The following is a 56992-nucleotide window of genomic DNA, read 5'->3' on the forward strand; positions in this document are numbered from 1 at the left end:
CCGTCGATCTCGGGCATCTGCAGGTCCATGAGGGTGACGTCGGGGCGCAGGTCGCGCGCCAGCCGTACCGCGTCGGTGCCCGACACGGCCTCGCCGACGACCTCCAGGTCGGCCTGGGTGCCGAGCATGGCACGAATGCCGTCGCGCACCACCGGGTGGTCGTCGGCGATCAGGACGCGGACGGTCATCGCGCCCCGCTCAGTACCGCGACCGGGACGCCGGCCACGACCGTGGCGCCCGCGCCGGGAGCGCTTTCCACGAGCAGGGTGCCGCCGAGCTGCTCCATCCGCTCCCGCATGATCGACAGGCCGTGTCCCGAGGCGGCCCGCTCGGGATCGAACCCGCCGCCGTCGTCGTGGACGTCCAGCACCACCAGGTCCTCCATGTACGACAGGGTCAGCGTGACCTGTTCCGCGCCGGCGTGGCGGCGGGCGTTGGCGACCGCCTCCTGGGCCACGCGCAGCAGTTCCGCCTGGACGTGGGCCTCCAGCGGCCGGAGCATGCCGGTGATCACGGTGTGCGCCTGGACGCCGGTCTCCTCGCGCAGCCGGGCCGACAGCCGCCGCAGAGCCTCAGGCAGGCCGCACTCGTCGAGGTCGCCGGGCCGCAGCGCCCCCACCACGCGGCGGCTTTCGGCGAGGTTCTCCCTGGTCACCCGTAGCGCCTGGCTGAGGTGCTTGTTGTCCGGGAGGGTCGCCTGCGCCGCCTCCAGCAACATCACCACGCTGGCGAACCCCTGGGTGAGGCTGTCGTGGATGTCTCTGGCCAGCCGCTGGCGTTCGGCCGCCACGCCGGCCTGCCGTTCCGCCGCCGCCCGCGCCTCCTGCGCCGCCTGCAGCTCGTCGATGAGCCGCTTGCGTTCGGCGCTCTGCTGGGCGACGGAATGGAAGTATCCGACCGCGGCGCCCGTGCTGATCGCGACCAGCGCGCTGATGACGATCTCGGTCCAGGTGATCGACCCGGTCGCGTGATAGCGGTGCCACAGCCAGCCCCCGGCGCACGACACCACCGCGACCAGCCCGACCCGCACGGCGTCCATGCAGTACGGCGCGAGCACGCTCAGCCCGACCACCAGGAAGGAGGAGTCGACGGCGAACAGCCCCAGCCAGATCAGCCCGCCGCCCAGCACGTACGGCAGCGGCACGTCACCCGCGTGCGGCGTGCGCAGCACGAACCACACCGCGTACCAGGCGGCCAGCGCGGCCACCAGCACCACCGGGAGGACCTGTCCTCCCTCGATCACGGGTCCCGCGGAGGTCAGCACCAGCCACGAGGCGAAAAAGGCGTGCTGCCACCGGCGCCGCGACCGCTCCCAGGACTCCACACCGCCGACGATATTCAGTCGTCGGCCGGATGCGCATCAACCAGTTGACTGATCGCACAATCGGCGTACCGCTCGATGCGGGCGCGGCCGTGGCGGAACCAGACTCTACGGCGTGACAGCCATCCCCAGCCCGTCCCAGGCCGTCTGGCATCTGGGCCCGATCCCGATCCGCGCCTACGCCCTCCTGATGGTCCTCGCCATCCTCGCCGGCGCGTGGGTGACCCGGCGCCGCTGGGCCGCCCGCGGCGGCGATCCCGGCGCGGTGGGCGACATCGCCACGTGGGCGGTGCCGTTCGGCCTGGTCGGCGCCCGGATCTACCACGTGGCCACCGACTGGCAGCCGTATTTCGGTCCCGGCCGGGATCCGCTGCGGGTCTTCGCGATCTGGGAGGGCGGCATCAGCATCTTCGGCGCGCTCGCCGGTGGCGCGCTGGGTGTGTGGCTGGCCTGCCGCCGGCGCGGCATCCCGCTGCGTGACTTCGCCGACGCCGTCGCTCCCGGGATCGCGATCGGGCAGGCGATCGCCCGCTGGGGCAACTGGTTCAACCAGGAGCTGTACGGCGGGCCGACCACCCTGCCCTGGGCGCTGGAGATCGACCCCGCCCACCGGCCGCCCGGCCTGGAGTCCACGGCCACCTACCATCCGGCGTTCCTCTACGAGTCGCTGTGGAACCTGGGCGTGGCCGGCTTCGTCATCTGGGCCGAGCGGCGTTTCCGCCTGGACCGCGGCCGGACGTTCGCCCTCTACGCCGCGGCCTACGCCGCCGGCCGCGCCTGGATCGAGTGGTTGCGCATCGATCCCAGCTACCACCTCGCCGGGCTGCGGCTCAACGACTGGACGGCCCTGCTGATCTTCGCGGCCGCGGTCGTCTACCTGGCGGTCACCAGGAAGCCCACACCTCGGCATCACTGATGACCGCCGCGGGCGTGTCAGTCGCCCTCGTGGGCGTGGTGGCGGGTCCAGGCGGCCCAGTGGCCGGCGTAGCGGCCGCCCGCCTGCCTGAGGTCGTCGTGGGAGCCGTCCTCCACGACCCGCCCGCCGTCCATGACGACGACGCGGTCGGCGCCGGCGGCCTGGGTGAGGCGGTGCGCCACGATGAGCGCGGTCCTGCCGTCGATGGCCTGCTCGACGGCCCGCTCCAGGGTACGCGCGCCGGTGCTGCCGGCCTCCGCGGTGGCCTCGTCGAGCACGGCCAGGGCGGGGTCGGTCAGGACCAGGCGGGCCAGGGCGAGCTGCTGGCGCTGGGCCCCGGTGAGCCGGTGCCCGCCCTGGCCGACGACGGTGGCCAGGCCGTCGGGCAGCGCCTCGGCCCACTCCAGCGCCTCGACCGTGGCCAGCGCGGCGCGCAGGTCGTCGTCGGTGGCCTGCGGGCTGGCCAGGCGCAGGTCGTCGGCGAGGGGGCCGGCGAAGACGTGGACCTCCTGGGTGACCATCGCGATCCCGGCCGGGGCGCGCACCGTGCCGGTGGTCGGCTCGTGCACCCCGGCGACGATCTTGGCCAGGGTGGTCTTGCCCGCGCCGCTCGGCCCGACCAGCGCGACCCGCTTGCCCGGCTCGATGTCCAGGTCGACGCCGTGCAGCACCGGGCGGCCCGGCTCGTAGGCGTGGCCCAGGCCGCGCACGCTGACGCCCTCGCCGTGGGTCTGCCGCGGGGCCTCGGCGGCGACGTCGGCGACGCCGATCAGCCGGGCGAGGCTCGCGGTCGCCGCCTGCGCGTCGTCCAGCAGGGCCAGCGCGGTGTTGATCGGCCCGAACAGGTTGAGGAAGTACAGGGCGGCGGCGGTGGCCGTACCGACGGTGACCGCGCCCTCGCCCACCAGCAGCACGCCCGCGGCCAGCACCGCGGCCAGCCCGATGTACTCGCCGATGTGCAGGCGGCTGTAGAAGCGCAGCATCAGGTGCACGCCGCGCATCGTCAGCTCCACCGCGGCGCGCGAGCGGCCGTCGACGCGCGCCAGGTGGTCGGCCTCGGCGCGCAGGGAGCGCACCGTGGAGGCGCCGGCGAGCGTGTCGAGGAGCTGCTGCTGCTGCTCGCCGGTCGCGACGCGCTGCGCGGCGTACAGGGGTACGGCGTTGCGCACGTACCAGCGCCCGGTGTGCAGCTGGACCGGGATGGCCAGCAGGGCGGCGACCATGAACCGCCAGTCCAGCAGCGCCATCGCCACCAGGGTGAGGACGATCGACAGCAGCGAGCGGGCCAATGCGGGCAGCGCGGAGCGCACGGCCTCGGCGACGCGGGCGACGTCGCCGGTCACGCGGGAGGTGAGGTCGCCGGAGCCGGCCCGTTCGACCCGTTCCAGCGGCAGGGCCAGGGCGCGTTCGACGAAGCGTTCGCGCAGTTCGGCCAGCGCGGTCTCGCCGAACCTGGCCACCAGGACGAGTCCCCAGGAGGTCAGCAGGCCCTGGACCACGCCGACCAGCACCAGCAGGGCCACCGGGGTGGTGAGCAGGGTGGCGGGCTGGCGCCCGGCCACGAGGTCCACGACGTACCCGAGAAGGGGCTGGACGAGCAGGCCGACGGAGGTGGCGACGATGAGCAGGCCGAAGCCCGCCGCGGCGACGGCGCGGTGCGGACGGATGATCTCCCGGACGGCGGCGCGGGCGCGGGCCGGGGTGGCGGTGGGCAGCAGGTCTTTCACGCCAGCACCGCCTTGCGGTAGTCGGCGTTGCGCTGGAGCAGGTCGGCGTGGGAGGCGTCGTCGGCGACGCGGCCGCCGTCCAGCAGCAGGACGCGGTCGGCGGCCGACAGCAGGGCGGGGCTGGTGGTCACCACGACGGTGGTCTGCCCGTGGCGCAGCCGCCTGACGGATTCGGCGATGTGCGCCTCGGTGACGGCGTCGACGGCGCTGGTGGGGTCGTGCAGGACGAGGACGGGGCGGCGGGCGTCCAGCGCCCTGGCCAGGGCGACGCGCTGGCGCTGGCCGCCGGACAGGGAGCCGCCGCGTTCGCCGACCGGGGTGTCGGGCGGCACGTCGGCCGCGCCGGCGGCGGCCAGGGCCTCCGGGGTGCCGCCGTTGTCGGCGACGGTTCCCTCGAACAGGACGGCGTCGTGCTCGGCGACCAGCACCGCCTGGCGCAGCAGGGCGGGGTCGACCTCGCGCAGGGGTACGCCGTCGAGCTCGATCGTGCCCGATTCGGGGTCGCCGTGGCGGCCGAGGCAGTGCAGCAGGGCGGTGGCGGCGGCCGGGTCGGTGGCGGCCACGCCGACCAGTTCGCCGGCGACGATGTCCAGGTCCAGCTCGCGCAGGCCGCCGTGGGTGACGCCGCGCAGCCGTAGCGCGCCCTTGATCTGCGCGGGCAGCTCGGCGCCCGCGCCCGCGACCGCGGGCGGGGCCGACAGCAGCGCCGCCACGCGGGTGGCGGAGGCTCGGCCCTGGGCGAGCTCGGCGTTGACCCACGCGAGCATGTACAACGGGCCCTGCAGGAACAGCGCGAGCCCGACCGCGGAGACGAGCTGGCCCAGGGTGATCGTGCCGTTGGCGGCGAGCGTGCCGCCGGCCAGGGCGAGCAGCGCGATGAACGCGCCGGTGAGCGCGATCACGACGCCGTTCTGCAGCGCTTCGGCGCGGGCGGCGCGCAGGGTGGCGGCCAGCGAGGTCCGGCTGGTGTGCCGGTAGCGCTCGACCGCGGCCCGCTCGGCGCCCAGGCCCTTCAGCACCCTCAGCCCGCTCACCAGGTCGGCGGCCACGCCCGAGGCGTGGGCGGCGCTCTCCTGCTCGACCGCGCTGCGGCGCTCCAGCGGCTTGCTGAGCAGGTGGCCCAGCCACAGCAGCGCCGGCGTGCCCACCAAGACGATCAGCCCGAGTTGCACGGACGTGGTGAGCAGCACCACGCTGGCCACGGCCAGGCCGGTGAATCCGGCGACGCCGGTGAGGACCGCCAGCAGCACCATGCCGACCCGGCGCGCGTCCTCGGTGGCGATCCCGGTCAGCTCGCCCGGCAGCCGGTCGCGGTCGGCGCCTCCGCCGGGGTGCAGCACGCGGGCGACGATGGCCGAGCGCAGGTCGTGTGCCGCCTCGGTGGCGGCCCGCTCGCCGGCGCGGGCGCCGAAGCGGTAGCTGAACGACAACCCGACGTAGACCACGGCCAGGACGGCCAGCCACACCAGCAGGCGGCTCCAGCTCGCCCCCGCCACGGCCTGGTCGATGGCCAGTCCGACGAGCACCGGCACCAGGGCTTCGCCCGCCTGATGCCCCGCTCCGAGCAACGAACCCGCGATCAGCCTGCTCCGCTGACCTCTGATCGCCCCCGAGAGGACGTCCCGACCTGACCGCACCTGGCACTCCTGCAAGACTCGACAAAGATTAGGCAAGGCTAACCTGAACACGGGACCTTGATCGAGGGCGGGGTGCCCGGTATAGGTTAGGTAAGCCTATGCTAAGTTCCCGGGGCGATATCGTCTCACCACCGGAGACCCCATGCCGTACAAGCGTCTCGTCCCCCTGGCCGTCCTCGCCCTCCTCGCCACCGGATGCGGCTCGGGCTCCGGCGAAACCGCCGCCGCCGCGGTCACCACGATCAAGGACCCCAAGGGCCACGCCGTCGCCATGCCCGCGCGGCCGAAGGCCGCACTCGGCTTCTACACCACCGACGTCGACATCCTGATCACGCTCGGTATCCCGCTCGCCAAGAGCCAGCCCATCCGCGGCGACAGCGGCTTCACCACCTTCCCCGACTACTTCCCGCAGGAGCCGCTCAAGGGCGTCAAGCCGTTCCCCAACTACCCCGAGTACAACTACGAGCAGACCCTCAAAGCCGAGCCGGACTTCATCCTCAACGGCCTCGGCTACGACGACAAGGTGCACCCCCGGCTCGGCCAGATCGCGCCGACCTACACCGTCGACGCCTTCGACGGCAAGAACTGGGAGGTCCACTTCAAGCGCACCGCCCAGGACCTCGGGCGCGCCGACCGGTACGACGCCTGGAAGGGCACCTACGACAAGCAGGTCGCCCAGGCCAAGGCCGACATCGCCAAGGCCGGCAACGCCGACCTCACCGTGGCGACCTTCGGCTACTGGGAGGGCAACGGCAACATCGCCTGCTACGCCGGCGTGGCCTGCAAGGCCTTCGACGACCTCGGCCTGAAGCGCACCCCGCTCAGCGACGACGACAAGCTCACCATCAGCCCCGAGCAGATGGGCAAGCTCGCCGACGTCGACGTCGTCTGGGTCTCGGTCGGCGTGGGCGAGGAGGGCAAGAAGGAGCTCGCCACCATGCTCGGCACCCTGGGCCAGAGCCCGGCCTGGCGGGCGCTGCCGTTCGTGAAGAACAAGCGCATCTACACCTACAACATGGAGATCGCGTACGGCTCGCCGAGCGGCCAGCAGGCCTTCGTGGAGCAGGTGCGCAAGGACCTCACCGCCAACCCGAACCTGGCCGGGTGAGGCGGCGATGCGCATCTTCCGCACCGAGGTGAGCGCCGTCACCCGCCTGAGCGCCACGATGATCCGGGTCACGCTGGCCCTGGCCGAGGACTTCCCGACCACGGGCGTCGGCGACGAGTACGTGCGCCTGTTCTTCCCGCACGGCGACGACCGGCGCGAGGTCTCCCTGCCCGAGCCGCACGGCGACTACTGGCGCACCCCGGAGGGCGCCCCCGAGGCGCCGATGCGGACCTACACCGTCCGCGCGGCCCGCCCCCGGGAACTGGACGTCGACTTCGTCGTGCACGACGGCGGGATCGCCGCCCGCTGGGCCCTCGGCGCGCGGCCGGGCGACGTCCTCGGCCTGAACTCCCCCACCGGCCTGTACGAACCGCCCGCCGACCTGCGCTGGCAGGTGCTCGTGTGCGACCTCACCGGCCTGCCCGCGATGGCCCGCCTGATCAGCGGCGTGCCCGAGCACGTCACCACCAAGGTGATCGCCGAGATCCCCGGCGACGACTCCAGGCTCGACCTGCCGCACCGGCCCAACGTCGAGGTCACCTGGCTGCACGGCGGCAACGCCACCGGCCCGAGCCGGCTCGAGGAGGCCGTGCGCGCCGCGGTACCGCCCTCCCGTCCGATGGAGGGCGGCTACGTCTGGGTCGCGGGCGCGACGGACACGCTGCGCGCGGTGCGCCGCTACCTGCGCAAGGAACGCGGCCTGCCCGCCGACCGGTACAAGGTCATCGGCTACTGGACGCCGAACGGCGAGGCCTGGGCCGAGCGGTTCCGCACGCTGCCCGCCGACGACCAGCGCCGGCTGGACGCGATCTGGCAGGACACCGCCCGCGACGAGGAGGACCTGCGCGACGACTACGAGGCCGAGCTTGAGCGTCTCGGCCTCTGAGCCGGGCGGCGGGCGCCTCGCGCGCTCGCCCGTCCCGCTCTTCGCCTGGCTGCTCGGCTGCGTCGTGCTGCTGCTCGCCGCCGTGCTGCTCAGCCTGATGGTCGGCTCCGCCGCCATCTCGCCGCAGACCGTCCTGGCCGCGCTGCTCGGCAAGGCCCACTCCGTGGAGGCGCGCACCGTCATCGAGCTGCGGGTGCCGCGCACGGTCCTCGCCATCGTCGCGGGCGGCGCGCTCGCGGTGGCCGGCGCGCTCATCCAGGCGCTCACCCGCAACCCGCTGGCCGACCCGGGCATCCTCGGCGTGAACGCCGGCGCCGGCTTCGCGGTCGTGATCGCCGTCGCCTTCTTCGGCGTGACCGGGGTGCCCGGCCGCATCGGCGCCGCGCTCACCGGAGCCGCCGTCGCCGCCGCCGTGGTCTACCTGATCGGCTCCATGAACCGCGCCCGCACCGCGGGCCCGGTCACGCTCGTGCTGGTCGGCCTCGCCTTCGGCGCCGTCCTGCAGGGCCTGGCCGGGGCGATCACGCTCGTGCGCCCGAAGGCGTTCACGCTGATGCGCCACTGGGACACCGGCGCGCTCAACGACCGCACGCTCGCCATGGTGGCGCAGGTCCTGCCGCTGATCCTGCTCGGTCTCGCCATCGCCTTCGTCGTCGCGCCCTCGCTCAACGCCGTCGCCCTGGGCGACGGGCCCGCCAAGGCGCTCGGGGTACGGCTCGGCCCCGTGCGCACCGGCGTGGTCGCCGCCGTCAGCCTGCTCTGTGGCGCGACGACGGCGCTGGCCGGGCCCATCGGGTTCGCCGGGCTCATGATCCCGCACATCGTACGCTGGCTGTTCGGGGTGGACCAGCGGTGGATCGCCGCCTACAGCGCCGTGCTGGGCGCGGTGCTCCTGCTCGTGGCCGACGTCGCCGGACGCCTCGTGCTGTGGCCGGGCGAGCTGCCCGCCGGGATCGTCACCGCGTTCGTGGGCGCGCCGTTCCTCATCGTGCTGGCCCGGCGCAAGGAGGCGAGCGGCCTGTGAGCACCCGCGTCAAGCTCGACACCGGCCGGCTCGAGTGGGCCGTCCGCACCCGCCTGCTCTCGGCCCGCCTGGACCGCCGCACCCTCGTGGTGAACCTCGCGCTGGCCGCCGTCATCGTCGTGACCGCGCTGGTCTCGCTGGGCGTCGGCGACATCTTCGTGTCCCTGCCCGACGTCCTGGCCACCTTCTACGGCGGCGCCTCCCGCGCCGACACCGTCGTCGTGCAGCAGTGGCGCCTGACCCGGGTGCTGCTGGCGCTGCTGCTCGGCTTCGGCCTGGCCGTCAGCGGCGCCCTCTTCCAGTCGCTCACCCGCAACCCGCTGGGCAGTCCCGACGTCATCGGCTTCAGCACCGGCTCCTACACCGGCGCCATCGTGCTCATCGCCCTCTTCCACGCGCCCACCGCCGTCATCTCCTTCGGCGCGCTCGCCTCGGGCCTGGCGGTGGCCGCGATCGTGCTGGCCCTGTCCTACCGGGGCGGCTTCCGCGGATTCCGGCTGATCGTGGTCGGCATCGGCGTCAGCGCCGTCCTGAGCGCCCTCAACACCTGGATCATGGCCAAGGCGCAGCTCCAGGTGGCGATGTCGGCCGCGATCTGGGGCGCGGGCAGCCTCAACTCCGTCGCCCCCGACGCCCTGCCGGTCGCCGCCGCCGGCATCGCGCTCTTCTCCGCCCTCGCTCTCCTGTACGGCTCCCGCATCCGCGCGCTCGAACTCGGCCAGGACGCCGCCGACGCCCTCGGGGTCCGCTCCCGGCATACCCAGGTGGCCGTGACCGGCGCCGGCGTCGGCCTGGTCGCGATCGCCACGGCGGTGGCCGGGCCGATCAGCTTCATCGCGCTGGTCGCGCCGCAGATCGCCGCCAGGCTGACCGGCCGCGGCGGCTGGTCCCCCATCGGCGCCGGGCTGACCGGCGCCCTCCTGCTGCTGCTCGGCGACACGGTCGCGCGGGTGGCGTTCCTGCCCGTCCAGCTTCCGGTGGGCGTCGTCACCACCAGCCTGGGCGGCCTCTACCTGATCTGGCTCCTGGTACGCGAAGCGAGACGCCTGTGACCATCGCCCACCCGAAATCCACCCCGATGCCCACGGACCCCGCCGTGACCCCCGCGCTGACGTCCGCGCGGACCTCTGCGCCGGCCTCCGCCGCGACCGCGGGCGGCGACGTGAGCGGGGGCGCCGCGCCGCTCGTCGCCGAGGGCCTGTCGCTCGGCTACGGCTCCGGCCTGATCATCGACGGCCTTCACCTGGAGATCAGGCCCGGCTCGTTCACGGTCGTCATCGGGCCCAACGGCTGCGGCAAGTCCACGCTCCTGCGCGGCCTCGGCCGGCTGCTGCCGCCGCGCGCCGGCCGGGTACTGCTCGGCGGGCGCGACCTGCACAAGCTGGCGCCCAAGGAGGCGGCGCGCGAGATCAGCGTGCTGGCGCAGAGCTCGATCGCCCCCGACGGCATCACCGTCGCCAACCTGGTCGCCCGCGGCCGCTTCCCGCACCAGGGGCTCTTCCAGCAGTGGACGGAGGCCGACGAACGGGCCATCCACGACGCCCTCACCGCCACCGGCACCTTCGACCTGAGCGCCCAGCGGGTCAACGCCCTGTCCGGCGGGCAGCAGCAGCGCGTGTGGGTGGCGGTGGCGCTGGCCCAGCAGACCCCGATCATGCTGCTCGACGAGCCCACGACGTACCTCGACGTGGCCCACCAGGTCGAGCTGATGGAACTGTTCACCGACCTGCAGCACGCCGGCCGCACGATGGTCGCCGTGCTGCACGACATCAACCAGGCCATCCGCTACGCCACCGACCTCGTGGTCATGCACGAGGGCCGCGTCGTGGCCTGCGGAAACCCGTCGGAGATCGTCACCGCCCAGCTGATCTCCGACGTCTTCGCCCTGGACTGCTCGGTGTTCCCCGACCCGCTGACGGGCCTGCCCATGATGCTCCCCGCCAAGCGCGAGCGCTGACCCGAAAAGCCACCGAACTCCCCGGAAGCCGGACCTACCGAGGCCCGGACACCGGGCAGGGCGGCCACCGGGCTTCCCAGGCGTCGGGTATGCGGGTTCCGGGCATGGCGGAAGCCGGACTCCCCGGGAGCCCAGCTTCGCGGGAGCCGGACTTCCCGGAGCCGGACATTGCGGGAGCGGGACATTGCGGGAGCCGGGCCTTTCGGATGCCGCTGCTGGTCATCGAGGGTCGAGGTCGCCGAGTTTCCCGGCGGCCTCCGCCAGCGCCGCCCGTACGGCCTGCGCCTTGCCCAGCCGCCCGATCAGGACGTGCACGGCCAGCCCGTCGAGCAGCGCGTTGAACGCGGGCAGGAACTCCTCCGCGCGCACCGGCCGGAAGGTGCCGTCGGCCACGCCGTCGGCGATGATCGCGGTCAGGTCGCGGGTCCACCCGCTGTCGATCGCGTCGGCCGTCCTGCTCATCTCGCTGGCCGAGGTCGAGCGCAGCCACGCCTCCAGCCACAACTTCCACGAGGCGTCGTGGCGGCCCTCGGGCAGGTAGAGCCGGATGTAGGCGGCCAGCCGCGCGCCCGGGGCGGTGACGGCGGCCAGGTCGCGGGCCCGGCGTTCGGCCAGGTCGCGCTCGCTCCACCGGAACGTCTCGGCCAGGATCTGGTCGCGTGACTGGAAGTAGTACAGGACCCGCGCCGGGCTCATCCCGGCGCGCTCGGCGATCTGCTGAACCTGGATCTCGCTGACCGGCTGCTCGGCGATGACCTCCAGCGCCGCTTCGAGGACGCGCCTGCGGGCCAGCCTGCCGCGCTCCTGGGTTCTGCCCCGCGGTTCGGTCGGTTCTGCCATGAGTTCGATCCTCCCCCTTGACGCACAGCCGTACCAACTTAAATTTGATTCAAGTTTAGGATCGGAGGAGTCCATGAGGCGGTTACTGGCAGCGCTGCTTCCGCTGGCCGCCGGCGCGGTGGTTCCCGCGCAGGCGGGCGCGGACACGGTGCTGAGGCACGGGTTCGTCTACACGGTCGACGCTCGCGACAGCGTGGCCGAGGCGGTGGCGATCGACAACGGGAAGATCATCTATGTCGGCGGCGACGCGGGCGCGCGACGTCACATCGGCACCAAGACCAAGGTCATCGACCTCAAGGGCCGCATGGTGATGCCCGGCCTGCACGAGGGACACATCCACGACATCACCCGCGAGGACCGCAAGACCTGCGACCTCAAGGCGGAGCCGCTCACGGTCGCGCAGTTCCGGAGCCGCGTCAAGGCCTGCCTGGCCGATCCGGAGCTGGGCGCGGAGCCGGACGACTTCCTGAACGTGACGAACCTCTACATGCAGTTCCTGCGGCCCGCCGGAACCACCCCGCACAAGCGGATGCTCGACGGGCTCGGCACCACCCGCCCGATCATCGTCTCCGCGGCGGTCACCGGCCACACCACGCTGGTCAACCAGAAGGCCCTTGACCTGGCCGGAATCACCAAGAACACCCCCGACCCCGACGCCGGCCGGATCAACCACGACAAGAACGGCGAGCCGAACGGCCTGCTCGAAGACGCCGCCGCCCGCCTGGTCACCAAGCTCATCCCGCCACCGCCTCCCCTGTCCCCCGAACGCGCCGCCGAACTGGCCGGCCTGCGGATGCGCGACTTCAGCCAGGAGGGCATCACCAGCTTCTTCGTACCCGGCAGCGACGCCGCCACGGTCACGACCTTCCAGAACCTGCGTGGGGCGGGCGGCCTGACCGCCCGCGCCCACTTCGCCATCTCCACCCGCATCGGCGACCTGCGCGAACCTAGGAAGCTGTACGCCGCCCTGGCTAAGATCCGCAAGGAACTGGAACGCCCCAGCCAGATCCCCCTGCCGGTCCGCGCCTGGCGTCCGGGCAAGCAGGAGGGCCCGCGCCTGGTCGCCGAGCCCGCGGTCTCCGTCGACGGCGTCAAGATCCTGCTCGACGGCATCGTGCAGTACCCGGGGCAGACCGCGGCCCTGCTCAAGCCGTACCTGGACGCCAAGGGCAAGCCGCGCAAGGACAAGTCGGCCCGCGGCGAGCTCTACATCGGCGCCCAACTCCTCAACCCCGTCGTCGCCGAACTGGAGCGGCTCGGCTACCAGTCCCACATCCACGCCATCGGCGACCGCGCGGTCAGGACCGCCCTCGACGCCTTCGAGGCGGCGCGCAGGGCCAACCCCGGCATCCGGGCCCACCAGACCATCGCGCACGCCGAGGTGGTCGACCCCGCCGACTACCGGCGCTTCGCCACCCTGGACGTGACCGCGTCGATGGGGCTGCAGTGGGCCAAACCGGCGCCCGACTCGACCGACGCGGTCAAGCCGTACCTGGGCGCGCGGTTCGACCTGTACGAGCCCACCAAGCCGATCACCCGGGCCGGCGGCAAGGTCTCGCTGGGCAGCGACTGCTGCCTGGACCCGTTCGACCAGTGGTTCGGGCTTGAGGCGTCGATCCTGCGTGAGGCCGACTGGGGCAAGGACTTCCCGCAGTACGCCGGGAAGGTCAACGCCCTGCCCGGCCTGTCCCGGCGCGAGGCGATCAGAGCCGTCACGATCAACGGCGCCTACCAGATGCACCAGGAGAAGGTCACCGGCTCGCTGGAGACCGGCAAGCTGGCCGACCTCATCGTCCTGAACCAGAACATCACCAAGGTCGCGCCGGACGACATCTCCCGGACCGACGTCCTGCTGACCATGGTGGGCGGAAAGGTGGTCTGGGCCGCGAAGCCGTTCAGCTGACGGTCTTCAGCCGGGCGGCGAGACGGCCGGCGAGGGGGTGGTCGCCGAGGCCCTCGCGCACCCACTGCTCGGTCAGGGCGGTGTACAGCTCCTTCGGCGCCCGCTCCCAGTCCGGCCTGCCGTGCGGCGGGCGCGGGTCGTACTCCAGGGCGTACTGCACGGCCCGCGCCACGTCGAGGCCGGCCAGTTCCGCGGTCAGGTGCAGGGCCATGTCGATGCCGGCCGAGACACCGGCGGCGGTCAGCACCGGGCCGTCGGCCACCCAGCGCTCGCGGACCGCGATCGCCCCGAACTCGGGCAGGACGTCGAGCATCGACCAGTGCGAGGTGGCGCGGCGGCCGTCGAGCAGGCCCGCCGCGCCCAGGATCAGCGAGCCGGTGCACACCGACGTCGTCAGCCCGGCGGCGCCGCGCACGTAGGCGAGCAGGCGCTCGTCGGCCATCGCGCGCAGGGTCGGCGCGCCGCCGCCGGGGACCACGATCACGTCGGGGGCGGGCACCTCATCGAAGGTGTTGCCGGCCCGCACCCGCAACGGCGTGTCGGTATCCCAGGTCTCCAGCCGTTCCCCGACCACGACGACCCGGAACTCCGGGCGCATCGCCGCGAGAGTGGACAGCACCTGCAGCGGGCCGACCAGGTCCAGGATGGTACAGCCGGGGTAGAGCACGAACGCGATGGTCTTCTCGGTTGCCATGCCCCCATCCTGACCGCCCGGGACCGGTCGCGGCCGGCGCGTGTCCGCAATCTTGGGAAACCTGGCAGCGATCATGGGCAGGGCCGGCGGAAGGGGAGACCGGGAAACGCCTGGCTCCAGTCGGCGGGGGTGAGCGCGGGCCTGGCCCGCGCACAGACGCGGGCCGCCGCCGTCGCGGGGTCGACCGGCCACAGCCGGACGGTGTGGTCCTCGCTCGCGCTGGCCACGTACTGGCCGTCGGGGCTGAAGGCCACCGCGTAGACGCGGTCGGCGTGCCCGGTGAGGGTGCCCGCGGGGCGCGGGCGCCGGGGGTCGCGCACGTCCCACAGGCCGACGGTGCGATCGAGCGAGGCGGTGGCCAGCCCGCGGCCATCAGGCGAGAAGGCGACGCCCTGCAGGGCGTCGGTATGGCCGATGAGCTGCGACAACGGCCGGATCCCCGCGCGATCGGCCACGTCCCACAGGCGGGCGGTGCGATCCAGGGAGGCGGTGGCCAGCATCCGGCCGTCGGGCGAGAAGGCGACCGCCTGCAAAGTCTCCGGCTGCTGGGGGCTGGTGGCCAGCCGTACCGGCCGCTGGGGGTCGCTCACGTCCCACAGGACGATCACGACGCCGTTCAGCGTCGCCAGCAGATGGCCGTCGGGGCTGAAGGCCAGGCCCGTCGCGCCGTTGCCGCCCTCGCGCACCGAGCCCGCCGCGCGCGGGCGCGCCGGCTCGGACAGGTCCCACAGCCGTACGACGGGGTCGCCCGCGCCCGCGCTGGCCAGCAGATCGCCCCGAGGGGCGAAGGCCACCGCGCGGATGCCCCCCTCATTGGCGGCGCCGATCACCGCTGACGGAGACGGCCGGCTCCGGTCGGCGACCCGCCACAGCCGCACGGCGCCGTCGACGCCGCCGGTCGCGGCCAGCACCCCGGACGGGTGGAAGGCGACCGACTCGACCTGCCCGGTGTGGCCGCGCAGCCGCGGCAGCGGGGCGGGCCGGTAGGGGTCGGCGACGTCCCACAGCCCCGCGGTGAAGTCCTCGCTGCCGGTCAGCAGGGTGCGGCCGTCGGGGCTGAAGGCCACGGCCGACAGCGCCGCCGGGTTGCCGCCGAGGACGGGGCCGGGCAGGCGGGTGAGCAGCGTGGTGCCGTCGAAGGCGGCCGAGGCGAGCATGCCGCCGCCGGGCCGGTAGGCCAGCGCCCAGACGACGTCGGTGTGCCCGGTCAGCACCGTGGCGGGGGCGCGCGGCTCGGCGACGTTCCACAGGCGGATGGTGTGGTCCCAGCCGCCGCTGGCGAGCTGACGCCCGTCCGGGCTGAAGGCGAGCGCCTGCAACGGACCGCTGTGCCCGGTCAGCACGGCGGGACTGCGCGGCTCGGCCACCTCCCACAGCCGGACCCGGTGGTCCCAGCCGGCCGTCGCCAGCAGGCGGCCGTCCGGGCTGAACGCGACGGCGGTGACCTTCTCCCCGTTGCCGCTCAGGCGGCGCAGCAGGCGCGGGCGGCGTGGGTCGGCGGTGTCCCAGAGGGCGGCGGTGCCGTCGTCCCCGGCGGTGACGAGCGTGGCGGTCGTGGGGTGGAAGGCGAGGGCGGTCATGGTGGAGCGGTGCGCGGCGCGCGTGGACAGCAGGCGGGGGTCGCCCGCGTTGGCGATGTCCCACAACCGCAGCCTGCCGTCGCCGCCGGCCGTGGCCAGGATCGTGCCGCCGCCGCCGATCGCGACGGCGTAGACGGGCCCGGTGTGGGCGGCGAAGGCGGCCAGCGGCTTGGACGGGCCCGCCGCCGCGGCCCACCACAACTGGACGGTGCCGTCGTACAGGCTCGCGACCAGCAGGCGGCCGTCGGGCGTGAAGCGCAGCGACTCGATGTCGTCGCTCGCCCCGGTCAGGTCGGCGAGCTTGTCCGGCGGGCCGTCGTCGTGGACGCGCCAGAGCCGGATCGTGCGGTCGTCGCCGCCGCCTGCCAGGACCCGGCCGTCGGGGCTGAAGGCCAGCGTGTTCATCTCGTGAGGAAGGCGGTCGCCGAGCGGGGTGGTGAACGCGCTCAGCAGGCTGCCGCGCGCCTCCAGCGTCGGCGTGAGCCGGAAGGCGGCGAGGCTGAGCTGGGCGGCCAGCGGCGCGTTGGCCGTGCGCAGCTGGATGGCGCGCTCGGCCACGCGCTGGGACAGGGCCGTGTTGCGCTGGCCGGTGGCGGCCTCCTGCTGGCTGCGCGCGTACCCGGTGGCGGCCCCGGCGATCACCACCATGGCGGTTAAAACGGCGATGAGCGCGCGGGCGGCGAGCACGCGGCGGCGGGCCTGGCGCTCCTCGCGCTCGCGCGCGGCCAGGCTGGCCGCCAGGAACTCCTCCTCCGGCGGGCTCAGCGCGGGCCCCTGGCGCTCGGCCCATTCGCGCGCGGCCGCCAGCCGCACGCCCCGGTAGAGGGCGCCGGGGTCGCGGCCCAGCGACTGCCAGGTCTCGGCGGCCTCGGTCAGCCGCTGGTGGGTGCGCAGCCCTTCGCGGTCGGCGGCCAGCCAGTCGCGCAGGCGCGGCCAGGAGCGCAGCAGCGCCTCGTGGCCGATCTCGACGCTGTCGTGGTCGAGCACCAGCAGGCGGGCGGCGACCAGCTGCTCCAGGACTTCGGCCGTGGCCTCGTCGTCACCGAGGCGCCGCCGGTGCACCCGGCGTTTGGTGTCCTGCGCGCCCTCGCCGAGTACCGTCAGGCGCAGGAACAACCGGCGGGCCAGCCGCCGCCGGTCGGGCGGGAGGTGGGTGTAGACCCGCTCGGCGCTCTGGGCGATCGCGCCGTCGATGCCGCCGGCGGCCTCGTAGGCGGCCAGGGTGAGCGTGAGCCCTCTGCGCCGGCGCCAGGTCTCCAGCAGCACGTGGGAGACGAGGGGCAGCACGCCGTTCTGGCCGGCCGCGTCGGCGACGATCCGGGCGGCCAGCGCCCCCTCGACCAGGCAACCGGCGTCGGCGGCCGGACGGACGACGGCCTGGCGCAGTTCTTCCACGCGCATCGGCCCGATCGGGACGTGCGCCCGGCGCAGCACCTCCAGCAGCCGGGGCTCGGCCAGGCAGTGACCGTAGAAGTCGGCGCGCACGCCGATCACCACGCGGTGCCCGTCGGCGGCGCCGACCAGCAGGTCGATGAAGCGCGCCCGCTCACCGGGATCGCGGCAGAGCGTGAAGACCTCCTCGAACTGGTCCACGATGATCAACGTCTCGCCGTCGCCAGGCGGCGCCCAGTCGCGCGCCGGGTGCGCGCCCGGCGTGAGCACGACCACGGGCCACGGCCGCGCCCCGGCCTGCACGCGCGCCTGCAGCCCGGCGCGCAGCACCGACGACTTGCCCGACCCCGACGCGCCGAGCAGCGCGACGAACCGCTGCTCGCCGATGCGCTCCAGCAACTCCTCCACGAGCGCCTCACGGCCGTAGAAACGCTGCGCGTCCGCGGCCCTGAAGGGCGCCAGTCCCAGGTACGGCGCCGCCTCGTCGGCGACCGGCTCCGGCTCGTCGTTCTCCCGGCCGCGCAGCTCCCGCCAGCGGCGCTCCCACTCCTGCGGCTCGCCGCCGCACGCGCGTACGTAGGCCAGCGTGACCGCGAGCGTCGGCAGCCGCCGGCCCGAGGCCGCCTCCGACAGCGTGGCCGCGGCGTAGTGCGCGCGGCGGGCCATCTGCCGGTAGGTCAGGTCACCCGCCTTGGCGCGCAACAGCCGCAGGTCCGCGGCGAAGCGCAGGACCTCCGGATCGTCTCCCTCCAACGGACGCTCAGGCCGCGGCACCGCGCCTCCCCCAGGATCGCCTTGCCTTTACTCAAACCGAAGTCCGGACGTTGATCAACCCTGGAAGATTGTTCGCCGCATTCGTCGCTCATAACGCCCTATGAGCCTTACGAGCTGCGGACTTACTTGCGGGAAACCACGGAAGCCGGCTCGGAGGAATTGTTATCAGCGGTTTCTTGCCTTTGTCCGACGGCACATGTCAAGGACGCTCCGCTACGCGACGCGATGATTCACCGGCCCGCCACCGGGCAGCCGTACACCATGCGAAAGGTCGCGGTCATCGCCCACCGCAAGAAGACCCTCGGCGGAGGCCTGGACGAGCTCCGCCGCCGGATCACCGACCGGGACATCGGCGGACTGCTCTGGTACGAGGTGCCCAAAAGCAAGAAGGCGCCCAAACAGGCGCGCAAGGCCCTCGAAGAGGGGGCCGAGCTGATCTTCGTCTGGGGCGGCGACGGCACCGTGCAACGCTGCGTCGACGCCCTCGCCGGAACCGGGGCCGTCCTGGCCGTCGTGCCCGCCGGCACCGCCAACCTCCTCGCCCGCAACCTCGACATCCCCGAAGACCTCGAAGAAGCCGTCCGGATCGGCTTCGAAGGCCGCCGCAAACCCCTCGACCTGGGACGGATCAACGGCGAGCACTTCGCCATCATGGCCGGCGTCGGCTTCGACGCCGACATGGCCGCCGACGTCGACGGCGGGCTGAAACGACGGCTGGGCCGCCTCGCCTACGTCTGGACCGGCCTACGGCACGCCGGCGACACGACCACCCCCACCCGCATCACGATCGACGGCGTGAAATGGTTCTCCGGCGAGGCCGGATGCGTGCTCCTGGGCAACGTGGGCACGATCACCGGCGGCATCGAGGCGTTCGACGACGCCCGGCCCGACGACGGCTGGCTGGAAGTGGGCGTCGCCACGGCCAAGAGCAGGCTGGAGTGGGGACGGCTGCTCGCGCGGATGGCCACCGGGCGCTCCGACGAGTCGCCGTTCGTCCGCATCACCCGGGCCAGGAAGGTCACGATACGGCTGGCCGTACCGCGGACCTATGAGCTGGACGGCGGCGCCCGCGACCGCGCGACCAAGCTCAAGGCGGACATCCTGCCCGGCGGCATCACCGTCTGCGTCCCCTGACCCGCGCGGCCGGCCGCGAAGACGCGGGCGCTCCGCAAAGGCGCAGGCCGCCCGCAAGGCGCGAGCGCACGCGCGTCGTCAGGCGTCGCGGCGCTTCATCAGGACGGCGCCCGCGACCACCGCCACCGCCACCCAGACCAGATAGACCGCGAACCCGCTCCACGGTCCCAGCGACCCGTTGCTCTGGCCGGAGACGACCAGCAGCCCGGCGTTCGTGGTGAAGTGCTCGGACACGGTCCTGCCCCACTCCCCCGGCAACTGGACCGTCAGCGTCGGCAGCACCATGATCAGCGCGATCGCCGACACGATCGCGCCGGGCGTGTGCCGGATCAGCGAGCCGAGACCCAGCCCGAACAGCCCGCAGGCGGTCAGGTAGAGACCCGCCCCGAGCGCCGCCCGCACGATCTCGCCCGCCGTCAGTGACGGCGGCTGGGAGATCACCACACCGACGCCGATTGCCCCGGCCGCCGCGACCGTGGAGACGGCCAGCGCGACCGCCGAGAACGCCACGAGCTTGCCGGTCAGCAGCATGAGGCGCTGGGGCACGGCCATGAGCGAGGTGCGGATGCTCCCGGTGCGGTACTCGCCGGAGATCACCAGGACACCCAGCGTGGCCATGGCCAGCGAGGCGAACATCACGCCGGTCAGGCTCGCCGAGAGCACCTGCTCCCCCGGGACCGGCCGCCCCTTCGCCATGCTCTCGGCCGTGAGGTTGATGAGCGCGGAAAAGCCCAGCATCAGCGCACCCGTGACGCCCAGCGTCCACATCGTCGAACGCACCGAGCGAATCTTGGTCCATTCGGACCGGAGTATGTCGATCACCATCCAAGGATCCCGGCGCGGGCCGCGACTTTCCTCCTGCCTGGGCAGGGTTACGCGGTCCGCGACCTGGGAGCCTGCTCCTAACCCCCTGGTCTGACCGGCTACAGCATCTCCCCGGGGATGGCCGCGACCAGCCCGCCGTCGATGATCAGATCCTGGCCGTTGATGTAGGACGCCTCGCCGGAGGCCAGGAACGCCACCGCGCCCGCCACGTCGTCGGCGGTGCCGAACCGGCCCGCCACCACCTCGGCCACCACCGTGCCCTGGGCCTCGGCCGAGACGTTGTCGTGGAACATCGGCGTCTCGATGTAGCCGGGGCTCACCGAGTTGACCCGGATCCGCCTGGGCCCGAGCTCGGCCGCCAGCGTGTGCGCCAGGTTGTGCACCGCCGCCTTCGTCGAGGAGTACAGGGAGCCGCCGGGCAGGCCGCGGTGCAGCGTCCACGACGCGTTGATCACGATCGCCCCGTGGTCGGCCAGCAACGGCAGCGCCTTCTGCAGGGTGAAGAACACGCCCTTGTAGTTGATGTCCACGACCCGGTCGAACTCGGCCTCGGTGACCTCCGCGGCCGGATCGAACGAGGCCACGCCCGCGTTGGCGAAGACCACGTCCAACCTGCCGAACCGGTCCCGGATCCGGGCCATCAGCGCGTCCAGGTCGGCCAGGCTCGCCGCGTCGCCGCGTACCGCGAGCACGCGCTCCCCGCCGGCCAGCTCCTCCACGGCGGCGTCCAGCCGTACCTTGTCGCGGCCGGTGATGACCACCCGCGCGCCCTCGGCGAGCAACCTCCGCGCGGCGGCCAGTCCCATGCCGCTCGTGCCGCCGGTGATGAGTGCGATCTTGTCCTGAAAACGGGAAATGGTGTACGTCATGGGACTCAGCGTGCCGACCGGCGCGCGAGGTGAACAGTGCCCGGCTATCAGGGGTCTGTCACCACCACCCTCACGCCGGAGCGGCCAGCCTGAGCAGCGGGAGCCGGGCCAGGCGCTCGGCGGTGCCGGTGCCGGGGCGGGGGTTGAACAGCTCCAGGTACCAGTCGGGATGGTCGACCACGGCCAGGGGCGTCGTGTCGAAGAACAGCTCGCCGGCCTCGGGATGGCGGACCGCCTTGACCGTCTGGGCCTGGCCGCTGACGTCGTGGCGGGCCCACAGCTCGGCGAACTCCTCGCTCACGACGCTCAGCTCGTCCACGACCTCGGCGAACCCCGGGTCGCCTGGATCGTGGGCGACGCAGGCCCGGTAGGCGGCCACCACGGACGGGGCGGCCGACTCCCACGCGACCTGCATCGCGCGGTAGCGGGGGCTGGTGAAGAACGTCACCAGGCAGTTGCGGTCGGCGTCGGCGTACCCGAACAGCTCCCGCGCGGCGTCGTTGACGAGCAGCAGGTTCCAGTACCGGTCGCGCAGCATGGCCGGTCGCGGCATCCACGCGTCGAGCAGGTGCCGCAGCTCCGGGGTGACCGCGGTGTCGCCGGTCGCCCCGGCCCGCGGCGGGTTGAGCCCGGCCAGCAGGTAGAGGTGCGCGCGCTCCGGCTCGCTCAGGCGCAGCGCCCTGCCGATCGCGTCGAGCACCTCGCCCGAGACGTTGATGTCGCGGCCCTGCTCAAGCCAGGTGTACCAGGACACACCGACCCCGGCCAGCACGGCGACCTCCTCGCGGCGCAGCCCCGGAGTCCGGCGGCGGCCGGCGCCCTCGCCCGCCAGGCCGACGTCGCCGGGCGTGAGCCGCGCCCGGCGCGAGCGCAGGAAGGCACGGAGCTGCTCGCGGCGCTGCCGCGCCGCCGCTGGGGTTTCTCTGGGCATGTTTCATCGTATCCAGCCCACGCCCTTTACAATGTAGATCAGCCGGATTCCCGGAGCCGCCCGTCCGACAGCTCCAGCCGCCGTTCCACCTTGATCTCCGCGAGGAAGCGTTCGTCGTGGCTGACCACCACGAACGCCCCCTCGTACGCCGCCAGCGCGCTCTCCAGCTGCCCCACGCTGACCAGGTCGAGGTTGTTGGTCGGCTCGTCCAGCAGGAGCAGCTGGGGCGCCGGCTCCGCGCACAGCACGCAGGCCAGCGTGGCGCGCAGCCGTTCGCCTCCCGAGAGCACGCCGACGGGCAGATGGGCCCGCGCGCCGCGGAACAGGAAGCGGGCCAGCAGGTTCATGCGCTCGGCCGCCGGCATGGCCGGGGCGAACGCGGCCAGGTTCTCCGCGACCGTGCGCTCCTCGTCGAGCAGGTCCAGGCGCTGCGACAGATAGGCCACCCGGCCCTCGGCCCGCCTGGCGAGTCCGCCGCCCGGCTCCAGATCGCCGCTGATCATGCGCAGCAGGGTCGACTTGCCGGCTCCGTTCGGACCGGTCAGCGCGATCCGCTCGGGCCCGCGGACCGTCAGGTCCAGGCCGGGCTCGGCGAACAGCTCGCGGGCGCGCAGCCGTTCGCCCAGGAAGACGGTACGGCCGGCGGGCACGCTCGTCCCCGGCAGGTGCAGCACGATCTTCTGGTCGTCGCGCAGGGCGCGTCCCGCCTCGTCGAGCCGGGCCTGGGCGTCGCTGACCCGGGAGGCGTGCATCTGGCCGGCGCGCCCGGCCGACTCCTGCGCGCCGCGCTTCATGTTCCCGGCGAAGATGCGCGGCAGGCCGGCGCTCTTGAGGTTGCGGGCGGCGTTGCCCGCCCTGCGCTCGGCCCGTTCGCGGGCCTGTTGCATCTCCCGCTTCTCGCGCTTGAGCTCCTGCTCGGCGCCGCGCACGGTCCGCTCGGCCGCCTCCTGCCCGGTACGCACGGCCTCCTCGTAGGCCGTGAAGCCGCCGCCGTAGAAGCGGACCTCGCCGCGGTCCAGTTCGGCGATGCGGTCCATGCGGTCGAGCAGGGCGCGGTCGTGACTGACGACGAGCAGGCAGCCCTTCCATTCGCCGAGCACGTCGTGGAGCCGGTCGCGGGCGTCGCGGTCGAGGTTGTTCGTCGGCTCGTCGAGCAGCAGGACGTCGGGCCGCTTGAGGAGTTGCGCGGCCAGGCCGAGCGAGACGATCTGGCCGCCGCTCAGCGTGGCCAGGCTCCGCCCGAACGCGAGCTCACCGAGCCCGAGCCGGTCGAGCTGGGCGCGGGTGCGCTCCTCGATGTCCCAGTCGTTGCCGATCGTGGTGAAGTGCTCCTCGCTCGCGTCCCCCGACTCGATGGCGTCCAGCGCGGCGATCACCGGCGCGACGCCCAGGACCTCGGCCACGGTCAGGCCGGCGGCCAGCGGCAGGCTCTGCGGCAGGTAGCCGAGGACGCCCTTGACCGACACGCCGCCGGCGGCGGGCCGGTACTCGCCGGCGATCAGCTTGAGCAGCGTGCTCTTGCCCGCGCCGTTCGGGGCGACGAGCCCGGTACGGCCCCCGCCCACGCTGAAGGACAGGTCACCGAAGACAGGCGTGTCGTCGGGCCAGGAAAAGGACAGGTTGGAGCAGATGATGAACGCATCGGACATGTGAAGACCTCGTACGGAGACGATCCGGGCGTGCCGAAGCCGCCCGGCGACGGGAAGGGATTCGGGGAACGACGACAGGGCCACATCGGCGGCGGTCATACGCGCCTGCCGGGGCCGGTCGATCTCCGGTATCACCCGGAGATGTCGTCGTCACCTGCCACGTCTGGTCTCCTAGCTTCAGAACAGCTGCGTTTCACACCTTATCTCACCAGTGGCCGGTGCATCGGCTGGTCCCCTCCGGTCCGTCGTGCGGGAACCAGCCGCACGCCTGGAACCGCTGCGATCCCTGGCTGCTGGCCGGCCACATCTGCGACCAGGCGTCGTAGCCGTCGATGCCGACGCGCTGCAGGCGGGTGTAGCAGCTCTGGTCGCCCTTGCGCACCATCATGTACACCTCGTCGCCGGTGCGGGTGGAGCCGGTCAGGCGGGCCCAGCCGTACTGCTTGCCGTTGAAGCGCTTGGCGTGCACTTCGACCGAGCGGCCGTTGAAGCCGACGCGGCGTACCACCGACCCCCGGGTGTCGCCGGGCCAGGGAAGGGCGTCGCTGCACTGGGTCACGATCATGGGGACGGGGTCGTGGTGGGCGGCCACCGGGGCCGGTCCGCTCAGGGCGGCCGCGAGGACATGGGCGAGGATGACGGAGATCGACATGTCCGGAGCGATGCCCGGTCACGTTGATCGTCGCGCACAAGAACCGTTCAAGAGATCGTCCGGTTCTAGCCGTCGGCGAGGGCGGCGAGCAGCCGGTCCTCGGTCACCTCCGGCCCGCTGAGCTGGTGGGTGATGGCGCCGTCGCGCAGCACCACCACCGAGTCGCAGTTGTCCACGAGCTCGCCCACGTCCGAGGAGATCAGCAGAATGGCCAGGCCGTCGACGGCGAGCTCGTCCAGGAGGGTCTGGATCTGCCGCTTGCTGGCCTGGTCCACTCCCCTGCTGGGCTCGTCCAGCAGCAGGACCTTGGGCTGCATGGCCAGCCACCGGGCCAGCAGCACCTTCTGCTGGTTGCCGCCGGACAGCTCGCCGGCGAGCTGGCGGGGCGAGGCGGCCTTGATGTCCAGCCGCGTCATGAAGGTGGTGACGATCCTGTCGATCCGGGTGTCGGCCACGATGCCGGCATGGGACAGGCGCGGCAGCGCGGCCAGGGCGATGTTGTCGCGTACGGACAGGTTGGGCACGATGCCCTCGGTGGTGCGGTTCTCCGGCACCAGGCCGACCCCGGCCCTGACGGCGCTGCGGACCGACCACCTCCTGCTGGCCGTCCCCGACACGGTGACCTGGCCGGACTCGACGGGCAGGGCCCCGGCGATGGCCCTGGCCGTCTCGCTGCGACCGGCGCCGAGCAGCCCGCCGAGGCCGACGACCTCCCCGGGACGTACGGCCAGCGACACTCCGGCCAGCATGTTCGCGCGGGTCAGCCCCTTGGCCTCCAGCACGGGCCGGTCGGCGACCTCGTCCACGGGCCAGCTCTCCAGCGGGGAGGCGTCCCGGGGATGGAAGGGGCGGCCCATCATGAGCGAGACGAGGCGGACCCGGCCGAGTCCGGCCGGCGGCCCGGTGTGGACGACGCGGCCCTCGCGCAGGACCGTGACGCGGTCGCAGATCTCGTAGAGCTCCTCCAGGCGGTGGGTCACGTAGATCACCGCCCGGCCCTCCTCGCGCAGCCGGGTCACGGCGGCCAGCAGGGTCCTGAGCTCGGCGTGTTCCAGGACGGTGGCGGGCTCGTCCATGATGACCAGCTTGGCGTCCGAGCAGGCGGCCCTGGCCAGGGCGACGAGCTGCTGGGCGCCGGGGGTGAGGGAGTCGAGGGGGCGGCGGGTGCCGACGCGCAGGCCGTACTGGGACAGGAGCTCTTCCGCGCGGGCGTGCATGGCCGCGAAGTCGATCAGCCCCAGCCGGCCGCGCGGCTCGGCGCCCAGGAAGAGGTTGCGGGCGATGCTCATCGTCGGGACGAGGCCGCTCTCCTGGTGGACCGTGGCGATGCCGGCCTGCCTGGCCTGCGCGGGGCCGGCGAACCTGACCGGCACGCCGTTGAGAAGGACCTGGCCCGCGTCGGGCCGGTACACGCCGGAGATCACCTTGACCAGGGTGGACTTGCCCGCCCCGTTGCCGCCGATGACCGCGTGGACGGAGCCGGGCCGCACGGCCAGCGTGACGTGGTCGAGCGCCGGGACGCCGTCGAAGGTCTTGAGAACGCCTGCAAGCTGAAGCACGGTTGCCTCCACCCCGATGGTGGCCACAACAAGAAACAATCTCGCAACGAAGATGTCACATTCGGTCAGAGCTGGGCAACGTGCAGCCGCACTCCCTTCGCGGCCAGTTCGTCGAGCACGTCGCGGGGCGCGTCGTCGTCGGTGACCAGATGCGCGATGCGCTCGGCCGGGATCGTCTGGACCATCGTGTCGTGACCGATCTTGGTGTGGTCGGCCAGGACCACGACCTCCTCGGCCGCCGCGGCCAGCGCGCGGTCGACGGCGGCGACCTGGAGGCTGGGCGTGGACAGGCCGCGCTCGGCGGTCAGCCCGTTGCCGGAGACGAACGCTCGGCGCACCCGCAGGCCGGCCAGCGAGCCCTCGGCGGCGGTGCCGACCAGGGCGAGGATCGGGCCGCGCAGCGAGCCGCCGGTGACCACCACCTCGATGCGCGGGCAGCCGGCCAGCGCCTGGGCCACGAGCAGGGAGTTGGTGACCACCGTGAGGTCGCTGTGCCTGGCCAGCCGGCGAGCGAACTCCTGGGTGGTGGTGCCGGGGCCGATGACGATGGCGTCGCCGTCCTCCACGAGCGAGACGGCGAGGTCGGCGATGACCGTCTTCTGGGCGGCCGACACGGCGCTCTTCTGCGTGTGGCTGGGCTCGCGGGTGAAGTCGCCCGGCAGGGTGGCGCCGCCGTGGTGGCGGTTGAGCAGGCCCTCGGACTCGAGTGCGCGCAGGTCGCGGCGGACGGTCACCTCCGAGGAACGCACCGCCTGGGCGAGCTCGCGAAGGGAGACCGCGCCGTTGGCCCGGACCAGCTCCAGGATCCTCTGGCGGCGCTCGGCTGCGAACACGGGCCTGCCGCTCTCCCTCTGCGTGTCGCTCACGTGGCCCGAGCATAGTCGACCAGAGATGGACTGCCCATCTCTGACCATTTCAGAACGAATCTGATCGAGTTTCCTTGACCACGGTGTCGGAATGGTGCTTTCTTTGGTCGAGATGGCGCTCGTTTTCGATCGGAAGGCAGCTCCGTGATCACACGCCTCTCCTTAGCACTGGCCGTCCTGCTCAGCGTGATGTGGCCGCTCTCCCCCGCGGCGGCGACGCAGGCGGAGCGGCATGGCCTCAAGGGCGACTACCACCTGAGCACCGGGCCGGGCACGTTCGACTTCGGCGAGCTCAAGGCCACAGCCGTGGATCCGAACATCGACTTCTCCGACCTCAACCCCGCCCTCGCGGAATTGACCGGCCGCGACGAGAACGTCACCGTACGGTGGACCGGGCGCATAGCCGCCCCCGTGGCGAACACCTACACCTTCTCCATGATCGGCGACAACGGCTTCCGCCTCTGGGTCGACGACAAGCTGATCATCGACAACTGGCGCGACATCTGGGACGTCGAGCAGGTCGGCACCCCGATCGCCCTGGAGGCCGGGCGCACGTACGACATCAAGATCGAGTACTTCGAGCACTTCGGCGGCGCCAACCTGCGGCTGCGCTGGCAGAGCCCGGACCTGGCCAAGACCGTCGTGCCCGAGCAGGCGCTCCTCCTGCCCGAGGGCTTCGACCCGCCGGGCCCCGTCCAGGCCGAGGTCGGCACGGCGGGCGACACCGCCACCCTGACCTTCGCCAAGGCGCTCAAGCCCATCACCGCCGCCACCGGATTCAAGATCACCACAGGCGGGTCGGCCTGGCCGATCACCTCCGCCTCCTCCTCCGGCGCCACGCTCACGTTCAAGCTGGGGGCCAAGATCCCGCTCAAGGCCGGCAACGGCGTGCGGGCCGCCTACGACGGCACCGGCGGCCTCGAGTTCGCCGACGGCACCGCGCTGCCCGCCTTCCCCCGCGCCGCGCTGGCCAACCGCTCCGAGTACCAGCTGGCCAGCAAGTTCGCCAAGGACGTGAACCCGGCCGGCCCGCTGCCGGAGTACCCGCGGCCGCAGCTCGTCCGCGAGCGCTGGCGCAGCCTCAACGGCCCCTGGCAGTTCGCCGCCGCGGAGGCGGGCGAGCAGCCGCCGGTCGGCAAGAACCTGGCCGAGCGGATCACCGTGCCCTTCCCGGTCGAGTCGGCGCTGTCCGGCATCGGCAGGACCGAGGACCGCATGTGGTACCGCAGGACCTTCGAGGTCCCGAACGGCTGGCGCGGCGAGCGGGTCATCCTCCACCTCGACGCCGTGGACTGGGAGTCCACCGTCTACGTCAACGGCACGCGCCTGGCCACCCACCGCGGCGGCTACGACCGCTTCACCGTCGACGTGACCGACGCCCTCAAGCGCCGGGGCCCCCAGGAACTGATCGTCGGCGTCTACGACCCCACCGACAAGGGCAACTACCCCACCGGCAAGCAGCGCCTGACCCCGGGCAGCATCTGGTACACGCCCAGCTCGGGCATCTGGCAGACCGTCTGGATGGAGCCCGCGCCGCGCAACCGGATCCTGTCGGTCGACTCCGTGCCCGACCTCAAGGGCCAGAGGCTGAAGGTGACCGTCAACGCCGGCCTCGCCGGCACGCGGGTCAGCCTGGTGGCGCGGGACGGCTCGAAGGTCGTCGGCCGCGTGAGCGGGCGCTCGGGCACCGAGCTGAGCCTGCCGGTTCCCCAGCCCAAGGCGTGGACCCCGGACACCCCCTTCCTGTACGACCTGTCCGTCTCGACCGGCGACGACGGCGTGCGCTCCTACTTCGGCATGCGGGAGATCTCGATCGGCCAGGTCGCCGGCAAGACCCGGATGCTGCTGAACGGCCGGCCCGTCTTCCAGCTCGGCCCGCTCGATCAGGGTTTCTGGCCCGACGGCCTCTACACCGCCCCCACGGACGCCGCGCTGCGCTACGACCTGGAGGTCACCAAGCAGGCCGGGTTCAACACGGTGCGCAAACACGTCAAGGTCGAGTCCGACCGCTGGTACCACCACGCCGACAAGCTCGGCCTGCTCGTCTGGCAGGACATGCCCTCGACCTCGGGCAACACCAACCAGGCCCAGTTCGAGACCGAGTTCCGGCGCATCGTCGACCAGCACCGCTCCAGCCCCTCGATCGTCATGTGGGTGCCGTTCAACGAGAGCTGGGGCCAGTACGAGGTGGCCAGGGTCGCCGACCTGGTCAAGAGCTGGGACCCCTCGCGCCTGGTCGACAACCAGAGCGGCGTCAACTGCTGCGGCGCCCAGGACGGCGGCAACGGCGACGTCATCGACTGGCACATGTACCCGGGCCCCGCACCGGTCTCGCCGCCGAGCGCGACCAGGGCCTCGGTCCTCGGCGAGTACGGCGGGCTCGGCCTGCTCGTCATCGGCCACACCTGGTCGGGCGGCGGCTGGGGCTACCGCGTCGAACCCGACGCCGAGACCCTCACCACCCGCTACGTCGAGATGGACCAGACGCTGCGGCGGCTGCACGCCTGCGAGGGCCTCAGCGCCGCGATCTACACCCAGACCACGGACGTGGAGGTGGAGCTCAACGGGCTCATGACCTACGACCGGGCGGTCATCAAGCCCGACCTCGCCAGGGTCCGGGCCGCCAACCGGGCGCTCGTCGACGAGATCTCGCCCGCCTGCTAGGAAAGGAACCACCATGTCCCGCACCGCGATCCTGGCGATGGCCGTCCTCGTGACCGTGGCCGGCTGTGCCAAGGGCGAGGAACCGCAGACGGCGGCCGCGCCGTCCTCCACGGCCGGTCAGCAGGTCGTCAAGACGCCCACCGGCACCGCCGAAGGACCGGCCTGCACCCTGGAACGCTTCGGCGGCGCCGCCTTCGACCTGAAGAGCGCCACGGTCGGCTTCTCCCAGTCGGAGAAGGAGGCCAACCCGTTCCGCATCGCCGAGACCAAGTCGATCAAGGACGAGGCGGCGAAGGTCGGCATCACCAACCTGAAGGTGACCAACGCCCAGTCGCAGTTCTCCAAGCAGATCACCGACGTGGAGCAGCTCATCGCGCAGGGCGCCAAGCTCCTGGTGATCGCGCCCCTGAACTCCGACGGCTGGGAGCCGGTGCTGCAGCAGGCGGCGGCCAAGAAGGTCCCGATCATCACGGTCGACCGGAAGATCAACGCCAAGGCCTGCACCGACTACCTGACCTTCATCGGCTCGGACTTCTACGAGCAGGGCAAGCGGGCCGCCGACAAGATGATCGAGGCGGTCGGCGGCAAGGGCAAGGTGGCCATCCTGCTCGGCGCGCCCGGCAACAACGTCACCACCGAGCGCACCAACGGCTTCAAGGACCGGGTCAAGGAGAAGGCCCCCGGCATCACGATCAGCTTCGAGCAGACCGGCGAGTTCGCGCGGGAGAAGGGCCAGCAGGTCACCGAGCAGCTCATCCAGTCCAACCCCGACATCAACGGCATCTACGCGGAGAACGACGAGATGGCGCTCGGCGCCGTGACCGCGCTGAAGGGCGCGGGCAAGCAGCCGGGCGACATCAAGATCGTCTCCATCGACGGGACCAGGAGCGCGGTCCAGGCCATCGTCGACGGCTGGCTGCACTCGGTGATCGAGTCGAACCCCCGCTTCGGCCCGCTCGCCTTCGAGACCGCCGCGAAGTTCCTCGGCGGCGAGGGCATCGCCGAGAAAGTGATCATCTCCGATCGCGAATACGACCAGGCCAACGCCAAGGACTCGCTCGGTGAAGCGTACTGAACCCATGCTGGAAGCTCGGGGGATCACCAAACGCTTTCCCGGCGTGGTGGCGCTCGACGACGTGCATCTCGCCCTCGGGGCCGGCGAGGTGCACGCCCTCGTGGGCGAGAACGGCGCCGGCAAGTCCACCCTCATCAAGGTCTTCACCGGCGTCTACCGGCCCGACGGCGGCGAACTGCGCTACAACGGAGCACCGGCCGGCTTCGCCTCCCCCCTGGAGGCGCAGCGGGCCGGGATCTCCACCATCTACCAGGAGGTCAACCTCGTCCCGATGATGAGCGTCGCGCGCAACCTCCTGCTCGGCCGCGAGCCCCGCGGCCGGCTGGGGGTGATCGACACCGCCAGGCTGTACGGCCACGCCCGCGCCGTCCTGCGCGGTTTCGGCCTCGACACCGACGTCAGGCGCCCGCTGCGCAGCCTCGGCGTCGGCGCCCAGCAGATGGTCGCCCTGGCCAGGGCGGTCTCCGTCGACGCCAAGGTGGTCATCATGGACGAGCCCACCTCGTCGCTGGAGCCGCGCGAGGTCGAGACGCTGTTCGGCGTCATCGGCCGGCTGCGCGCGTCCGGCATCGCCGTCATCTACGTCAGCCACCGCCTCGACGAGCTCTACCGGGTCTGCGACAACGTGACCGTGCTGCGCGACGGCCGCGTGGCGCACACCGGGCCGCTGGCGGGCCTGGACCGGCTCAAGCTCATCTCCCTCATGCTCGGCCGCGACCTGGCCGAGGTGAAGAGCGGCGGGCTCACCCGCTTCAACCGCGACCAGGGCGCCGTGAACGGCACGCCCGTCGTCGAGGCCCGCGGGCTGACCCGGCGGCACGTGCTGTCCGACGTCACCGTCTCGGTCCGGCCCGGCGAAGTGGTCGGGCTCGGCGGGCTGCTGGGCGCCGGCCGTACGGAAACCGCGAAGACCATCGTCGGCGCGCTGCCCCTGGACGGCGGGCAGGTGCTCGTGGCGGGGGCGCCGCTGCCCCGCGGCGGGACCAAGGCGGCGATCGGCGCCGGCGTGAGCATGCTGCCCGAGGACCGCAAGGCCGAGGGCATCATCCCCGGCCTGTCGGTACGCGACAACATCGCGCTGGCCGCCCTGCCCTCGCTGGCCCGCGCGGGCGTCGTGTCCGACTCCCGGATCGACCGGGTGGTGGAGATCTTCATGCGGCGGCTGCGGATCAAGGCGTCCTCGCCGCACCAGGCCGTGTCGGAGCTGTCGGGCGGCAACCAGCAGAAGGTGCTGCTGGCCCGGTGGCTGGCGGTGCGGCCGAAGGTCCTGCTCCTGGACGAGCCCACCCGCGGCGTCGACGTCGGCGCCAAGGCGGAGGTGCAGGCCCTCATCGACGAGCTCGCCCGGGAGGGCCTGGGCGTGCTGCTCATCTCCTCGGACCTGGAGGAACTGGTCGAGGGCGCCGACCGGATCCTCGTCCTGCGCGAGGGCGCGGTGGTCGGCGAACTGTCCGGCGAGAACGTGACCGAGGAGAAGATCATGGCGGCCATCGCGGAGCGCGCCGATGACTAGGTGGATCCGCGACTACGGCGTCTACGCCGCGGTGCTCGCGCTGCTGCTGTTCAACGTGCTGTTCACGCCGTACTTCCTCGACGCGGCCAACTTCCGCACCCAGCTCGTCCAGGTCTCCCCCATCGTGATCATCTCGCTGGGCATGGCGCTGGTGATCGGCACGAAGGGCATCGACCTGTCCGTGGGCTCGGTGATGGCGATGGCCGCCGCCCTGACCGCCCTCTATCTGGGGTACGGCGCGGCGGCCGCCCTCGTGGTCGCGCTGGCCGGCGGCGCCGTCGCGGGCGCGGCGGGCGGCACGCTCGTCGCCTACGTGGGCATCCAGCCGATCGTGGCCACCCTGGCCCTGCTCGTCGGCGTCCGCGGGCTGGCCAACGTGCTCGTGCCGCAGCTGGTCGAGTTCCGCAACCCCGACCTCATCGCCCTCGGCAGCAGCTCGTTGTTCGGCGTCCCGCTCATCGTGATCATCGCCGCCGTGCTGACGCTCGTCGTGGCCTTCCTGGTGCGCAGGACCACGTTCGGGCGACAGGTGGTGGCGATCGGCGGCAACCGGGCCGCCTCGGAGCTGTCCGGGCTGCCGGTGAAACGGGTCCTCGTGCTCGTCTATGTGATCTCCGGGCTGCTCGCGGCGCTGGCCGGGGTGCTGGCGACCGCCCGGCTGCAGGCCAGCGACCCCACCTCGCTCGGGATGTTCATCGAACTGTCGGCGATCACCGCGGTCGTCGTGGGCGGCACGCCCTTGTCGGGCGGGCGGATCAGGGTCGCCAGCACCGTGATGGGCGCCCTGCTGATGCAGTTGCTGTCGGCCACGCTCATCAAGCACAACCTGCCCCAGTCGTGGACGCAGATGGTCCAGGCGGTCATCATCCTCGCCGCCGTGTATGTGACGAGGGAGCGTGTCAGGCGATGACGACCGTCACCCGCAGGGAAGAGATAGGCCGGGTGCTCCAGCAGCACGGCGCGCTGATGGTGCTCGGGGTGCTGATCGTCGTCGGCACGCTGGCCTTCGACTCCTTCGCCACCGTGGGCAACGCCGCCAGCGTCGTGGTCTCCTCCTCGTTCCTGGCCGTCGTCGCGATCGGCATGACCTTCGTGATCATCGGCGGCGGCATCGACCTGTCCGTCGGTTCGCTGTTCGTGCTCGGCGGGGTGCTCGCCGCCGCCGGCTCACGGTACGGCTTCGCCGCCGCGCTGCTCCTGCCGCTGGCCGTCTGCGGCCTGGTCGGCCTGGTCCAGGGCCTGATCATCGCCAGAACCGGCCTCGCGCCCTTCATCGTCACGCTGGCCGGCCTGCTCGGCGTACGCGGGCTCATGCTGGCCATCTCCGACGAGGGCGCCACCACCTACCTGGTCTCCGATCCGGCGTTCGCGGCGCTCGGCCAGGGTGCGCTGCTCGGGCTCACCTATCCGGTCTACGTCACGGTCGTGCTCGTGCTGGCGGCGATGGTGCTGCTGCAGCGGACCGGGTTCGGGCAGAACGTCTACGCCATCGGCGGCAACGAGCAGGCGGCGGCGCTCATGGGGGTGCCCGTCGCCCGGACGAAGGTCCTGGTGTATCTGATGTCCGGGCTGCTGGCGGGCCTGGCGGGGGCGCTCAACGCCGCCCGGCTGTCATCCGGCGTGACCATTCTCGGCATCGGCATGGAACTCGACGCCATCGCCGCGGTGGTCATCGGCGGGACGCTGCTGACGGGCGGGGCCGGTGGCGTCACCGGGACGGTGGCCGGGGTGCTGCTGCTCGGTGTGATCCAGAGCCTGATCAACCAGGTCGGCAACCTCACCTCCTCCTTCCAGCAGGTGGTCAGCGGGGCGTTCCTGGCGCTGGTCGTGGTCGCGCAGCGGCTGCTCAGCAGGGCGCAGCGGCTGAACTGACGTTTGACCTGGAGTGAACTCCAGGTCCTAGCGTCGGAGCATGACGACACGGCAACGCAAGATCGGCTCAGGTTTCGGCGCCACGAGCACCACCGGCGATGTCCTGCGCGGAATCGACCTCGGCGGGCGGCTCGCGATCGTCACCGGCGGCGCCTCCGGCCTCGGCCTGGAGACGACCCGGGCCCTCGCGGAGGCGGGGGCGCACGTCGTCGCCCTCGCGCGGCGGCCCGAGGAGGCCGAGGAAGCGGTCAAGGGCATCGACGGCGTGGAGGTCGGGGAGCTGGACCTCGCCGACCTGGACAGCGTGCGCGGCTTCGCCGAGCGGTTCCTGGCCTCGGGCCGCGCGGTCAATCTGATGGTCAACAACGCCGGGGTGATGGCCTGCCCGCCGACGCGCGTCGGTCCCGGGTGGGAGGCCCAGTTCGCCACCAATCACCTCGGCCACTACGCGCTGGTCAACCTGCTCTGGCCGGCGATCGCGGACGGCGCGGCCCGGGTGGTGTCCCTGTCCTCCAGGGGCCACCAGCTCTCCGGCATCCGCTGGCCCGACGTGCACTTCACCGGCGGCTACGACAAGTGGCAGGCCTACGGCCAGGCCAAGACCGCCAACGCGCTGTTCGCCGTGCACCTGGACGCGCTCGGCGAGGACGCGGGCGTGCGCGCCTTCTCGGTGCACCCCGGCGTCGTCGCCACCTCACTGGCCCGCCACATCCCCAGGGAGGAGATGATCGCCAACGGCTGGATGGACGAGGAGGGCGCCATCGACCCCTCCGCGTTCAAGACCGTCGCGCAGGGCGCGGCGACCCAGGTGTGGGCGGCCACCTCCCCCAGCCTGGCCGGGATGGGCGGCCTGTACTGCGAGGACGGCGACGTCGCCCCGCCCGCTCCGCCCGCCCCGGCCGACGGCGCGCTGACCGAGGGCGTGCGCGAGCACGCGTGCGACCCGGACCAGGCGGCCCGCCTCTGGGCGCTCTCGGCCGGACTCACCGGCCTCGACGCCTTCGCCTGATCGACGATCCTCACTGAGAGCGTGCGCCGCCTTGCCGGGAAGGCTTGCAATATCCCACACATTTGGTAGGAAAAAGGGGGTACAGCCTAAGGAGCGACCATGCCCCTGCCGGACTTCCTCGTCATCGGCGCCCCCAAGACCGGGACGACCGCCCTGCACGCCGCGCTCCAGCGCCACCCGGACCTCTTCCTGTCCGCGGTCAAGGAGCCCAAGCACTTCCTCACCGGCGGTCCGCCGCCCACGCAGGGCGGTCCCGGCGACGCCGCGACCTACCGCGAGCACGTGTGGCGGCGCCAGGACTACGAGGCGCTGTTCGCCGGGGCGCCGCCGGGCGCGCTGCGCGGGGAGGCGACGCCGTTCTATCTCTATGACCTGGCCGCGCAGCGGCGCATCCACGCGGCCCTCCCCCAGGCCCGGCTCATCGCGATCCTGCGCGATCCGGTCGAGCGGGCGCATTCCAACTGGGTCCACCTGTGGTCGGCGGGGCTGGAACCGCTCGACGACGTCGTACACGCGTGCGCCGACGAGCCGCGGCGGATCGCGGCGGGCTGGGCGCACTTCTGGCACTACACCGGTCTGGGCAGGTACGGCGAGCAGCTCGCCCACCTGTACACCTTGTTCCCGCGCGAGCAGGTGCTGACCTTCCGCTACCGTGACCTGCTCGACCGCCCGGCCGAGACGCTCGACCGGATCTGCGCCTTCCTCGGCGTCGCCGAGGGCCTGCTCACCGAGGTGCCCAGGGAGAACGTCACCGCCCACCCCGGCCGGCGCCCCTCGTTGCTGTCGGCGTTCCGGCGGCGGCTGCGCGGCGGGCTGGCCGACCGCGTCGAGACCCGGCTGCAGCGCGACGGCCTGGCCCGGCGGCCGCTGACGTGGGAGCAGCGCCGTGAGCTGATCACCTACTTCGCCGCCGACATCCTGCTCCTGCAGCAGGTCACCGGCGAGGACTTCAGCGACTGGCTCGGTCCCAAGGAACGCTCCGGCGGGCTGGTCGGCCCACGCCCGCCGGGCCAGCGCCAGGCCAGGAACGGCCGCCCCGCCTGATCGGCCGGGCCTGGCCGATCAGGCGGCGCGGCCGATCAGCGGAGTTCCGTGCGGAGCTCGTGGGCGCCGTCCGGCCTCGTGTACTCGTAGTACAGCCGGGTGCCGCCCCCGGGCAGGTCGAGGATGTCCAGGTAGCGCAGGCCGCCCCCGTGGTGCGGGGAGGCCGCGGCGGGTTGCGTGCCGACCGGCGTCATCGAGGCGGGCTCGTCGCTCCGCGCGACCCCGGTCCGCTCCTCGTAGTTCTCCGTCGCGCTGGCCCGGCCGTCGTAGAAGGCCACGACCCCCTCGCCCTCGAAGCGGACGGCGCTGACGCGCACCCCACGGGCGTCCCAGAGGCCGGGGCGGCCGCTCAGCGCCGTTCCGTGCCAGGTCCAGTCGAGGCCGTCGGCGCTGGTGGCGTAGTCGGTGACCATCTGGTCGGCCTCGTCGGGGTCGGCCAGCGGATGGCAGGAGGCCCACAGGTGCCATTGGCCGCCCCTCCGTACGATGACCGGGTCCTTCACGCCCGTCTTCGGGTCGCCCGGCAGGACGGTACGCCGCGCGGCCGGGTCGAACCCGGACGGGTCGGCGGCTTCGAGCACCTCCACCCGCCAGTGCTTGGTGCCGGGGGTCGCGCAGCTCAGGTAGAGCCGCCAGCGTCCCTCGGGGGTGCGGACCAGGGCGGGCCGTTCCAGCGACTCGGCGGCCATCCGCTCGCGCGTGATCGTCACCAGCGGCTCGAAGCGCTCGCCGTCGGCGGAGCGGGCGACCACGATCGCGTAGCCCCGCCCCTCTCCCACGGGACGGCGCAGCCGGTAGGCAAGGTAGATCAGGCCGTCACCGGCCACCGCGCTGGGCGCGCCCGCCCAGTACCCCGCGCCGGACACCGGGGGGCCGATCGCCACCACCGATCGGCCGGGGTCGGGAAGCATTTCCTGGATATCGATCGACATGGACATGACAGTAGGGCCCGGTCCCAGGCTGCACATGGGGCTTCACCTTCACTTGGAAGATTCATGTATTTCCTATTTACTTTATAGGGAATGCGGCGGGCGTGTCACGGCCCCGCCGGGCGAACGAGGCCGCTCTCGTAGGCGAAGACCACGACCTGGGTACGGTCGCGCAGCCCCAGCTTCACCAGGACCCGGCTGAGGTGCGTCTTCACGGTGGCCTCCGCCAGGCACAGGGCGGCGGCGACCTCGGCGTTGGACAGCCCGCGCGCCACCTGGACCAATACCTCCCGTTCGCGGGAGGTGAGTTCGGCCAGCCGTTCGTCCTGCTCGGGAGCGCCCGGCATGAGCTGCGGCGCGAACCTCTCCAGCAGGCGGCGCGTGACGCGCGGCGACACCGCGGCCTCGCCCGCCGCGACGTTGCGGATCGCGGTCAGCAGGTCCTCGGGGCGCGTGTTCTTCGGCAGGAAGCCCGCCGCCCCGGCCTTCAGCCCGGCGAAGGCGTACTCGTCCAGGTCGAACGTGGTCAGGATGAGCACGCGCGCCCCCGGGGTGTCCCTCGCGATCCTGCGGGTGGCCTCGATACCGTCGACGCCGGGCATGCGCACGTCCATCAGCACGACGTCGGGGCGCAGCCGCCTGGCCAGCCGCGCGGCCTCCTCGCCGTCGCCCGCCTCGCCCGCCACCACCATGTCCGGCTCGGCCTCGAACACCATGCGGAACGCCATGCGCAGCAACGACTCGTCATCGGCCAGCAACAGCCGGATCGTCATGCCGCGCCCCTGCCCGCCAGGCCGGCCGCGAGGTCGAGCCGCGCCGACACCCGCCATCCCCCGCCGGGCACCGGCCCGGCCTCGAAGCTCCCGCCGTAGGCGGCGACCCGTTCCCGCATCCCGGCCAGCCCCCGCCGGTCGCCGGCTCCGGGCGCCCTCCCGGCCGCGGCCCCCGGCGCCCGGCCGGTGGGCGCGTCGTTGGTGATCTCGACGGTGGCCTGCCCCGGTGTCAGGGCGAGCGTGACCACGGCCGTCGCGCCCGGGGCGTGCCCGAGGACGTTCGTCAGCGCCTCCTGGGCGAGCCGGTAGACGGTGAGCTGGGCGGCGGCCGGGATCGCGGCGGGGTCGCCGCTCATCTCCAGGCGGGTCGGCAGCCCGGCCGCGCGCATCCTGCCGGCGAGGGCGTCGAGCTGGGCGATCCCCGGCGCCGGGTGCAGCGGCTCGGCCACCTCGCCGAGGGCGCGGCGCATGTCGGCCAGGGCCTGCCGCCCGGTGTCGGCGATCTGGTCGACGGCGGCGTCCGCGCGCTCGGGAGCGCGCCGGCGCACGTACGCGGCGCTGTCGGCCAGCGCCACCATGACCGACAGGTTGTGCGTGACGATGTCGTGCAGGTCGCGGGTCATGCGGGCGCGCTCCTCCGCGACGGCGAGCCGGGCGCGCCGCTCGCGGTCGTGCTCCAGCGACAGCACGTACGCCCGCCGTTCCCGCGCCCACAACCCCGTCGTGAGGGCGGCGGCGACCAGTGCCGTCAGAGCCGCGGCCGTGAACGGGAACTGGCCGGGCGGCGCCCACCGGGCCGCGGCCAGCAGCGCTCCGGCCTCCAGCGTCACCCCGGCCGCCGCCGTCCACCACCAGGTGCCGCGCGCGGCGACGGTGTAGAGCGCGACCAGCAAGGACACGTCGGCGGGCAACTGCACCCCGGCCACCCACTGAACGGCCGCGGCCACCGCGATCGCGAAGAACACCGTCACCGGCGCCCGCCGCCGCCACACCAGCGGCGCCACCAGGGCGAGCTGCAGCGGGACCAGCTCCGCCCGGGCCGTCACCTGGCCCGGCCCGAGCGTGACCACGAAGATCGCAGCCGCCAGCAGCCCGTCGACCGGCAGGGACGAGCGTCGGGCGAGTGCCATGAGAGCGGCCGGTTTCATGGCGTTCACCCTAGTTGTCCTGCGGGTTCGCTCCCCATCCTCCTCCGGGATGAACATCCGGGCGGGTCATCCAGAAGTCGCAGGCGGGGATCAGCCGTTCGCCGCTGGGCCCGGCCCGCGCCCCGCTGCGAGCCTGTCGGGACGTTTCCGATGAGGAGTCCGCATGACCTTCACCATGATCCCCGCGGCGCTCGCCGCGCTGACGCTCGTCACCTCCGCCGCCTCAGGCGCGCAGCCCGTGACGGTGGACCTGCCCGCGCCGGGCGGGCCGTACCGCGTGGGAACCGTCGCGGTGCGGCTGGTCGACAGCTCGCGTCCCGATCCGCTGGTCCGCTCGAAGCCCTACCGGGAGCTGATGGTCAGCCTGTGGTACCCGGCCAAGGAGAGCGGCGCGCCCGTCGCCCCGCACATGGCGCCCCTCGCCGCGGCCGACTGGGACCGTCACTCCGCGCCGCCCATGGGCATCAAGGCGGGCGCCGTGAACTGGGCCGCCACGGCCACCCACGCGCGCACCGGCGCACCCGTGGATCCCCGGGCGGGCAGGCTGCCCGTGGTGCTGTTCGGCTCCGGGGACGGCGGCCCGCGCACCCTCGGCACCACGCTGGTGCAGGACCTGGCCTCACGCGGCTACCTGGTCGTCACCGTGGACCACACCTACGAGGCCGACCAGGTGGAGTTCCCCGGCGGGCGGGTCGTGCGGGCGCTGCCCCTGCCGTCGAAGCTGACGCCGCGCGTCATCGCCAAGCTCCTCGCGCGCCACTCGCAGGCGCGGCTGGCGGACATGCGGTTCGTCCTCGGCCGGGTCGCCGCGCTGGCCGGCGGCGGAAAGCTGGGGATCGAGGCGCGGCTGCCCGACGGCCTGCGCGGGGCGCCGGACCTGTCGCGGGTGGGGGCGCTCGGGCAGTCGCTCGGCGGGTCGGTGGCCGCGCAGCTCGTCCACGACGACCGGAGGGTGGACGCGGGGGTGAACCTCGACGGCGGCTACGTCGGCCGGGTGGCCACGACGGGGGTCGGCCGGCCGTTCCTGCAGCTCGCGGCCGAGGCGCACACCCGGGAGAACGAACCGAGCTGGAAGTCCTTCTGGCGGGCCTCGACCGGCTGGAAGCGGGAGCTGCGCTTCGCGGGGGCCGCGCACGGCTCCTTCACCGATCTTCAGGCGATGCTGCCGAAGATCGCCGAGACGGTGCCGAAGGTGCCGGTCGCCGACTTCGTGGGCACCATCGACCCCCGGCGGTCGGTCGCGGCACAGCGGGCGTACGTGGCGGCCTTCTTCGACCTGCACCTGAAGAACCGGCCCACCCGGCTGTTCGACGCGCCCAGCCCCCAGCACCCCGACGTGTCGATCATCCCCTGACCCCGTGCCGGTCCGGCCGGGAGAGAACTTCCCGGCCGGACCGGCGCCACGCGGGGGTCAGCGGATGCGGCGGGCCGCCCTCCCGCCCAGATGCAGGAAGGAGATCTCGCCCGCGTCGTCGCGCAGGAACCGGCCCACGGCCCGCTGCGGGTCGGCGGCGAGCGTCACGTCGTCACCGCCCTCGACCAGGGCCAGCGCCATGTCGGGCATCCCCTCCACCCCGGCCGCCACCAGCTCGGGCGTCAGCACGAACCGGGCCACCAGGTTCTCGTCCACCTCGAAGACCCACTGGCCGGCGTCATAGCCGCCGGCGTACTCGGGGGCGGGCTCGCGCAGCGTCAGCCGTACCTCGTCGTGCTTGGCGTCGAGCAGGTGCTCCAGGCACCAGTCGGTCACCCGCTTGCCCAGGACCTTGCCCGGCCCGGAGTTGGTGAGCGTGGTGACGGCGAAGCCGCGCTCGGGGGCCAGGACGAACGTGGACAGCTGCACGTTGCCGATGTTGCCGCCGTGGGTGACCAGGCGGACGCCGCCCTGCTCCTCCAGCAGCCACGGCAGGCCGACCCCGGACCACGGCACGCCGACGGCGACGTGCTCGGAGCGCATCAGCTCCCTGGTGGCGGCGTTGACCGGCCGTTCGCCGCCCAGGCCCAGGTGGAAGGCGGCGTAGCGGAGCTGGTCGCGGACCGACGAGGCGAGACCGCCCTCGGCCATGGCGTCGCGGAACAGGCCCCAGGTGTGCGAGACGTGCGCGCCGTCCTCGCGCACGACGTGGCCGACGGCGTGCGGGCGGGTGGCGGCGACCCAGGGGAAGAAGAAGCTGTCGCGCATGCCCAGCGGCTGGAGCACGACCCGCTCGACGACGCTCTCGTACGGCTCGCCGCACACGACCTCGATGACGCGCCCGAGCAGCCGGAACCCGGCGTTGCTGTAGGAGGCGAGCGTGCCGGGGGCGAAGAGCTGGGGCAGCCGCTCGTAGACCTTGATCGCCTCGGCCAGCGCGTCGTCGCCCCAGCTCTGGCCGTCGTCGATGTCGCCGAGGAACCCGCCGGTGTGGGTGAGCAGGTGCCGGATGGTCACCTCCTGCGCGGCGGTCTCGTCGGCGAGCCGGAACTCGGGCAGGTACGTGCGTACCCGCCCGTCGAGGTCGAGCCGGCCCTCCTCGATGAGATGCATGATCACGGTCGCGGTGACCGTCTTGGTGGTCGACCCGATCTGGAACAACGTGTCGGCCGTCACGGGCGCCGGCGCGTCGACGCTGGTGACGCCGGTGGTGAGCACGTGTTCCGCGCCGTCGAACAGCACGCCCACGGCGGCTCCGGGGACGTGCAGGGAAGTCGCCTCGCTGTCGAGCAGGCTCTGCAGGTGGGTGAGGTCAGCCATTCGCTCATCCTGCTGCCCGGCCTCGGCCCGGGGCTTCGTCGCCACGCACCATTTCCGCCCGGCCGTTCGTGCGGCAGCGGTCCCTTGTGCTCCGGCCACAAACGAACCCGCCGCCTTGTCGCCGCGTCACCTTGGCCTGGGGTGGCATGGGAGGCGATAGTCGTGCCGTGCGCCACAACCCTGACTACCTGCTCGACGACCACACCCGCATCCGCGCGCTGATCCGCGAGAACCCGTGGGCGACGCTGGTCAGCGACGGTCTGACCGCCTCTCACCTGCCCGTCCTGCTGGAGGACGGCCCCGGATTGTCGGTGGTGAGCCATCTCGGCCGCCCCGACGACGAGCTGCACCGGCTCGGCGAACGCGAGGCGCTGCTGATCGTCGCGGGCCCCAACGGCTACATCTCCCCCGGCTGGTACGGCACCGGCCCGGCCGTGCCCACCTGGAACTACCTGGCCGTCCACCTCTACGGCCGCCCCGAGGTCCTGAGCCCGGAGGAGACCTTCCAGGTCCTGGTGGACACGGTGGACCGGTTCGAGCACGTGCTGCCCGAGCCGTACCGGATGGACGAGTCCTACGCGCGCAGGATCGCGCCCGGCGTCGCGGGATTCCGGCTGCGGGCCGAACGCGTCGAGGGCAAGGCGAAGCTCAGCCAGGACAAGTCACCGGAGATCGCACACAACATCATCCGCGCGCTCGACGCGGACCCCTCATACGCCAATCCCGCGCTCGCGCGCGAGATGCGCGAGGTCTGGACCCTGGAGGAGACTCGATGACCACCACGACGACCCTGCTGCGCGGCGCGCGGACCGGCCCCACCGGCCCTCTTCGCGACGTGCTCGTCTCCGGAGGACGCGTCGCGACCATCGCCGAGCGCCTCCCGGCCGAGCCCGGCTGGGAGGTGGTGGAACTGGCCGGCCGTACCGTGCTGCCGGGGCTGTGGGACCACCACGTGCACTTCGACCAGTGGATCATGGCCAGGCAGCGGCTGGACCTGTCGGGCGCGGGCTCGGCCGCCGAGGCGGTCGCCCTCGTGGCGGAGCGCCTGCGCACCCGGCCGCCGGAGCCCGGTCTGCCCCTGGTGGGCTACGGCTTCCGCGACGCCCTCTGGCCAGACCCGCCGCACCGCGACCTCCTGGACGCCGCCGCGCCGGAGGCGGCGCACGTGCCCGTGATCCTGATGAGCGGCGACCTGCACTGCTGCTGGATCAACTCGGCGGCCGCGGAGCGTTACGGCTGGTCGGAGCATCCGACCGGAATCCTGCGCGAGTCGGAGTGGCAGGCCATCCAGCAGGACATCACCAACGTCCCCGCTCCCCTGCTGGACGGCTGGGCCGAGGTGGCCACCGCCGAGGCGGCGGCCCGTGGCGTCGTCGGCGTGGTCGAGCTGGAGGCGCCCTGGCGGCTGGACGCCTGGACGCGGCGGGTGCGGGCGGGCAACCGGGCGCTGCGCGTGGTGTGCGGAGTCTGGCCGGCGTTGCTGGAGGAGGCGGTGGCGCGCGGGCTGCGTACCGGGGAGGTGATCGACGGGACCGGCGGCCTGGTCGAGATGGGCCCGTTCAAGGTGATCACCGATGGTTCGCTCAACACCCGCACCGCCTACTGCCATGACCCCTACCCCGGTCTTGAGAACGGCGCGCACCCGCACGGCATGCTGCTCGTGCCGCCGGACGAGCTGGTGCCGATGATGGAGAAGGCGTGGGCGGCCGGGCTGCGTCCGGCGGTGCACGCGATCGGCGACTGGGCCAACAACCTGGCGCTCGACGCCTTCGAGCGGGTGGGCGCGCAGGGGGCGATCGAGCACGCGCAGCTCCTGGACGACGCCGACCTCGGCCGGTTCGCCGCGCTGGGCGTGGTGGCCAGCGTGCAGCCCGAGCACGCCATGGACGATCGCGACGTGGCCGACCGCATCTGGGCCGGGCGCACCGGCCGGGCGTTCGCGTTCGGCGCGCTGCTGGCCGCCGGTGCGCGGCTCGCGCTGGGCTCGGACGCGCCGGTCTCGCCGCTGGACCCGTGGATCACGATGGCCGCGGCGGTGGACCGCGGCCGGGACGGCAGGCAGCCCTGGCACCCCGAGCAGGCGATCCCGATCGAGGCGGCCATCGCGGCCTCGACCAGGACCGGCCGGGCGAGCCTGGAGGCGGGCGACGAGGCCGACCTCGTGGTGACGGGCGCCGACCCGTTCACCGCCTCGGGCGCGGACCTGCGCGCCATGCCCGTGGCCGCGACGATGCTCGGCGGCCGATGGACCTGGCGCGAGGCCGTCTGACCTTGCCGGGCAACCACGGCCCGTGACGGCGTACGCCCGCCGTCACGGGCCTTCTAGGCGTTGAGCAGCCGGACCCGGCACGCCAGTTGCAGGGCGAAGCGGGTATCCGGGTCGGCCAGGTCGGCGCCGAGCGCCTCGGTGATCCACCGGATCCGGTAGGCGACCGCGTTCGGGTGCAGGTGCAGCGTCTCGGCGGTGCGTGTGGGCGAGCTCTGCGCGTCCAGGTAGGCCGACAGCGTCGTGACGCCGACCTTGGCCCGCGCCGCCCCCATGGCGTCCAGCGGGCCCAGCATCTCGGCCAGCAGGTCACGGCTCAGCGGCGAGGACGACAGCCCCGCCAGGATCCTGCGCAGGCCGGTGGCGTCGGTCTCGGCCAGCGTTCCGTGACGGCCCGCCGCCCGCGCCGAGTCCGCCGCAACACGCGCCTCCGCGGCCGACTGCCGCAGCCCGTCGGGCCCCGCCTGCGGGGTGCCGATCCCGCCGGTGATGACGACGTCGCCCCGCCCGGTCAGCGCCTCGATCAGCCGCTGCACCTCGGCCCGCGCCCGGCGGTGCAGATCGGTCCCGGCCGGCCCGGTGCAGACGACCACCAGGTCGCCGCCGAGCGTGGCCACGTGCCAGTCGCCCGGCTTGGAGTGGAGCACCTGCAGCGCCGACAGCTCCGCCTCGTCGAGCAGCTGACGGGCCCGGTCGAGCGACGCCTCGCCGCGGGCGGCGGCGTCCTCGAGCTTGAGCCAGGCGGCCACGTGCGTCTGCTCCACCGGAAGGTCGAGCTGGAACGCCTGCTCCACCAGCTGCGGCAGCTGGGCCCGGTCGCACAGCACGATCTGCACGATCAGCCCGGCGCGGGTGAGCGCGGGCGCGAAGCGGCGGTTGAGTTCACGCTGCCGCAGCCGTGAGACGAGCGCGGCGATCGCCGGGAGGGCGACCCTGGTCGCGTCGTCGTCCAGATCGGCCACCACGCGGGCGACCGCCTGCCTGCCCACCACGACCGCGCCCGGGTCGGACTCGCCGACCGGCATGGTCTCGTCCAGGCGCACCCGGCAGCCCAGCGCCTCCGCCGCGTGGCCGAGCAGCGTCCGCACCGCCTCGGCGCCGCCCTCCTCCGCCGCCTGCTGCGCGAGCCGGATGGCGCTCTCCGCGCGCGCGAGCGCGTCCGACGCGCCGCCCCTGACGAAGCGGTCGATGTCCAGCAGGAGCCCGGCCCCGTCGCGGGCCCTGTCCGGGGCGAGCACGGGCAGCTGCGCCCGGTCGGCCAGCCGCGTGGCGGTGATCGGCAGCCGCATCGGCGCCGCGAACACCAGCCCGGTCAGCCCCCGCGAGGTCGCCTGCCGGATCGCCACGTCGATCTCGTACCCGGAGATGGACTCCGCGCCCAGGACCACGATCAGGCTGTCGGCCGGAACCCGCTCGATGGCGGCCAGCGTGTCGGCGCCCGCGACGTGCCGGATGGGCACCTCCGCCGCGGGCCCGGCGATCAGCGTGAGCCCGAACCTTGACTGGCGGCGCAACATCTCGGCGATCGTCTGTGGCATGGCCACAGATTAGGGCGGAACCTTGTGATTGCGCCATATGGGATGCGGAGGGGCCGGTGGCCATACTCGTCCCATGCAGCTGACCGAGAGTGACCTTCCAGCGCTGGCGCGTGGCTGCGCCGTCTTGGGGACCGGTGGCGGCGGCTCGGTGGAGACCGCCATCCCCAGCGCCCTGCAGGCGCTGCGCGAGCACGGCCCCGTCCCGCTGGTACCGCTGGCCGACCTCGACGACGACGCGCTCATCGTCCCGATGTCCAGCATCGGCGCCCCGACCGTCGGGCACGAGATGCTCGCCAGCGCCGAACAGCCCAAGCGGCTGCGCGAGGAGGTCGAGCGCATCGCCGGGCGCCCGATCTCCGCGATCATGGCCGGCGAGATCGGCGGCAGCAACGGCGTCGAGCCGCTCGCCTGGGCGGCGCAGCTCGGCCTGCCGATGCTCGACGCCGACGGCATGGGCCGCGCCTTCCCCGAACTTCAGATGGTCTCCATGCACGTGGCGGGCCTGACCTCCGACCTGGTGATCCTGGCCGACGTCGTCGGCAACGTGGCCGCGCTGCGCCCGATCGACGCGATCTGGTCCGAACGGCAGGCCAGGGCGCTGTGCGTGGCCAGCGGCGCGAGCACGATGATGGCCAACTACCTGATGTCCGGGGCCCAGGCCAGGGGCGCGGTCATCGAGGGCAGCGTCTCGGCCGCGCTCGACATCGGGCGCGCCACCATCGGCCAGGCCGACCCGGTCGCCGCCCTCACCGAACGGCTGGCCGCCCGCCGCCTGCTCGACGGCAAGATCGTCGAGGTCGAGCGGAACACCGGCGGCGGCTTCGTCCGCGGCGCCGTCGTCGTCGACGGCACCGGCTCGTACGCGGGCCGCATGGTGCGCATCGAGATCCAGAACGAGAACCTCGTCGTCTTCGAGTCCGGCGAGGTGCTGGCCAGCGTCCCCGACCTGATCACCGTGGTCGACACCCAGACCGCCGAGGCGGTCTCGACCGAGACGCTGCGCTACGGCCAGCGGGTCAGCGTCCTGGCCTGGGCCTGCGACCCGCTCTGGCGTACCCCGGGGGGCATGGCCGTCGTGGGCCCGCGCGCCTTCGGCTACCACATCGACTACAGACCTGTTGAGGAGCACGTGCATGTCGGCTGATCCCAAGCGCGATCTGAAGATCGGCATCGACGTCGGCGGCACGAACACCGACGCCGTCGTGCTCGACCGGTCGGACGCCATCGTGGCCAGGACCAAGCAGCCGACCACGCGGGACGTCACCGACGGCATCCGCAGCGCGCTGGCGGTGGTGCTCGGCGAGCTCGGCGAGCGCGAGCGGCAGGTGGGCCGGATCATGCTCGGCACCACCCACGCCACCAACGCCGTCCTGCAGCGCCGGGGGCTGAGCCGGGTGGCGGTGATCCGTCTCGGGGCGCCCGCCGCCACCGCCGTGGCGCCGCTGACGACCTGGCCGGCGGATCTGCGCGAGGCGGTCGAGGCGGGGTCGGTGATGCTGGGCGGCGGCCACTTCGTCGACGGCTGGCCGATCGCCCCGCTCGACCGCGACGGCATCCGCCGCTTCCTGGGATCGGTGGCGGACCGGACGGAGGCGGTGGCGGTCACCGGCATCTTCAGCCCGGCCTCCGGCGAGCAGGAGCAGCACGTCGCCGAGATCGTCCGCGAGGAGCTCGGCGCCGACGTGGCGCTGTCGCTCAGCCACGAGATCGGCTCGCTCGGCCTGCTGGAGCGGGAGAACGCGACCGTGCTGAACGCCGCGCTCTACCGCGCGGCGGGCGAGGTGACCCGGGCCCTGGACGCGGTGCTCGCCGAGCGCGGCCTGGACGCGGCGGCCTTCTTCGCCCAGAACGACGGCACGCTGATGGCCCTGGAGTACGCCTCCCGCTACCCGGTGCTGACCATCGGTTCCGGCCCGGCCAACTCGATCAGGGGCGCGGCGTTCCTGTCCGGGGTGGACGAGGCCATCGTGGTCGACGTCGGCGGCACCTCCACCGACCTCGGCGTGCTGGTACGCGGCTTCCCCCGCGAGTCGTCGTTCGCCACCGACATCGGCGGCGTGCGCACCAACTTCCGCATGCCGGACATCCTCAGCGTGGCCGTCGGCGGCGGCACCATCGTCGGCGGCACCCCCGAGGAGCCGGTCGTCGGGCCGGTCTCGGTCGGCTTCCGCATCACCTCCGAAGGACTGTCCTTCGGCGGAGGCACACCGACGCTGAGCGACGCCGGATCCCTGGCGGGCCGGGTCGCGCTGGGCGACGGGCTCCGGCCCCCGGCGCGTACCCGGGCCCTGCTGGACTCCGCGCTGCGGGTGGCCGACGCGGTCATCAGCGACGCGGTGGACCAGATGTCGCTGGGCCGGCGCGACCGGCCCGTCGTCGCGGTCGGCGGGGGCGCGTTCCTCGTGCCGGACGTCGTGACCGGCGCCGCCAAGGTGCTGCGTCCCGACAACGCCGACGTGGCCAATGCCGTGGGCGCGGCCATCGCCCTGGTCAGCGGCCGGTGGGAAACGCTGGCCCCGGCCGGCGAAGGCCGTAAGCAGGCCATCGAAGAGGCAAGTGAGAAGGCGGTCCACCGGGCCGTCCAGGCGGGGGCCGACCCCGCCACGGTGCAGGTGGTCGAGATCACCGAGACACCCCTGTCGTACCTGCACGAGCCGGCGGTCCGCGTCAACGTCAAGGCCGCGGGCCGGCTGGGCTGGTTGTGAACCGGATTTTAGGGATCGAGCTTTAGGGATCGGAAGGAATGCCATGTCCAAATCTCGTCGCCGGCGTGCGGCTCAGGTGTGGTGTGCCGTAACAGTGCTGGCCGCGGTGGCCACCGGGTGCGGCGCGGACACCAAGCCCGCGGCGTCATCCCCCGCCACCAGCGGCATCCTGAGCGTCGGCGTCACCGCCTCACTGGGCCGGATGACCTCGCTCAACCCCCTGGCCGACAACCTCTACGGTTCGTGGATCGCCCGGCAGCTGATCTATCCCGCGCTCGTCCAGCTCAACGGCACCAAGCTGGAGCCGTCATGGGCGAGCAAGTGGGACGTCTCCGAGGGCGGCCGCGTCTACACCTTCCACCTGCAGCCCGGCACCTGGTCCGACGGCAAGCCCCTCACCGCGCACGACGCCGCATGGACGGCGAACTTCGAGCTGAAGCACGCCAGTGACGCAGCCGGTCTGGTCTCCTTCGCCCTCGAAGGGGTGAAGAGCGTCAAGGCCACCGACGACAAGACCTTGGTCGTCACCTACGCCGAGGCGATGCCCGAGAGCGTGCTGACCCTGCTGGCCAACTTCCACGTGCTGCCCAAGCACGTCTACGAGCCGCACGCGGGGGGCGACGGCTCGAAGATCCTGGCCTTCCGCCCCGAGGACAAGCTCCCCGCGGTCTCGGGCGGGCCGTTCACGGTGACCGAGTTCGCCGGCGACGGCACCACGATCTTCGAGCCCAACAAGGGCTACTTCGGCACCCCGCCGAAGGTCGGCGCCGTCGGCCTGCAGGTCTTCCAGAACGACGAGGGCCTGGCCCAGGCCCTGCGCGCCGGGACCGTCGCCTGGGGCTACGGCGGCGGCTCCGCGGTGGCCGCCTCGGTCAAGGGCGCCGCGGGCCTGAAGGTGGCCGCCTCCCCCTCCCAGGAGGTCGCCATGCTCAACGTCAACACCAACCCCAAGAAGCGGGACAACCCCGAGCTGAAGCAGGTCCAGGTCCGCGAGGCGATGTCCCTCGCGCTCGACCGCGCCGAGCTCGTCGAGGTCGTGCTCAACGGGTACGGCAGGCCCGGCCGCAGCGTCCTGGCCCCCTTCCAGGACGAGTGGATCCCCAAGGACCTGCAGGCCGACCCGCACGACCCGGCCAAGGCCAACGGCATCCTCGACGGTCTCGGCTACAAGCGCGGCGCCGACGGCATCCGCGTGACCCCGGCCGGCGACCGCATGTCCTACTCCGTCGTGGTCTGGAAGGAGATCAGCCGCGTGGCCGAGATCCTGCAGAAGAACCTGGCGGAGGTCGGCATCGAGCTGAAGCCGGACATCGCCGCCGACTACACGGCCGCGGTCACCAAGCCCGACGGCAAGTACCTGGACTTCGACCTGGCCTACTCCTACTGGACGCTCTCCCCCGATCCGGGCGGCACGCTGAGGGTCTACAGCTGCGACAGCTGGGGCAGCGTCAACTTCGCCGGATTCTGTGACAAGGACTACGACACGCTGCTCACCAAGCAGCGCGGCATGCTCGACCCGGCCGAGCGGACCGCGGCCGTCGGCACGCTGCAGAAGACGCTCCTGCGCGACACGCGGGCCGTCCTGCCGCTCTACCACGCCGAGACCGTGCACGTCGTACGCCAGGACTGGGCCGGCATCGAGACCCAGCGCTTCGGACCGGGTCTCTGGACCCAGATCCACCGCGTGTCATGAACCGGGGCGGTTACCTGGTCCGGCGCCTCGCCTCGGCCCTCGCCACCGTCGCGGCGGCGGCTGTGATCAACTTCGTGCTCTTCCGGGCCGCGCCGGGCGACGCGGCCACGCAGTACCAGATGTGCCGGACCTGCAGCGCCGAGTTCCGCGACTACCTGCGCGCGGAGCTCGGCCTGGACCGGCCGCTGCTGGAGCAGTTCTGGCTGTACGTCTCCGCGCTGCTGCGCGGGGACCTCGGCCACTCCTTCCAGACGCGGCGGCCGGTGTGGGACGAGCTGGCGGGGCCGCTGGCCAACACGCTGCCGATGGTGGGGCTGGGGCTGGCCTTCGGGCTCGCGCTCGGCCTGGTCATCGGGGTCGTCGCCGCCTGGCGGCGGGGCACGGCGGCCGACTGGGCGCCGCTGTCGGCCTCGATGTTCCTGTCGGTGCTGCCCATCCAGTGGATCGGGCTGATGTTGCTGCTGCTGTTCGGCGGCGCGCTGCCGACCGGCGGCATCTCCGACCCGTACCTGCGCTTCAGCGATCCGTCGTGGTGGCAGGTGCTGGGCGACCGGCTGGAGCACCTGGCGCTGCCGTCGCTGGCGATCGGGCTGGCGTGGTGCGGCTCGTGGGCGCTGATCGCGCGCTCGGCGCTGGTCGGGTCGCTCGGCGAGGACTACATCCTCACCGCGCGCGCCAAGGGCCTGACGAGCTGGCGGATCGTGCGCCGCTACGCGCTGCCGAACTCGCTGCTGCCGATCACCACGCTGATCTTCCTCACGTTCGGCTACATCGTGGCCGGGTCGTTGCTGGTGGAGACCGTGTTCTCCTATCCGGGCATCGGGCTGGCCCTCTACCAGGCGGTCCAGAACCGCGACTACGCCGTGCTCCAGGGCGGGTTCCTGCTCCTGACGGCGGCGATCGTGGTCGCGAACCTGCTGGCCGACCTGCTCTATCTCAAGCTCGATCCGAGGATCAGGACATGAACGTGCTGCGCAGGTATCCGGGCGGCGCGCTCGGGGCGGCCATGCTCGCCGCGATCGTCGTCCTGGCCGTGCTCGCCCCGTGGATCGCGCCCTACGCGAGCCACGAGAAGGTCGGCGCGGTCTACCAGCCGCCCTCGGCGGCGCATCCGCTCGGCCTGGACGACGCCGGCATCGACATGGTGACGCTCCTGCTGTGGGGCGCCCGCACGTCGCTGCTGGTCGGGTTCGCCGCCGCGCTCATCGCCGTCGTGGTCGGCGGCGCGATCGGCCTGGCCGCGGGGTACGCGGGCGGGCGCACCGACGCCGTGCTGATGCGGCTGACCGACTACATGCTGGTGATCCCCGACATCCCGCTGCTGCTGATCGTCGCGGCGGTGTGGGGGCGCAGCATGACCGGCGTCGTGGCCATCATCGGGCTGCTGTCGTGGCCCCGGCTGGCGCGGGTGGTGCGCGCGGAGGCGCTGAGCGTGCGCGAACGCGCGTACGTGAAACGGGCGCTGACCATCGGCGCGGGGAACCTGCGGATCGTGGCGACCCACGTGCTCCCGCACGTCGTGCCGCTGCTGCTGACGCTGGCGATCTTCGCGGTGGGCAACGCCATCCTGGTCGAGACGGCCATCGCCTTCCTCGGCCTCGGCGACCCGTCGGCCCTGTCCTGGGGGCGGCTCATCCAGAACGCCTTCGCCGGGCAGGCCGTCTCCCGCGACGCCTGGTGGGCGATCGTGCCGCCCGGTCTGGCGGTCGGCTGCCTGATCCTGGCGTGCACGCTGATCGGCCGGGCGCTGGAGGACCACCTCAACCCCCGGCTGCGCGCCGGGCACCTGTCGGTGCGGACCTTCCGCCTGGCTCCGGTTCCGTCGGGAGGTGAGCGCTGATGTCCGCTCCGCTGCTGGAGGTCCGCGACCTGCACGTCTGGTTCGACCTGCCCCGGGGCAGGGTGCACGCGCTGCGCGGCCTGGACGTCACGGTCGGCGCGGGCGAGGGCCTGGGCCTGGTCGGCGAGTCGGGCTGCGGCAAGACGACCGCGATCCTGGCCATGATGGGACTGCTGCCGCCGTCGGCCACGGTCGCCGGGCAGGTCCTGCTCAACGGCGAGAACATCCTGGCCAGGGGCGAGGCGAGCGTACGCCGGCACCGCTGGACCGACCTGGCCATGGTCTTCCAGGGCGCCATGAACGCCTTCAGCCCGGTCGCCACCGTCGGCGCCCAGATCGCCGAGCCGATGCGCCTGCATCGTGTGGCCGAGGGCAAGCAGGCCACGCTCCGCGTACGCGAGCTGCTGGAACTCGTCGGCATCCACCCCGACAAGGCGAGCCGCTACCCGCACGAGTTCTCCGGCGGCATGCGCCAGCGCGCGGCCATCGCGATGGCGCTGGCCTGTGAGCCGAAGGTGCTGCTCGCCGACGAGCCCACCACCGCCCTGGACGTGATCGTGCAGGCCCAGGTGCTGGACCTGCTGGACCGGCTGCGCACGGAGCTGGGGCTGGCGGTCGTCCTGGTCACCCACGACCTGCCCGTGGTCGGCCGCGTGTGCGGGCGGGCCGCGGTCATGTACGCGGGCCGGGTGGCCGAGAACGCCGACATCGGCGACCTGCACCTGCGCCCCGGCCACCCCTACAGCCGCGCGCTGTTCTCCGGCGGCGCCATCGCCGGAGCGCCCCCGCGCCTGGACGAGGAGTGGCCGGGCTGCGCGTTCGCGCCGCGCTGCGAGCACGCCGAGGACCGCTGCCGCACCCAGGCGCCGCGGCTGGTCCCGCTCGGCGCGCGGCAGTCCAGCGCCTGCCATCTCGCCGCATCGATCGCCGGAGGTACGGCATGAGCCTGCTCGAAGTCGACGGCCTGGCCACGCACTTCCGCCTGCGCGGGCGGCCGCGCCGGGTGGTGCGCGCGGTGGACGGCGTCTCCTTCACCGTCGGGCCCGGGGAACTGCTGGCCCTGGTGGGCGAGTCCGGGTCGGGCAAGACGACCACCGCCCAGTCGGTGCTGCGGATGGCCGACCCCACCGCGGGCACGGTCAGGTTCGCCGGCCAGGACATCACCGGCCTGAGCAGGCGCCGGCTCAAGCCGGTGCGCCGCCGCATGCAGGTCGTCTTCCAGGACCCCTACGAGTCGCTGGATCCGCGCTTCCGCATCGGCCGCTCGGTGGCCGAGCCGCTGGCCGTCCACGGCGTCGGCACCCGCGCCGAGCGCCGCGACCTGGTCCTGGCCGCCCTCGAACGCGCCGGCCTGTCACCGGCCGCCGCCTTCGCCGACCGCTTCCCGCACGAGCTGTCCGGCGGCCAGCGGCAGCGGGCGGCCATCGCCGCCGCCCTGGTCCTGGAGCCCGACCTGCTCGTCGCCGACGAGCCCGTCTCGATGCTCGACGTGTCGGTACGCGCCGGCGTGCTGGCGTTGTTCGACGAGCTGCGGGCCGCCGGCCTGGGCATCCTGATGATCACGCACGACCTGTCCACCACAGCCGCGCACGCCGACCGGATCGCGGTCATGTACCTGGGCCGCATCGTCGAGGAAGGACCCGCGGCCGAGGTCATCGCCAACCCGGTCCACCCCTACACGCGCGCGCTGGTCGCCGCCGTCCCCCGTGCGGGCGAGGAACGCCGCCCGATCCCCATCAAGGCCGGTGAGCCGCCGGACCCGGCCGCCATCCCCGCCGGGTGCCGCTTCCATCCGCGCTGCCCGCTCGCGCGGGAGGAGTGCCGCCGCGACGATCCGGCCCTGGCCGTGGTCTCCGGCGAGCATCGTGCCGCGTGCCCGGTGAACCTGCCGCCTGCCGTACCGACCGAGGAGGAGCAGTGCGCCCCGTCCCGTCCCCGATGAACCCGCCTTCCGTCCTCGCCGCCGACGTCGACGAGATCGTGGTGTCCGCGCTGGCCCGCCACCGGGTTCCCGGCTGCTCGGTCGCGATCGCGCACGGCGGGCGGCACTGGAGCGGCGCGTACGGCCTGGCCAGGACCGACCCCGAGCAGCCGTTCCTGCCGCAGACGCGGATCCCGGTCGCCTCGATGACCAAGCCGTTCACCGCCACGGCGGTCCTGGCGCTGGCCGAGGCCGGCGCCGTCGACCTGGATCAGCCGGTACGCCGCTACCTGCCCGGTTTCCGCGTCGCCGACGGGTCCGCCACCGCGTCGGCGACGGTGCGGCACCTGCTCACCCATCTGACGGGCTGGCTGGGCGACGAGCCCGAGTTCGTCACCGACCGGGGGGACGGCGCGCTGGCCGCGCAGGTGGCCGCCTTCTCCGCGCTGCCGCAGTTCCTGCCGCCCGGCACGACCTTCTCCTACTGCAACACCGGCCTGGACGTGGCCGGGCGGCTGGTCGAGGTGGTGAGCGGGCAGAGCTACGAGTCGTTCGTCGAGGACCGCGTCCTGACGCCGCTCGGCATGACCGGCTCGACCTTCTTCGCCGAACGCGTGGTCTCCCAGCCCGCCGCCGCCGGCCACACCCGCGAGGACGACGGCGCCCCGCACCCGGTCCAGGACGCGTGGCTGCTGCCCCGCGGCGTCAACCCCTCCGGCGGCCTGATCTCCACGGCCGGCGACCAGCTGCTCTGGATGCGCTGGTGGCTGGGCGAGCTGGACGTGGCCGGGCCGCTGTCTCCGGAGACACGCGCGGCGATGATCTCCGACCCGGTGCCCGTGCGGGCGGGACAGGCCGCGACCGGGCTCGGCTGGCACCTCGACTACCTGCCGCGCGGTGCGACGCGGGTGAGCGCCGTCTACCACGAGGGCAGCCTGCACGGCACCGCGACCGTCTGCCGTTTCGTGCCCGAGGCCGGCCTCGCGGTGGTGGTGCTCACCAACGCCGACGACGGGCAGCTGGCCTACCGGGAGATCGGCGACGCGCTCCTGGCCGAGCTGGCCGGGATCGGCAAGCCGGACCGGAAGGTCTTCCGGGACACCGGTGAGCAGGATCTCGCCCCCTACGCGGGCGCCTACAGCACCCCCGAGCGGCAGGACATGTCCTCGCGCGTCGAGGTCACCGTCCGGCCGGGCACCCTGGGCCTGCGGGTGACGACCGTCCACTACGACCGGCCGCTGGAGATGGGCGCGGGCCGGGTCGAGGCCGACGAGTTCGCGCTCCTGGACGGCCCGTGGCGCGACGAGCCCCTCGCGTTCCTGCGCGAACCCACCGGCGAGCTGCTCGGGCTCCGCATCGCCGGCCGTGTCTTTCTCTACCAAGGAGGTACCGCGTGAAGCGCCGCCTGACGCTCGACGACCTGTGGGACTTCGCGATCCCCAGCTCCCCCGCCCTGTCCCCCGACGGCTCGCGCGTCGTCTACGCGCTGCGCACCGCCGAGCGCGAGCCCGACCGCAACGTGCGCGCGCTGTGGATCGTCGAGACCGCCGGTACGGCGGGGCCGCGCCGGCTGACCCACGGCCCGTCCGACGGCGCGCCGGCCTGGTCGCCGGACGGCTCCCGGCTGGCGTTCCTGCGCGAGGGGCAGCTGTTCACGCTGCGCCTCGACGGCGGCGAGCCGGAGCGGCTCACCGACCTGCCGCTCGGCGCCGGAGCGCCCCGCTGGAGCCCGGACGGCGAACGGATCGCCTTCTCCGCGGCGGTACGCGTGGCCGAATCCTGGCCGGGCGGCCCCATGGTCATCGACCGGCTCGGCTACAAGGCCGACGGCGCCGGGCTGCGCGCCACCGTCCGCCGCCAGGTGCACGTTCTCGACGTGGGCACCGGCGAGGTGCGCCAGGTCACCTCCGGCGACTGGGACGCCGGCGAGCCCGCCTGGTCACCGGACGGGACCCGGCTGGCCTACACCTCGGGGGCCGGGGACAACGCCGACCTGACGCTGACGGCGGCGCCGTACGTGGTGGACCTCGACGGCGGGCGGCCGCGGCCGGTCGGCGACGAGAAGGGCTGGTTCGGCGGCGTCCACTGGTACCCGGACGGCTCCGCGCTGCTGGCGGTCGGCCTGCCCGAGGTGCGCATCGGGCACACGCGGCTGGTGAAGCTCCCCCTGGACGGCGGCCCGCCCGTCGACCTGACCCGGGACCTGGATCGCAACGTGATGCCGGGCGGCCCGGAGTGGCCGGGCGGCGCCCCGCGCTTCACCCGCGACGGCGCGCACGTGCTCTTCTGCGCCCGCGAGCGCGGCAGCACCCTGCTGTACCGGGTGCCCGCGGACGGCGGACGTCCTGAGCCGGTCCTGACCGGCAGCGTCTCCGGGCTGAGCACCTCACCCGGCGACGTGACCGCGGTCGTCACCGTCACCACGCGCTCCCACGGCGAGATCGCGCTGGCCGACCTGGAGACCGGGCAGGTGCGCGAGCTGACCGCGCACACCGCGAGCGCGCTGCCGGACGTGGAGTTCATCCAGCCGCAGGAGCGGGAGTTCACGATCGGCGACGGGAGCACCGTCCACGGCTGGATCCTGCGCGAGCCCGGCGCCACCGGCGCGGGACCGCTCCTGCTGGACGCGCACGGCGGCCCGCACCTGGCCTGGGCGCCCCACCTCGAACCCGCCCACCCCTACCACCAGCTGCTGGCCGCCCAGGGCTGGACCGTACTCCTGCTCAACCCGCGCGCCAGCGACGGCTACGGCGAGGACTTCTACGCCGCCAGCGTCGGCCACTGGGGCCGAGGCGACGAACGCGACTTCCTCGACCCCGTGGAGCAGTTGGTCGACGAGGGCGTGGCCGACCCCGACCGGCTGACGATCTGCGGCTACAGCTACGGCGGCTTCACCACCTGCCACCTGACGACGCGTACCGACCGCTTCGCCGCCGCCGTGGCCGGCGGGCCGGTGACGAACCTGCTCAGCATGTCCGGCAGCTCCGACGACAGCCACGTCTTCGCCGCGCTGGAGTTCGGCGGCGACGTCTACTCCGGGGGCGAGCTCCTGCGGGCGCAGTCGCCCATCGAGCGCGTACGGCACGTGCGCACCCCGACCCTGCTCGTGCACGCGATCAACGACGACCGCTGCCCGGTGGGCCAGTCGGAGGAATGGTTCACGGCGCTGCGCACACTCGGCGTCCCCACCGAAATGGTCCTCTACCCCGACGAGTCCCACCAGTTCCTGGTCGACGGCCGCCCCTCGAACCGGGTCGACTACAGCCGCCAGATCGTCCGCTGGCTCACCACCCACGTCCACTGACCCTTCAGGCCCGGCGAAGACGTACGCCAGGTGCGTCCGTTCTCGTTCGCCGAGCTCAGCCGGGCCGGGCGCGCACGCCGATGAGGCCGAGCGCCCGCCCGGCACCGTGTCCCCGCGGCCCCGCCCGCGTCAGCCCGCTCGCGAGGTGCCGCCCCGGTCATTCGGCCGGTTGGCTCGACTCCGGTGTGGGCTCGTCGGTGGGCTGCTGGGTGCCCTGTCCGCTGACCATGACGTAGGTGGCGTCACCCTTGAGGTTCTGGTGGATCACCAGGGTCGCCGAGCCGCTCGATCCGGTGCTCGCCGGAGCGAACCACACCTTAAGCGTGCACTCGTCATCGGCGTCGAGAGCCTGGCCGGCGCAGGCGTTGTCGTGCTGGAAATCGCCGGGGTTGTCGCCCTCGAACTCGATGCCGGCGATTTTCAGCGTGGCCGTTCCCGTGCTCAGCACGCGCACTTCCTGCGCGCAGTCGCCGCCCTCGCAGGAAAAGGTCAGGGATTTCGGAGTCACGGCGATTCCAGGGGCTTTTTTCGGACCGCCTGGAACGCTCTCCCGAATCGTTTCGCGTTGCGTTTCCGAGCTTCCCCCGTCACCGGAGGCCCAGGGCAGCGGCACCTGACGGGACGTGATCAGTGCGCCGGTGATCGTCGCCGCGGCGGCGATCAATGCCGCGGCGATCGCCACACCTCGGGTCGACATGATGCCCCTCCGAACGTCGCCAC

General features: G+C 73.0%; 47 protein-coding genes (1 of these 47 cut by a window edge). 27 read left to right on the forward strand and 20 right to left on the reverse strand.

Annotated elements, in window-relative coordinates:
* Together ACIBI5_RS26200 and ACIBI5_RS26205 are read right to left on the reverse strand one after the other, a co-directional pair.
* Positions 1-188 carry the beginning of a response regulator gene (locus ACIBI5_RS26200; protein ID WP_397251046.1) on the reverse strand. 454 nt of this gene lie to the left of the window's left edge, so only the first 188 of its 642 coding nucleotides appear in the window; the start codon lies at positions 186-188; its stop codon lies off the left edge, out of view.
* Positions 185-1324, reverse strand: a complete 1140-nt coding sequence (locus tag ACIBI5_RS26205) for a sensor histidine kinase (RefSeq protein WP_397251048.1) — start codon at positions 1322-1324, stop codon at positions 185-187. The genes ACIBI5_RS26200 and ACIBI5_RS26205 overlap by 4 nt, the downstream gene beginning before the upstream one ends.
* Positions 1325-1436: 112 nt before the next feature.
* Between ACIBI5_RS26205 and lgt the strand changes: the two genes are divergently transcribed.
* Positions 1437-2237: a prolipoprotein diacylglyceryl transferase gene (gene lgt / locus ACIBI5_RS26210; protein WP_397251050.1), complete on the forward strand. Its 801-nt coding sequence runs from the start codon at positions 1437-1439 to the stop codon at positions 2235-2237.
* A 17-nt stretch (positions 2238-2254) separates the two neighbouring features.
* On the opposite strand, the gene ACIBI5_RS26215 is transcribed toward lgt, so the two are convergent.
* Together ACIBI5_RS26215 and ACIBI5_RS26220 are read right to left on the reverse strand one after the other, a co-directional pair.
* The gene (locus ACIBI5_RS26215) at positions 2255-3964 is read right to left on the reverse strand and encodes an ABC transporter ATP-binding protein (RefSeq protein ID WP_397251052.1); all 1710 of its coding nucleotides are present in this window, start codon (positions 3962-3964) and stop codon (positions 2255-2257) included.
* Positions 3961-5601, reverse strand: a complete 1641-nt coding sequence (locus ACIBI5_RS26220; protein WP_397251054.1) for an ABC transporter ATP-binding protein — start codon at positions 5599-5601, stop codon at positions 3961-3963. The genes ACIBI5_RS26215 and ACIBI5_RS26220 overlap by 4 nt, the downstream gene beginning before the upstream one ends.
* A 142-nt stretch (positions 5602-5743) precedes the next feature.
* Here ACIBI5_RS26220 and ACIBI5_RS26225 point away from each other — a divergent pair, with 142 nt between their 5' ends.
* Genes ACIBI5_RS26225 through ACIBI5_RS26245 form a run of 5 tightly spaced genes read left to right on the forward strand, consistent with a single transcriptional unit; the run spans position 5744 to position 10576 of the window.
* On the forward strand, positions 5744-6709 hold the full coding sequence (locus tag ACIBI5_RS26225; RefSeq protein WP_397251056.1) for an ABC transporter substrate-binding protein: 966 nt from the start codon (positions 5744-5746) through the stop codon (positions 6707-6709).
* 7 nt (positions 6710-6716) lie between these two features.
* The gene (locus ACIBI5_RS26230; protein WP_397251058.1) at positions 6717-7595 is read left to right on the forward strand and encodes a siderophore-interacting protein; all 879 of its coding nucleotides are present in this window, start codon (positions 6717-6719) and stop codon (positions 7593-7595) included.
* Entirely contained in the window at positions 7576-8619 is a 1044-nt protein-coding gene (locus tag ACIBI5_RS26235) for a FecCD family ABC transporter permease (protein WP_397251060.1), read from the forward strand. Before ACIBI5_RS26230 ends, ACIBI5_RS26235 begins: the two co-directional genes overlap by 20 nt.
* Positions 8616-9671 (forward strand): FecCD family ABC transporter permease, encoded by a 1056-nt coding sequence (locus ACIBI5_RS26240; RefSeq protein ID WP_397251062.1) that lies wholly within the window; start codon positions 8616-8618, stop codon positions 9669-9671. Before ACIBI5_RS26235 ends, ACIBI5_RS26240 begins: the two co-directional genes overlap by 4 nt.
* Entirely contained in the window at positions 9668-10576 is a 909-nt protein-coding gene (locus ACIBI5_RS26245) for an ABC transporter ATP-binding protein (RefSeq protein WP_397251064.1), read from the forward strand. Before ACIBI5_RS26240 ends, ACIBI5_RS26245 begins: the two co-directional genes overlap by 4 nt.
* A gap of 219 nt (positions 10577-10795) precedes the next feature.
* Here ACIBI5_RS26245 and ACIBI5_RS26250 read toward each other — a convergent pair whose 3' ends face one another.
* The gene (locus ACIBI5_RS26250; protein ID WP_397251066.1) at positions 10796-11416 is read right to left on the reverse strand and encodes a TetR/AcrR family transcriptional regulator; all 621 of its coding nucleotides are present in this window, start codon (positions 11414-11416) and stop codon (positions 10796-10798) included.
* 73 nt (positions 11417-11489) lie between these two features.
* Between ACIBI5_RS26250 and ACIBI5_RS26255 the strand changes: the two genes are divergently transcribed.
* Positions 11490-13319 carry an amidohydrolase gene (locus ACIBI5_RS26255; protein WP_397251068.1) on the forward strand — a complete coding sequence of 610 codons (1830 nt, stop codon included), beginning with the start codon at positions 11490-11492 and terminating at the stop codon, positions 13317-13319.
* Here ACIBI5_RS26255 and ACIBI5_RS26260 read toward each other — a convergent pair.
* Positions 13312-14013 (reverse strand): DJ-1/PfpI family protein, encoded by a 702-nt coding sequence (locus tag ACIBI5_RS26260; protein ID WP_397251070.1) that lies wholly within the window; start codon positions 14011-14013, stop codon positions 13312-13314. The genes ACIBI5_RS26255 and ACIBI5_RS26260 overlap by 8 nt on opposite strands.
* Positions 14014-14084: 71 nt before the next feature.
* The gene (locus ACIBI5_RS26265) at positions 14085-17759 is read right to left on the reverse strand and encodes a hypothetical protein (protein WP_397251072.1); all 3675 of its coding nucleotides are present in this window, start codon (positions 17757-17759) and stop codon (positions 14085-14087) included.
* Positions 17760-18020: 261 nt separating this feature from the next.
* Between ACIBI5_RS26265 and ACIBI5_RS26270 the strand changes: the two genes are divergently transcribed.
* Complete coding sequence (locus ACIBI5_RS26270) at positions 18021-18893, forward strand: diacylglycerol/lipid kinase family protein (RefSeq protein ID WP_397251074.1); 873 nt, start codon at positions 18021-18023, stop codon at positions 18891-18893.
* Positions 18894-18971: 78 nt separating this feature from the next.
* On the opposite strand, the gene ACIBI5_RS26275 is transcribed toward ACIBI5_RS26270, so the two are convergent.
* From ACIBI5_RS26275 to ACIBI5_RS26305, 7 genes are all read right to left on the reverse strand, one after another.
* The gene (locus tag ACIBI5_RS26275) at positions 18972-19673 is read right to left on the reverse strand and encodes an ABC transporter permease subunit (RefSeq protein ID WP_397251076.1); all 702 of its coding nucleotides are present in this window, start codon (positions 19671-19673) and stop codon (positions 18972-18974) included.
* 143 nt (positions 19674-19816) lie between these two features.
* Complete coding sequence (locus ACIBI5_RS26280) at positions 19817-20587, reverse strand: glucose 1-dehydrogenase (RefSeq protein ID WP_397251078.1); 771 nt, start codon at positions 20585-20587, stop codon at positions 19817-19819.
* A 70-nt stretch (positions 20588-20657) separates the two neighbouring features.
* On the reverse strand, positions 20658-21518 hold the full coding sequence (locus tag ACIBI5_RS26285; RefSeq protein WP_397251080.1) for a helix-turn-helix transcriptional regulator: 861 nt from the start codon (positions 21516-21518) through the stop codon (positions 20658-20660).
* 38 nt (positions 21519-21556) lie between these two features.
* A complete protein-coding gene (locus tag ACIBI5_RS26290; protein ID WP_397251082.1) occupies positions 21557-23167 on the reverse strand; it encodes an ABC-F family ATP-binding cassette domain-containing protein in 1611 nt (536 codons plus the stop codon).
* A gap of 205 nt (positions 23168-23372) precedes the next feature.
* On the reverse strand, positions 23373-23819 hold the full coding sequence (locus ACIBI5_RS26295) for a hypothetical protein (RefSeq protein ID WP_397251084.1): 447 nt from the start codon (positions 23817-23819) through the stop codon (positions 23373-23375).
* 65 nt (positions 23820-23884) lie between these two features.
* Positions 23885-25378, reverse strand: a complete 1494-nt coding sequence (locus tag ACIBI5_RS26300; protein ID WP_397251086.1) for a sugar ABC transporter ATP-binding protein — start codon at positions 25376-25378, stop codon at positions 23885-23887.
* Positions 25379-25443: 65 nt separating this feature from the next.
* Positions 25444-26244: a DeoR/GlpR family DNA-binding transcription regulator gene (locus tag ACIBI5_RS26305; RefSeq protein WP_379624826.1), complete on the reverse strand. Its 801-nt coding sequence runs from the start codon at positions 26242-26244 to the stop codon at positions 25444-25446.
* A gap of 144 nt (positions 26245-26388) precedes the next feature.
* Between ACIBI5_RS26305 and ACIBI5_RS26310 the strand changes: the two genes are divergently transcribed.
* The 7 genes from ACIBI5_RS26310 (at position 26389) to ACIBI5_RS26340 (ending at position 35421) form a co-directional block, all read left to right on the forward strand.
* A complete protein-coding gene (locus tag ACIBI5_RS26310) occupies positions 26389-28908 on the forward strand; it encodes a PA14 domain-containing protein (protein WP_397251088.1) in 2520 nt (839 codons plus the stop codon).
* Between the two features lie 13 nt (positions 28909-28921).
* Complete coding sequence (locus ACIBI5_RS26315) at positions 28922-29983, forward strand: ABC transporter substrate-binding protein (protein WP_184964847.1); 1062 nt, start codon at positions 28922-28924, stop codon at positions 29981-29983.
* A complete protein-coding gene (locus ACIBI5_RS26320) occupies positions 29970-31496 on the forward strand; it encodes a sugar ABC transporter ATP-binding protein (RefSeq protein WP_397251090.1) in 1527 nt (508 codons plus the stop codon). The genes ACIBI5_RS26315 and ACIBI5_RS26320 overlap by 14 nt, the downstream gene beginning before the upstream one ends.
* On the forward strand, positions 31489-32406 hold the full coding sequence (locus tag ACIBI5_RS26325) for an ABC transporter permease (protein WP_397251092.1): 918 nt from the start codon (positions 31489-31491) through the stop codon (positions 32404-32406). Before ACIBI5_RS26320 ends, ACIBI5_RS26325 begins: the two co-directional genes overlap by 8 nt.
* The gene (locus ACIBI5_RS26330) at positions 32403-33368 is read left to right on the forward strand and encodes an ABC transporter permease (RefSeq protein ID WP_397251094.1); all 966 of its coding nucleotides are present in this window, start codon (positions 32403-32405) and stop codon (positions 33366-33368) included. The genes ACIBI5_RS26325 and ACIBI5_RS26330 overlap by 4 nt, the downstream gene beginning before the upstream one ends.
* A 40-nt stretch (positions 33369-33408) precedes the next feature.
* Positions 33409-34377, forward strand: a complete 969-nt coding sequence (locus tag ACIBI5_RS26335) for an SDR family NAD(P)-dependent oxidoreductase (RefSeq protein WP_397251096.1) — start codon at positions 33409-33411, stop codon at positions 34375-34377.
* Between the two features lie 99 nt (positions 34378-34476).
* The gene (locus ACIBI5_RS26340; RefSeq protein ID WP_397251098.1) at positions 34477-35421 is read left to right on the forward strand and encodes a sulfotransferase family protein; all 945 of its coding nucleotides are present in this window, start codon (positions 34477-34479) and stop codon (positions 35419-35421) included.
* Positions 35422-35456: 35 nt separating this feature from the next.
* Here the strand turns inward: ACIBI5_RS26340 and ACIBI5_RS26345 are convergent, their stop codons facing one another.
* From ACIBI5_RS26345 to ACIBI5_RS26355, 3 genes are all read right to left on the reverse strand, one after another.
* Complete coding sequence (locus ACIBI5_RS26345) at positions 35457-36353, reverse strand: hypothetical protein (RefSeq protein ID WP_397251100.1); 897 nt, start codon at positions 36351-36353, stop codon at positions 35457-35459.
* Between the two features lie 104 nt (positions 36354-36457).
* Positions 36458-37123 carry a response regulator gene (locus tag ACIBI5_RS26350; protein WP_397251102.1) on the reverse strand — a complete coding sequence of 222 codons (666 nt, stop codon included), beginning with the start codon at positions 37121-37123 and terminating at the stop codon, positions 36458-36460.
* A complete protein-coding gene (locus tag ACIBI5_RS26355; RefSeq protein ID WP_397251104.1) occupies positions 37120-38271 on the reverse strand; it encodes a sensor histidine kinase in 1152 nt (383 codons plus the stop codon). Before ACIBI5_RS26355 ends, ACIBI5_RS26350 begins: the two co-directional genes overlap by 4 nt.
* Positions 38272-38434: 163 nt before the next feature.
* Here ACIBI5_RS26355 and ACIBI5_RS26360 point away from each other — a divergent pair, with 163 nt between their 5' ends.
* Positions 38435-39625: an alpha/beta hydrolase family protein gene (locus tag ACIBI5_RS26360; protein WP_397251106.1), complete on the forward strand. Its 1191-nt coding sequence runs from the start codon at positions 38435-38437 to the stop codon at positions 39623-39625.
* A 57-nt stretch (positions 39626-39682) separates the two neighbouring features.
* Here ACIBI5_RS26360 and ACIBI5_RS26365 read toward each other — a convergent pair whose 3' ends face one another.
* On the reverse strand, positions 39683-41005 hold the full coding sequence (locus ACIBI5_RS26365; RefSeq protein ID WP_397251108.1) for a serine hydrolase domain-containing protein: 1323 nt from the start codon (positions 41003-41005) through the stop codon (positions 39683-39685).
* 167 nt (positions 41006-41172) lie between these two features.
* Between ACIBI5_RS26365 and ACIBI5_RS26370 the strand changes: the two genes are divergently transcribed.
* The gene (locus ACIBI5_RS26370; protein ID WP_397251110.1) at positions 41173-41781 is read left to right on the forward strand and encodes an FMN-binding negative transcriptional regulator; all 609 of its coding nucleotides are present in this window, start codon (positions 41173-41175) and stop codon (positions 41779-41781) included.
* The gene (locus ACIBI5_RS26375; protein ID WP_397251112.1) at positions 41778-43274 is read left to right on the forward strand and encodes an amidohydrolase; all 1497 of its coding nucleotides are present in this window, start codon (positions 41778-41780) and stop codon (positions 43272-43274) included. Before ACIBI5_RS26370 ends, ACIBI5_RS26375 begins: the two co-directional genes overlap by 4 nt.
* Positions 43275-43327: 53 nt before the next feature.
* On the opposite strand, the gene ACIBI5_RS26380 is transcribed toward ACIBI5_RS26375, so the two are convergent.
* On the reverse strand, positions 43328-44809 hold the full coding sequence (locus tag ACIBI5_RS26380; protein ID WP_397251114.1) for a helix-turn-helix domain-containing protein: 1482 nt from the start codon (positions 44807-44809) through the stop codon (positions 43328-43330).
* Between the two features lie 73 nt (positions 44810-44882).
* On the opposite strand from ACIBI5_RS26380, the gene ACIBI5_RS26385 reads away from it, so the two are divergent.
* From ACIBI5_RS26385 to ACIBI5_RS26425, 9 genes are read left to right on the forward strand one after another with little or no spacing between them, the layout of a single operon-like run.
* Complete coding sequence (locus ACIBI5_RS26385) at positions 44883-45953, forward strand: DUF917 domain-containing protein (protein ID WP_397251116.1); 1071 nt, start codon at positions 44883-44885, stop codon at positions 45951-45953.
* Positions 45943-47514 carry a hydantoinase/oxoprolinase N-terminal domain-containing protein gene (locus tag ACIBI5_RS26390; RefSeq protein ID WP_397251118.1) on the forward strand — a complete coding sequence of 524 codons (1572 nt, stop codon included), beginning with the start codon at positions 45943-45945 and terminating at the stop codon, positions 47512-47514. The genes ACIBI5_RS26385 and ACIBI5_RS26390 overlap by 11 nt, the downstream gene beginning before the upstream one ends.
* Before the next feature lie 43 nt (positions 47515-47557).
* On the forward strand, positions 47558-49207 hold the full coding sequence (locus tag ACIBI5_RS26395) for an ABC transporter substrate-binding protein (RefSeq protein ID WP_397251120.1): 1650 nt from the start codon (positions 47558-47560) through the stop codon (positions 49205-49207).
* On the forward strand, positions 49204-50172 hold the full coding sequence (locus tag ACIBI5_RS26400; protein ID WP_397251122.1) for an ABC transporter permease: 969 nt from the start codon (positions 49204-49206) through the stop codon (positions 50170-50172). Before ACIBI5_RS26395 ends, ACIBI5_RS26400 begins: the two co-directional genes overlap by 4 nt.
* Positions 50169-51047, forward strand: coding sequence for an ABC transporter permease (locus tag ACIBI5_RS26405; protein ID WP_397251124.1), 879 nt, complete (start codon positions 50169-50171; stop codon positions 51045-51047). The genes ACIBI5_RS26400 and ACIBI5_RS26405 overlap by 4 nt, the downstream gene beginning before the upstream one ends.
* Positions 51047-51991 carry an ABC transporter ATP-binding protein gene (locus ACIBI5_RS26410; RefSeq protein ID WP_397251126.1) on the forward strand — a complete coding sequence of 315 codons (945 nt, stop codon included), beginning with the start codon at positions 51047-51049 and terminating at the stop codon, positions 51989-51991. The genes ACIBI5_RS26405 and ACIBI5_RS26410 overlap by 1 nt, the downstream gene beginning before the upstream one ends.
* Positions 51988-52989 carry an ABC transporter ATP-binding protein gene (locus ACIBI5_RS26415; protein WP_397251128.1) on the forward strand — a complete coding sequence of 334 codons (1002 nt, stop codon included), beginning with the start codon at positions 51988-51990 and terminating at the stop codon, positions 52987-52989. The genes ACIBI5_RS26410 and ACIBI5_RS26415 overlap by 4 nt, the downstream gene beginning before the upstream one ends.
* Complete coding sequence (locus ACIBI5_RS26420; RefSeq protein WP_397251130.1) at positions 52965-54365, forward strand: serine hydrolase domain-containing protein; 1401 nt, start codon at positions 52965-52967, stop codon at positions 54363-54365. The genes ACIBI5_RS26415 and ACIBI5_RS26420 overlap by 25 nt, the downstream gene beginning before the upstream one ends.
* Positions 54362-56272: a S9 family peptidase gene (locus ACIBI5_RS26425; RefSeq protein WP_397251132.1), complete on the forward strand. Its 1911-nt coding sequence runs from the start codon at positions 54362-54364 to the stop codon at positions 56270-56272. Before ACIBI5_RS26420 ends, ACIBI5_RS26425 begins: the two co-directional genes overlap by 4 nt.
* Before the next feature lie 157 nt (positions 56273-56429).
* On the opposite strand, the gene ACIBI5_RS26430 is transcribed toward ACIBI5_RS26425, so the two are convergent.
* Positions 56430-56954: a choice-of-anchor D domain-containing protein gene (locus ACIBI5_RS26430; RefSeq protein ID WP_397251134.1), complete on the reverse strand. Its 525-nt coding sequence runs from the start codon at positions 56952-56954 to the stop codon at positions 56430-56432.
* Between the last annotated feature and the right edge of the window lie 38 nt (positions 56955-56992).

Source organism: Nonomuraea sp. NPDC050540, assembly GCF_044457485.1.
GTDB lineage: Bacteria > Actinomycetota > Actinomycetes > Streptosporangiales > Streptosporangiaceae > Nonomuraea.

Coding starts and splice junctions, on each gene's coding strand:
- ACIBI5_RS26225 (WP_397251056.1), top strand. CDS start 5,744: ATGCCGTACAAGCGTCTCGTCCCCCTGGCCGTCCTCGCCCTCCTCGCC.
- ACIBI5_RS26230 (WP_397251058.1), top strand. CDS start 6,717: ATGCGCATCTTCCGCACCGAGGTGAGCGCCGTCACCCGCCTGAGCGCC.
- ACIBI5_RS26250 (WP_397251066.1), bottom strand. CDS start 11,416: ATGGCAGAACCGACCGAACCGCGGGGCAGAACCCAGGAGCGCGGCAGG.
- ACIBI5_RS26255 (WP_397251068.1), top strand. CDS start 11,490: ATGAGGCGGTTACTGGCAGCGCTGCTTCCGCTGGCCGCCGGCGCGGTG.
- ACIBI5_RS26260 (WP_397251070.1), bottom strand. CDS start 14,013: ATGGCAACCGAGAAGACCATCGCGTTCGTGCTCTACCCCGGCTGTACC.
- ACIBI5_RS26270 (WP_397251074.1), top strand. CDS start 18,021: ATGCGAAAGGTCGCGGTCATCGCCCACCGCAAGAAGACCCTCGGCGGA.
- ACIBI5_RS26280 (WP_397251078.1), bottom strand. CDS start 20,587: ATGACGTACACCATTTCCCGTTTTCAGGACAAGATCGCACTCATCACC.
- ACIBI5_RS26285 (WP_397251080.1), bottom strand. CDS start 21,518: ATGCCCAGAGAAACCCCAGCGGCGGCGCGGCAGCGCCGCGAGCAGCTC.
- ACIBI5_RS26290 (WP_397251082.1), bottom strand. CDS start 23,167: ATGTCCGATGCGTTCATCATCTGCTCCAACCTGTCCTTTTCCTGGCCC.
- ACIBI5_RS26295 (WP_397251084.1), bottom strand. CDS start 23,819: ATGTCGATCTCCGTCATCCTCGCCCATGTCCTCGCGGCCGCCCTGAGC.
- ACIBI5_RS26315 (WP_184964847.1), top strand. CDS start 28,922: ATGTCCCGCACCGCGATCCTGGCGATGGCCGTCCTCGTGACCGTGGCC.
- ACIBI5_RS26325 (WP_397251092.1), top strand. CDS start 31,489: ATGACTAGGTGGATCCGCGACTACGGCGTCTACGCCGCGGTGCTCGCG.
- ACIBI5_RS26330 (WP_397251094.1), top strand. CDS start 32,403: ATGACGACCGTCACCCGCAGGGAAGAGATAGGCCGGGTGCTCCAGCAG.
- ACIBI5_RS26335 (WP_397251096.1), top strand. CDS start 33,409: ATGACGACACGGCAACGCAAGATCGGCTCAGGTTTCGGCGCCACGAGC.
- ACIBI5_RS26340 (WP_397251098.1), top strand. CDS start 34,477: ATGCCCCTGCCGGACTTCCTCGTCATCGGCGCCCCCAAGACCGGGACG.
- ACIBI5_RS26345 (WP_397251100.1), bottom strand. CDS start 36,353: ATGTCGATCGATATCCAGGAAATGCTTCCCGACCCCGGCCGATCGGTG.
- ACIBI5_RS26350 (WP_397251102.1), bottom strand. CDS start 37,123: ATGACGATCCGGCTGTTGCTGGCCGATGACGAGTCGTTGCTGCGCATG.
- ACIBI5_RS26355 (WP_397251104.1), bottom strand. CDS start 38,271: ATGAAACCGGCCGCTCTCATGGCACTCGCCCGACGCTCGTCCCTGCCG.
- ACIBI5_RS26360 (WP_397251106.1), top strand. CDS start 38,435: ATGACCTTCACCATGATCCCCGCGGCGCTCGCCGCGCTGACGCTCGTC.
- ACIBI5_RS26365 (WP_397251108.1), bottom strand. CDS start 41,005: ATGGCTGACCTCACCCACCTGCAGAGCCTGCTCGACAGCGAGGCGACT.
- ACIBI5_RS26375 (WP_397251112.1), top strand. CDS start 41,778: ATGACCACCACGACGACCCTGCTGCGCGGCGCGCGGACCGGCCCCACC.
- ACIBI5_RS26380 (WP_397251114.1), bottom strand. CDS start 44,809: ATGCCACAGACGATCGCCGAGATGTTGCGCCGCCAGTCAAGGTTCGGG.
- ACIBI5_RS26385 (WP_397251116.1), top strand. CDS start 44,883: ATGCAGCTGACCGAGAGTGACCTTCCAGCGCTGGCGCGTGGCTGCGCC.
- ACIBI5_RS26390 (WP_397251118.1), top strand. CDS start 45,943: ATGTCGGCTGATCCCAAGCGCGATCTGAAGATCGGCATCGACGTCGGC.
- ACIBI5_RS26395 (WP_397251120.1), top strand. CDS start 47,558: ATGTCCAAATCTCGTCGCCGGCGTGCGGCTCAGGTGTGGTGTGCCGTA.
- ACIBI5_RS26400 (WP_397251122.1), top strand. CDS start 49,204: ATGAACCGGGGCGGTTACCTGGTCCGGCGCCTCGCCTCGGCCCTCGCC.
- ACIBI5_RS26405 (WP_397251124.1), top strand. CDS start 50,169: ATGAACGTGCTGCGCAGGTATCCGGGCGGCGCGCTCGGGGCGGCCATG.
- ACIBI5_RS26410 (WP_397251126.1), top strand. CDS start 51,047: ATGTCCGCTCCGCTGCTGGAGGTCCGCGACCTGCACGTCTGGTTCGAC.
- ACIBI5_RS26415 (WP_397251128.1), top strand. CDS start 51,988: ATGAGCCTGCTCGAAGTCGACGGCCTGGCCACGCACTTCCGCCTGCGC.